Raw genomic sequence first — 57671 nt, forward strand, 5'->3', positions numbered from 1 at the left:
CTCCCTGCTCGTTGAGGAAGTTAATACTTAAGCTTAGAGCATTCCGAGTAAAGCCTGCCCTAAATGAAAAGTTCTTTAAATCAAGGGAGAAAGTGTAAGCTGGAAACTGCTTCTGAATGTTCTGACGGCCAGATTCTTGATGGAAGTTATCGCTACCCTCGTGGCTATCGCTACTTTGCTCAAATCCCCAGTAAGTTAACTGCAATCTACCGGTTTCTGCTGTAGCTGGTCTGGAAGAAACATTTTCCCCTTTTGCGATTTCATGCCGTACCTCTCCGTTAGAAGGTAACGGCACATCATCCACAGAGTGAATGCTGTGGGGAGCTCCATCCCCAACACCCTGAAGCTGTGAAACTCCCTGAAAATCTCTCCTACTTTCACTTAACAAAATGTCATGTTTTTTCTCCTTACGAACTACACCCTCTTTGCTCTGATGGAGCTCTACACCTGCTACAGACTTAGACTTTGAAACTCCATTAGGAAGATGCTTTGGAGACTCCTCTTTCTTTGAAACCGAAAGGACTTTAGTTGCAGTTATGATTTCTTCAGACTTAGTGAGAGTAGACCTTCCTGCTTCCTCATTAACAAGTAAACTACCCTGAAAGCTAAGAGAAGGCAGGCTATCATTAGCTATAGTTAGTAAACCAGCATCAGTTTCTCTCTCTCCAGAAGAACTAACGTTTAAACCGGAGAACTCCCCCTCAACATAGGAAGGGTGTAAAGATGCTAATCTTTCTCCTTTTTGCTCAAAGGTGGTTAAAGATTCCCGAGTTTTTACCGAATCAGGAGCTCTCTCGCCACTAATCTGCAAGGAACTCTCTTTAGAGTTAGGAACTTTCCCACTGACAGGGTAACTACCTCCCAATAGTTCAGATTGAAGGTGTTCCTTCTTTCCTGCAGACTCCTTCTTTACACTGTCAGCAGAAGGGAAACCTATTTGATTGATGTTCTTCCCTTTACGGTAATGGGATACGCTGACTGAAAGAGTTTCCTCTTTCTGAAAGGTGCTTTTTTTACCCTTCAAAGCAACTTTAACATCTTTTCTTAAAGAGGGAGTTCTAAGCAAACTACCCTTTACTTCTTTATGGTGTAGAGCTGTTTTTGTTCGTTGTGAGAAAACGAGCTTTTCAGTACCTTTAAGATTAAAAGGTTCCTCTTTGGAGCTCCCAGTTAAACGAGCTGACTGCTCAGTAACGCTAAGCTGTTTTTTCTCCGCAAGATTTCTATTCCCGGTAGGTAAAGCTACATGTGGAGTTTGCCCTTGAAGAATAGTATCAAAAAGTAATGAGAAACCTTCCTTCCCTACGGGTCTTTTCCTCTCCTTCCCAGCCAAGGAAGAGCCTGAACTCTTACCTTCCAAAGCAGATAGTAAGTCTAATAAAAACATTCCATCCCCTTTCTAACCTCTAGATGAACCTGTTTTCAATTATACTGAATCGGAAATAAGACTCTTCAGCCTCTTGATGGCAGAAGCTTTGAGCTGAGAAACCCTAGAAACCGAAACTCCCAGAATCTCTGAGATTGACCTTAAGTCAAGCTCCTCAACAAAAATAAGCTGCAGGACAAGCTGTTCTTTTTCGGGAAGTTTAGAAATAGCCTCGGCCAGCTTTTGGCGGAGCTCCGCTAATATTACTTCCTCTTCCGGCGACCTGTCAGAGGAGGAGAGAATATCCTTTACAGTAAACCTGTCAGAGTCTGCAAACAGTTTCTCCTCAAGACTAACGAAGGCTGCTATTTCTTCCTTTAGAGCGTCAAGCTCTCCGCTTTTAACCTTTTCTCTAACGTTCCTTGGCAGGAAGTCAAGCTTCCTCAGGTAATCTAATATCTCGCCTCTAATCTTTATGTAAGCGTATGTTGAGAACTTAGCCTTATTCTCATCGTACCTATCTATAGCCTTGATGAGACCAATAACACCAGTGTTTACCAGCTCCTCAAACTCAACGGCACCTTCCGGAATCCTCTTGTAGATCTTACTGGCAACCTTTTTAACCAGTGGTAAGTGCTCAAGGACCAGCTCTTTTCTTGTTTTTGTGTACATCTACACTCCTTCCCTAAGGATACGGAGAAGTCTCGCAATAAAACCCTCTTTCTCCTCTGGAAGAGCTTCACCCGTTTCAAGCTGGGCTATCTTCCTGATTTCAACAGAATAAGGGTCTGACGGGTAGTCTTTCACAACAAGAGCTTTTCCCCTAAGGCTTCTTGCTACGTTCCTTGAACGGGGCAGAACTCCTGCAAGCTTTAAGGAGATACCTAAGAAGTTCTTAGCAGAGAACTGGAGCCTTTCAAAGGTCTCAAATCCTTCAGAGCGTGTCTGACACATATTCACAACAACCTTAAAGCTACTGTAACCGTAGAGCTTGTAGAGGGATTTTATAAAAGCGTATGCGTCGGTAAGGGCTGTAGGCTCAGGCGTCGTTATAATGTAGGTCGTTGTAGCTACCCGAGAGAAACCTATCGTGTGACGGTTAAGTCCGGCCGAGTTATCTATTAGAACGTAGTCGTACTCTGAAATTACCTCCTCAAGCTGGAGAAAGAGGTTGGCAGTATCGGCCGATTCAAGGTCGTCTATGGAATCTATACCGGAAAACCCTAGAACGACATCAAAGTTGTAAACAGGCTGTATCACTTCCCTAATGTGAGCTCCTTCAAGCACAGCTTTAAGGTTCTTATTAGGCTCAAGTCCCAAGAGAATGTGAACGTTACCAAGTCCTATGTCACAGTCAAGTAAAAGAACCTTCTTGTCAAACAGGTTCGCAAGAACGTAGGCCATAGATACAGAAACGCCTGTTTTTCCTACCCCTCCTTTTCCACTGGCAAAAGAAAGGACCTTAGCCTTGCCGGATAGGTTCTCCTTGCTCTTTATTAGCCTTAACAGATTTTCTGCCTGAGAACTCATCTACTTCCCTAAAAGGTAATCTGCCATAGTTTCAGGTGTTAATAGTTTAATGTCTTCTGGAACCCTTTGACCGGTACTTATGTAAGAAACCGGGAGCTCCGTCAAGATTGGTAGATTAAGAAGAATTCCCGGCCGAGAAGTTTCATCAACCTTGGTGAAAAAGAGGGAACTTATAGGGAAAAAGGTGCGATACCTATTGACCACCTCCACAGCCTCGTGAGTTTGATAGTTGCAGCTCACAAGTAGCACCACCTTCATTGGAATATTGGCACCTGAGAGTATGGCCTTTATTTCTCCAAGACGGAAATAATCGTAGTGACTTCTGCCAACGGTATCTATCAGCACAACGTCTAAGTTCTCCACCTTCTCAAGGGTCTCTTTCAGCTTTTTGGGGTCGGTAACTACAAAGAAGGGAATGTTCAGTATAGAAGCATACGTCCTTGCCTGCTGAACCGCCCCAACCTTAAAGGTGTCAGTAGTTATAACGCCAACTTTTAGCTCCTTCTCTATGACAAGCTTAGAAGCAATCTTAAACAGGTTGGTTGTCTTCCCGACCCCGGTAGGACCGACAAAAGCAAACACGGCCTTTTCGCCCGGCGTTACTTCAAACTCACCGGTAAAGTTCACCTTTGCGCTAATACCTTTTATTAAGGCTTCCCTGAAAGTAGTGGTGTTTAAATCAAGCTTCTCGGTCTCTATATCAAGCCCACAGGCTTCCCTTACAACCTCTTCGGCTATCTCCGGCTTTACTCCTTTAGCAACAAGGGTCTGTATTAGCTCAACTGCATCTCCGGTAAATTCTGTGAAAACCTTACTATCACAGGCAACTTCAGGAGAAGGGACATGCTCTGGCACAGGAGGCAAAGGGGTAGGAGAAGAGGAAGGAGTCTTCATGAATTCTTCAAGCATCTCTTTAAGCTCTGCTATCTCCTCTTTAAGTTCCAAAACCTTCGGGGATTCCTCCTCCTCTTTCTTAGGGGCAACAAAAAGTCTGTAATACTTCTTCTTGAAGAAGGGAAAGATGCTCCTCTTTTTCTCCACCTCGTAGTAGAGGATGTCTAAATTCTGACCGAGCTCCCTCTTTGCCTTCTCTATGAGGAGCTCCAAATCCTCTCCTTCAAACACCTTTACAGTCATCTTCCTTTAACCGTCCCAACTATGTTTACCTTAGCTCCCGGCTCAATCTCGGTGTAAGAGAGAACCGCTACAGATGGCAAATAGGGCTCTATTATCCTTTTAACAAACCGCCTTACCGCGGGCGACGTTATTAAAACAGGCGTAACCTGATTTATTATAAATTTTTCAAGGCTCTGACTGATACTCCTTACAAGGTTCTGGACAAAAACTGGGTCAAGGGGAGGGAGAAAACCTCCGTTCTCTTTTACCTTTTCCATTATGTACTCCTCAGTAGAAGGGTCAAGGGAAAGGGCAATGATGGTTCCATTCCTCGCGTACATGTTGGTTATTAAGCGTGAGAGGGCTTGACGGGCAAACTCTGTAAGGAGGTCAGGGTCTCTCGTCCTATCAATGTTATCGGAGACGGCCTCTATAATCGTAAGGAGGTCCTTTACAGGTATACCTTCTTTAAGTAGTCCCTGAACAACCTTTGTCAAAATGCCTAAGGGTACCTGTTCCGGAACAATCTCTTTTACGACCGGGTACTTCTTTGAAAGGTTATCTACAAGGCGCTTTACATCAGCTCTTCCAACAATTTCGTGGGCGTGCTTCTTGATAACCTCCGAAAGGTGAGTGACTATAACAGTAGGAACATCAACCACCGTATAGCCAAGTAGCTTAGCCCTATCCCTGTTTTCTTCATCCACCCAGTAAGCTGTAAGGCCAAAGGCAGGCTCTTTCGTTGGAATTCCATTTACCTTTCCTTTAACACCACCTGTATCAATGGCAAGGTACTTACCGGGGACAACCTCTCCTCTTGCAATCTCAACGTCTTTTAGGAGAATCCTGTACTCACCGGGCTTTAGCTCAAGGTTATCCTTAAGGTGAACAAGCGGAATGATAATTCCAAGTTCCTTCGCAAGCTGCTTTCTCAGGCTTTTTATCTTCTTCACTATCTCGCCGTTCTGGGACTCATCAACGTAAGGGATTAAAGAGTAGCCAATCTCAAGTGTAAGAGGCTCCGGCTGAACGACTATGTCCTCCGGCTTTTCCTCCTGTTTCTCTGCCTGCTTTAGGAGCTCCTTTGCCTTCTTCTCCGCCTCCTCTATCTCTTTTTGTTTTGCCGACTGGTAAACCATGTAGGCAATGCCGGCTATAAGGGCTGACAGGAGAGCAAAGGGAAGAGTTGGCATTCCGGGAACAATGCCGATAACGGCGAGAGCTCCAGAAGCCATAAAGAGAGCCTTGTAGTAACCGGTAAGCTGTTTGAATATCTCCCGTCCAAGGTCTGTCTCGGCGGCCGCCCTAGTAACCATCAATCCTGCGGCAGTAGAAGTAATAAGGGAAGGAATCTGTGAAACTAAACCATCACCAACCGTAAGGAGAGTAAACGTCTTTGCAGCGTCGGCAAATCCCATGTTATGCTGGAAAACACCGATTGCGAGGCCACCGAGGATGTTTATGAGGGTTATGATTATTCCAGCTATTGCATCGCCCCTTATGAACTTAGAAGCACCGTCCATAGCTCCGTAAAAGTCCGCCTCACGGGCAATCTCCTCCCTTCTCCTCCTTGCCTCCTTCTCGTCTATTAAACCTGCGTTAAGGTCAGCGTCTATACTCATCTGCTTTCCCGGCATAGCGTCAAGGGTAAACCTTGCGGCAACCTCTGAAATCCTTTCCGTTCCTTTCGTGATGACGATGTAGTTGATAACGACCAGTATCAGGAAAACGACAATTCCTACAACGTAGTTACCACCGACAACGAACTTTCCAAAGGCTTTTATAACGCTACCGGCAGCGTCGGGTCCCTCGTGACCGTGAAGAAGAATTCTCCTCGTCGTCGCCACGTTAAGGGAAAGGCGAAAGAGAGTAGCAAGGAGGAGGAGAGAGGGAAAGGAGGAGAGCTCTAAGGGATGGTTGATGTATACAGTTGCCATTAGAATCACTAAGGAGAAAGTGATGCTTGTAGTTAGGAGAACGTCAAGGAAAAAAGGAGGGATAGGAAGTATCATAGAAGCTAAAATGGCAAGAATGAGAACGACAAATATTATGTCCGAGTAGCGATAAAACTTGCTGTAGTAAAGACTTACCGTCTCCCTCATTTGGATTCCTTTGAAAACTGTGAGTAGCTTGCTATAGCCTTTTCAAATAGAATCTCAAACTTAAGAGGGTCTGTCTGGGAAGCTACCTCTGCCATCTCCATATCAAGTAGGTCATAGTAGAACTTAGAAGAAAAAGAGCTAAAGAGTCCTTCAGGAATAGACTTGCGGGCTTCTTTCAGGAAAATTCTAAAGAGGTACGCCTCAAACTCCTTTATAGCCTCTTTGGGCTCTTTTATCTGCTGGATAGAAACTATATCCCAGTAGGCTTTTCCTATTTTCTCAACCATTTAAATCCCTCACATGACAATAACTTTTGCGTGAAGTTTCCCCGCAGCCTTTATAGCCTGTATTATGGCAATTAAATCTCCGGGAGAAACGCCGAGCTCGTTAAGAGCTTTCACTAAATCCCGCAGAGAAGGGGACTCTATGGCAAATATCCTCCCGTGCTCCTCCCTAACGGTAGTCGTAACTTTCTCCGTAGTTACAGTTTTACCCCCAGAAAGAGGGGGAGGCTGCGAAACGACAGGAGTTTTAGTAACAGAAACGTATATGTTCCCGTGGGAAACGTAGACGGGCGGGTCAATCTTTATGTCTCCGCTCATAATAACCGTTCCCGTCCTTTCGTAGATAACTATTGTCGGCTCCGGATTCGTCTCAACGGTAAGGTTCAAAACTTCCGATATGAAGCTGACTTTATCAACACCGGGAGGGTACTTAACTTCTACAGTTGCTGAGTCCTTAGCCTTTGCAACATCTATTCCACAGTGTTTATTGATAGCAAAAGCTATAGCGTTAGCCAAGGAAAAGTCAGGATGTTTCAAGGTGAGAATAAGGTTCTTGACGTTATCAAGCTCAAAAGGCAAGTCTCTCTCAACTATTCCTCCGCCGGGAATAATACCTGTAGTAGCAAAGTTCTTCTTTACTTTACCTCCCTTGTTTGACTCGCTGTAACCGCCGCCCGTTGAGACAGGCCCCTGAGCAAAGGCGTAAATTTTCCCGTCGGGCCCCATAAGGGGAGTCCTTATTAAAACACCTCCCTGAAGGCTCTTAGCGTCTCCTAAGGAGGCAACCTCAACGTCAAAGGTCATACCAGCCTTAGCAAAAGGAGGTAGCTTGGCCGTAACTATTACAGCCGCGGCGTTCTTCGTCTTTACAGCCTTAGGGTCAACGTAGATTCCCATCTTCCTGAGCATATTCGCTATACTCTGAAGGGTAAAGACGCTCGTCGTTCCGTCACCGGTTCCGTCAAGCCCAACGACTATACCGTAACCTGTAAGGTAGTTAGGCCTAACGCCAACAATGTTAACTTCAGTCCCTATCTTTACTTCCGCAGCGATAGCAATTAGAGGAGATAGTAGAGTTAAGAGGAATAAAAAGAACCTATTCAAGTCTCCTCCCCTAAAACGGCCAAATCTTCATGAGGAACCTTGCAAGCCAGCCGGGTCTCTGGTTTTCTGCCATATAACCTTTTCCGTTATACTCAACGTACATGTTAGCAACCTTACTTGACGGAACGGAGTTATCAGGAGCTATGTCCTCAGGCCTTACAATGCCGGAAATCCTTAAAACCTGAACATCGTCGTTTATCCTGATTACTTTCTCTCCAACAACGTAAAGGTCTCCATTAGGGTAAACCTTAACAACCCGTGCAGAAATTGTTGCAATAAGCCTTGCGTTCCTTGCGGTCGCTCCTTTTCCAGCAAAGTCAACTTTGGGAGACGTAGAGAAGTTAAGGAGCGGGTCTTTTGAACTTCCGGGGACTTTGTTTCCAAGAACGGTCGGCTTATTAACGTTTATATCAAAAGAGGACTGTTTTGCCGAGGAGCTCTGAACGCTCCCCGTACCTGAAAGGTTTTCATAGACCTTTATAGTGACAACATCGCCAACGTTCCTTGCCTTTGGGTCAGAGAAAAGGTTTTCATAGCCAGAAAAAAGAGAACCGGGGGAAGGCGGCTGGGGTTTTACCTCTGGAGGTGGGGATGAAAAAGTAGATACCGTCTTCTTCTCCTGCACAGAACCACAGGAAAAGAGGAAAACTAAGCTAAATAACGCTACTTTAGTAAAAACTTTACTGTGTTTTCTCCGATAACCTTGCATACCAAAACTTTTCCGGTAGAAACGTTTTTCACTTTTATTATATCCCCCACCGCCCCGTTTTCCAGAGCAACGGCCAAGAGCTCTACATGAATCCCCCCTGACTCGTAAATGAGCTTTACCGGTTTGCCCTTTTTAACAACGAAGTTCGGCTCTAAGTCCCTACCCTTTATAACCTCCCCAGCCCTTATGTCCCTTTTAGCAACCTTACCGATAACGCTTTCAAAAGTAAGAGCTCCCCTCCTCACCTTTAAAGAAGGAAGTTTTTCTTTTTTAAGGTCAGAAGGAGAAATAACCTTTCCCTTAGGAATATCGCGAGCGGCAACAACAACTTCCACTTTTTTGTCAATCCTTACGGGAATCCAAAACTTTCTAATCGGAACGCCCTTTACTAAGATTTCATACTTCACTCTGGCGTACCTATCCCCTAAGGAGTCAAGAGATATCCTCTCTTCAAAGTGTTCGTAGGGAATAGCAACAGAAGGGGCAGAAACAGAAAGGACCACGTAGTCAGGATAGTTCTTGTTGAAGAACTCAACAACAGCCGCTTTTACTCTTTCCCTATCAAGCCTCACGCAAGGGCGAGTCATCCTTATAAGAGAAGGGCCTGTAACTCTTATCTCCTTGAAGGAAATTCCGTTTTCTTCTAAGAAGCGAACGATACGCTCGGCTACCCGCTTTTTACTCAGCGTTCTTTCCCGGCAGGGAGGTGGGGAGGAGGTTATAAAGATATCTGAGAGGAGCTGAACTTCGGCCGGAGCTCCCCTGATATCGGCTACGTCCTTAAGGAAAACCTTCTCCCCTGAAACCTTAACATCATTCTTTAGAACGACCTCAGCTGCAAAGGCAACTTGAAAAAGCAAAAGCACAAACAGGAAGAGGTTAAGACTTAAGGGAAGCAACCGTTCTAAGCATTTCATCCGCCGTAGTTATTCCTTTAGAGTTAATCTCATAAGCCCTTTGGGCAACAATAAGGTTAACCATCTCCTCCACAATGTTAACGTTTGACGCTTCTAAGAAACCTTGAGCCAACTTTCCAAAGCCGTCGGTATTTGGGTCTCCTTCTATCGGCTCTCCTGAAGCCTCAGTCTGGACGAGCAGGTTACCGCCGATAGCCTTAAGACCTGCAGGGTTTATAAATCGGTAGAGTTTTATAGTCCCCGCCTCCTCCGTAACCTGTTGGCCACCGGTATTCCTAACTACGTAAACCTTCCCGTTGGGACTTATTGAGATGCTTACAACCGTTTCTGGTGCAGAAATTTGGATGTTCGGGGAAAGTCTATACCCTTCAGGGGTTACTATGTAGCCTTCGTTATCAAGCTGGAAGTTTCCAGCTCTCGTGTAGGCCTCGCCACCTCCGGGGAGCTCTATCTTGAAAAATCCAGCTCCCTGAATGGCAATGTCCAGAGGCTTGTCCGTCTTTATAAGGCTACCTTGAGTGAATATCTTGCTAACGTCAGAAACCTTCACTCCAAGACCTATCTGAATTCCCGAAGGCACTCTGTTCTCCTCAGAGCTCATAACCCCGGGGTCTCTTATGTCTTGGTAGATAAGGTCCTCAAAGTTTGCCCTTGAACGTTTAAAACCAACCGTGTTAACGTTGGCAATGTTGTGAGAGATAACGTCTAAGTTGGTCTGCTGAGCTTCCATTCCAGAAGCAGACGTCCACAGAGCTCTAAGCATTTTTCCCTCCAGCCGTTACACTTTGCCTATCTCATTGCTCCTCTGATTTAGCTGGTCAAGACCTCTTATAAGGTTTCCGTACATCTCAAAACGCCTTTGAGCGTTTATAAGCTCAACCATCTCCTTAACAGGGTCTACGTTTGACATTTCTAAGTAACCTTGAAGAACTTCCGCTTCCGTCGGTTGAGGTTCCCCACTGCCTTTATAGTAGGAATTCCCAACAGGCGAAACCGAGTCAAAAGCAACGATTTTCAGGACAGCTACCTTCTCGTTTCCCTGATAGACAACGCCGTCCTTCGTTATAGTCACTGGTTTTGTTCCATCTAAGAATATCTCACCGTCCGCTATGTCAAGAACCGGATTACCCTTACTATCAACCAGTCTGCCGTCGGCATCTATGAAGAAGTGGCCGTTGCGGGTGTAGAGCTCCCCAGCCTTCGTTCTTACGGCAAAGAATCCTTCTCCCTTAATCGCAAGGTCCAAAGGATTCCCAGTTTCCTTAAGAGACCCTTGCTCTAATAACACGTGAGTTGCCTTAAATCGGGGAAAAACGAGGAGGTTATAGGCATCTCCTTTATTGTTTGGTATGTGCTGGGACATCTCCTCTTCAAGGATTCTCTTAAAACCGGGAGTGTTAACATTGGCAATGTTATTAGCAGTAACGTCAAGCTGTTCAATAGCCCTCTCGCCGCCAGCGGCCAAGACGTAGAGGGTCTGAAGCGTTAGTGCCATGCCTTCATTCCTCTAAGAGTTTTAACCGCTCCTCTGGCGTTATTATTTGTGTAATCTTTATACCGTAACTATCCTTGACAGTGTAGAGCTCTCCCTTTGCAATGAGCCTACCGTTTACTTTTATATCAACCGGCTCGTGAATGTAGCGGTCAAGTTCTACGATGCTGTTTGGGTGAAGCTTAAGAACCTCCTCTAAAGGAAGGCTGGTACTCCCTACCTCTATTGTAACTTCAAGTGGAATATCCTTAAGTAGCTCAAACTTTTCTTCTCCACAGCTTTCATCGCCCTCTTCAGGACTCTCCTCAGAAGAAGCCTGCTTCTCTTTTTGCTCTTTAAGCGCCTCCTCCCAAGCGCTCATTATATCCTCTTCTGAAGAAGAACCTTCAGAACCCTCCTGCTGTTGCTGCTGGAGCTCCTGCTGTGCCTTAAGAGCTTCCTCCCACTCCTTTGCCAGTTCCTCTTGGCTCTTCTCCTCCTGATTCTGCTGCTTTTCCTCCTCTGCCATCTCCTTCCCCGTTTATGAAGTCAACAACCTTTGCAGCATACTTATCTCTTACTTTACCAAGTTTAGCATAAAACTTGGGACTCTCCTCAACGTAGAGTTTCAGGAGGTCTCCCTTAGACACATCTAAAACGAAGCTGTCCCCTAACTTCCACTCCAAAATTTCCCTAAGCGTAAACTGCTTCCTCGCTACCTCAAGGGAGAGGCGAACCTCCGTCTTAAGAAGCTTCTTCCGCAGGTGATTCTCCCATACAGGGTCCTTCTCTGCAAAAAGTGACTCAGAGAAGATGAGCTCCTTTATCGGCATGAACATTCCCTGAGGAAAGCAGAAAAAGAAAGGAGCTTCATAGCCGTCTATGTCCATAGTGGACTCAACAACTATAACTTTTTCGTTACCAGAGACTATCCGGGCAAGGGCAGGGTTTAGCTCTATAGAGCGGAGCTCAAGCTGTACAGGATAAACGTCCTGCCACACCTTTTCAAAGGTGGTGAGAGTAACTCTCACAAGGTCGTCAATTATTCTCGTTTCAAGCTTTGTAAACTCCCTACCCTCTATCTTAAAGGGCTGGGCAGGTCCCCCAAACATAACGCTAATAACAACAAACACAAGGCGAGAATCAAGGATAAAAAGAAAGTTATCCTTAAAGGGCTTCATAGAAACGATGCTGTAGCTTGCCGGCATAGGTATCTTTATCATGAAGTTGTTAAAACGGGTTATGTAGACGGATTCCTTAGTTATCATTCCGACCTGAGGAACGAGGCGCCTTATCTCCTCCCTATAGACCTTAACCCACCGCTCAAAGAGAAGCTCAAGTCCCGGGACGCCACCCTTTTTAAGGTGCTCTACTTGGGAGAAATCAAAAGGCGCTATCTCATCTTTTTTTTCCTCTTCCTTAGTAGACTCTCCACCTCCAAGAAGAGCGTCTATCTCTTCCTGAGAGAGGAATTCATCAGCCACAGACCCTCCGCTGTTTCAGGATTAGATCATCTCTTCAGAGCCGCTAATATCTATCTTGCCTTCTTCCGCCATTTTCTTAATTATAGCAATGACTTTCTTTCTGGCCTTTTCAACGTCAGACTTCCTAACAGGTCCAAGGGCCTCCAAATCCTCAAGGAACATCTGAGAAGCACGCTTAGACATGTTGGAGAGGAACTTGTTGAGGATTTCTTCTGGAGCTCCCTTGAGGGAAAGGAGAAGGTCGTTCTTATCAACTGCTTTAAGTATCTCAATGATTGCCCTGTTGTCAAGCTTGACGATATCTTCAAACTTGAACATCCTCTCTTCAATTGCATCGGCAAGGGAGGGATTCTCTTTCCGTATCTCGTCAAGGAGCTCCTGAGCCAGTTCTTTCGGCAAGTTGTTAACTATTTCAGCGGCAATGTCAACGCCGCTAAGTGCCTGCTCTTTACCTGCACCGATAGATGCAAGCTCGTCCTCAAGGGCGTCTGTAAGTATCTTAAGGGTGTTCATTGAGACCTTTTCAAGCATAGCGAGGCGTTTAACAACCTCTTCTCTAACGTTAGTTACACCGAGCCTCTTTGGAAGGTACTGAATAACCTCTGCAGCCTTCATAGGCTTTAGTTGGGAAAGGATAATAGCAATTATCTGAGGATGTTCCTTTTCTATGAGTTTCGCAATAAACTTAGGGTCCATCTTGCCGAGCTCTTCAAAGACTACCTTCCCGGACTCGGTAAGCATCGTCTCTTCAAGGAGCTTCCTAAACTTTTCGGGAGGGAGAGCCTTCTCAAAAAGCCTCCTGAGCTCATCAGGAGCTGTTCTCAAAGGAGCCATCTCTGCCAGCTCGTCCCGTGCCTCTTTAAGGACGAGCTTTACCATATCCCTCTTTATCGTCCCGAGAGTAAGTATCGTCTTAGCAAGCTTATTAAGCTCGTGCTCCTTGAGCTTCCTTATGACGTTAACAGCAACATCCTCGGGTAAAGTAAGTACCAGAATCGCCGCTTTTTGAGGACCGGTAATTCTCTCTGTTCTCTGCTTCTCCTGTTCTTTTTGTTCCTTCTCTTCAGGCATTTAAATTTCCTTCCCCTCAGTGATTCTTGTGGCTAAAGTAAAGGGCTAAAGCAAGCATTAAAACTCCAACAGCGAGGTAAAGTGTTTCAAGAGGGGTCTCATACTTAATGTGAATAGCATACTTAAAGAACGTAACGATGAGAACCATTAAGACGACCTTCGCCAGCTTCTCCTTCAGGTCGTCAAGGCTGTGAATAGCAAGGATTTTAGAAGACCTCTCGTCACTCTCGGCCTCATCAATCTTGCTTATGAAGAGTTCGTATAGACCGAGGGAAAAGATGATGAGAACTGTAGCTATGAGGAAAAGGTCTATAGCACCGACAATAGAGCTCACGAGCTTTTCGTGCTCCTCAGCACTTAGGTGGAAAGAGTTTTTAAATACGTGGCTAATAGGTTCGTATATCTCTACAGAGGCCACTATAAACATCCCAAAAGCTGCAACGAGGGAGAAAATAACGGCAAAGAGAACCATTAGCCTTGAACGCCACAGCAAACCCTCAAAAAACCTTTCCAGAAACTTCATTCTACCTCCATTAAATTCCGCCGAATATTGTGTGTTCAACGTAGAAGAGAAGGAGGGCTACCACAACAGTTACAACGGCAACGGGTGTTCCGTACTTCATGAATCTGAAGAAGTCAATCTTGTAACCGTTCCTTTCAGCAATGTCTGCAGTAACTATGTTTGCAGAAGCTCCAATAAGCGTGAGGTTACCACCAAGACACGCACCAAGGGAAAGGGACCACCAGAGGGGATCCATAATGCTTCCCATTTGGGCTTCCATACCCTTTAGGACGTAGGCCATAGACATTGTAAAGGGTATGTTGTCAACAAAACCGGAAATTATCGCTGAAGTAAAGCCAACGATTAGAATTCCTGCGTGGATATTGTTCCCAATTTCTTGGATGAGCCAGTTGGCAGCCGTTTCAAAGACGCCGTTAACCTCAAGGGCTCCAACGACCATAAAGAGTCCCATGAAGAATATAAGTGTAGTCCACTCAACCTTCTCAAGTATCCAAGCAGGAGAAAGACCGCTGATAAAGGCTAAGATAGTAGCCATTAAGAGTGCGATTACCCCCGGCTCAAGTCCCAAGTTGTGGCCAACAACAAAGAGAACGATTGTAATGAGAAAAATGCCTACAGACTTTTTCATAAGTTTTCTGTCAATGAGCGACTCGTCAACCTTACCAGAAAGGACTTCCCTGAGCTCCTCTTCGGTAGCTTTTGCCTCTAAGAAGCCTCCCTTAGCCATCATCATGTGCATAACGATAAGTCCCAGAATGAAGGCAATAATGGCGTAAGGTGCTACTTCTATCAGGAAGTCGTTAAAGGTCTTTCCTGCAATGCTACCAATGATGATGTTCGGCGGGTCACCGATAAGCGTTGCAGTACCTCCCGTGTTTGATGCAAGGACAATAGCTATAAGGTAGGGAATCGGGTTAAGCTTAAGTCTTTCAGCTATGTTTATCATTACAGGGGCCATAAAGAGAACCGTCGTAACGTTATCAAGGAATGCAGAGAAAACAGCCGTTAGGAGGGAGAAAACCCACAGAACTCTCGTAGGTGAACCCTTCGTTAGCTTTACAGCTTTTGCAGCAACTATATGGAAAAAGCCACTTTTACCCATAACCGTAACGATGTTCATCATTCCAAAGAGTAGGAGTATGGTATTCTGGTCTATCGCTTCCCATGCTTTCTCCGGTGTAATGACGCCGATAACCAGAACTAAGGAAGCTCCAACAAGGGCTGCAATCGTCCTGTGGAAGAACTTTTCAAGGAGTATCATTGCGTAGGTTGCTACAAAAAGAAGAACGGAGAGCTCCGCCAGCTCTGCTTTTGTAAGGTGGAGGTTAAAGGCCTGAATTAGTCCTCCAACCGTTTCATGACTACCCATTCCGTGACCCATCACTCCTCCCACTTCTTTATCAACTCATCGGCAGCTCTAAGGCTACCCTCACTTACATCTCCAGAAATCATTATAGCAATTTCTTTTTTCTTCTCTTCCTCGTCAAGGACTCTAACGGTAACGCTACCGCTTGGAGACTTCTCCACCTTAAAGACCCTATCTGCTGCGGCAACTACCTGAGGAGAATGCGTTACAGCAATAACTTGCTGACTTTTAGCAATATCCCTTAACTTCCCTGCAACCTTTGTAAGGACCTTCCCGGACATACCCGCATCAATCTCATCAAAAACCATAGTGACTTCCGGGAAAGAGAAAAGGGCAAGCACAGAGAGAAGAAACCTAGAGAGCTCTCCACCGGAAATAGAATCAGATAGCGGGGAAAGGGAAAGTTTTGGGTTTCCGGAGAAGAGAAAGGTAACTCTGTCCTTCCCTTTAGGCGTAAAATCTGGGAGTTCCTCTAATAAAACCTCAAAGCGGGCAGACTCCATTTTAAGCTCTCTAAAGGAGTCAATGAGTACCGCTTTAAGCTCTTTCGCTCCCGCCTTCCTTTTGGCTGAAATTTTCGCTGAAATCTCCTGAAGTTCCCTTCTTAGTTCCTCCAGCTCCTTTTCCTTTTTCTCAAGTTCAAAGTCAAGGTTTTCAAGAACTTCAAGCCTTTCCTTTGAGCGCTCCAAGAACTCCTTTACTTTCTCTAAGCTTCCACCGTACTTTCTCTTTATCCTCTCAATCTCGTAGAGCCTATCCTCTATTGCTTCTAAGGAGATATCCTCATCTGGAACTTCAAGTCTTTTCTCAAGCTCAAAGTAGACGGCCTCAAGCTCATAGTAGAGGTTGCTTAGCCGTTTAACAAGGTCAGAAAACATTTCAAGCTCTTCAAGGGAAGAGAGAACCTCACCTATCTTCTCAAGGGCAGCTCCTTCTCCATCGTAAAGGTTAAAGCGAACAAGCTCCCTGAGGGATTTAACCTTCTCTGCTTGCGAGACTACTTTCTTGAGCTCTAAGAGCTCCTCCTCCTCTCCTTCCCGTAAATTAGCAGACTCAATCTCCTCTATCTGAAACTTCAGGATATCTATCTCCCTTTCTTTTTCCGCTGCATCAGCTTTAAGGGATTCAAGTTCTTTTTGCTTTTCCCTGTAGGCGTGGTAGAGCTCCTTATAGCTTTCAAGGAGGGAGCTAACCCCAGAAACTCTATCAAGAACCTCAATCTGGTAGGAAGGTTTTAGGAGCTCTATAGACTGCCTCTGGGACTGAAATATGAGAAACCTCGCTACCTTCTCCTCAACAAGCTTCTGGGGGACTCTCATGCCGTTTAAGAAGTAGCGGGAACGTCCCCCTTTTATTTCTCTCCTTACGAATACCTCCTCATCCTCAAAAGAGAAAACCGCCTCTACAAAGGAGCCCTCAGAAACTACATCACTCTTTGCCCCTTTTAGGAAATCTATTGAACTAAGGAGAAGGGATTTACCGGCGCCCGTTTCTCCGATGATGACGTTAAAGCCGGGAGAGAAGGAGAGCTCTGCAGATATCAAGCCAAATTTGTAGAGCCTCAGTTCTTCTATCATTTCAGGACTCTAAGAGCCTCTCTATCTCCTTTAAAAGTTCCACCCTTCCTTCCCTCGTCTTTGCGGAAAAAGGCACTATTTTTATGTTCTTGTCTCCCAAACCCTCCTGTATCTTCTTCTCAAGCTTCTGCCTCTCAGAAGTCCTGAGCTTGTCCACCTTCGTAGCTACAACGACGTAAGGGATTCCGTAAAAGTCAAGCCAGTCCTTCATCTGAAGGTCTTTTTCTGTTGGCCCGATACGGGAATCTACAAGGAGGAATACCCCCTTAAGGGTATCCCTTCCCTTTAGGTAGGTCTCTATAAGCTCTCTCCACCTCTTCTGCTCTTTAAGGGGAACTTTTGCAAAGCCGTAACCGGGAAGGTCAACGAGGAAGAACCTCTCGTTAACGAGGAAGAAGTTAACAGAGCGGGTCTTTCCCGGCTCAGAGCTTACCCTTGCCAGCTTAAAGTTGTTAGCAAGGGTATTAAGGAGAGAAGACTTCCCGACGTTTGACCTTCCTACGAAAGCTACCTCCCTGTAAGGGGTCCGGGGAAGTTCCTCGGGAACGTAAACGGTCTTGTAGAGCCTTACTTTCTTTATCTTTACCATCTCGGCTGCCGTTACTCTCTCAGGAGCTCTTCAACAGCTTTCCTAAAGAGGGACTCGTAGGAGGGCATATAACCAACTTCGTAGTACCTTACAAAACCTTCCTTATCAATAATGTAAGTCTGGGGGATGGAATCAAGACCGGTAATCCTTGCAGCGTACTCCTGCCAAGTCCTCTCGTCGGAAACAAGGACGGGGTAGGTTACTCCCATCTGCTTGACAAAAGGCTTTAGCTTTGAAGGGTCCTCTCCCATGTAGTCAACGGAAATACCTAAGACCACCACCTTACCGCCGTAGTCTTTGTAGAGCTTTTCAAGGACGGGCATCTCCATCCTGCAGGGAGGGCAGTAAGTTCCGAAGAACTGAACTATGACCACCTTTCCTTTAAAGTCAGAGAGCTTAACCTTCTTGCCGTTAACGTCCGTTAGCTCAAAATCGTAGGCCTTAACGCCTTCCTCATTTTTCCTAACTTCTTCCTGAGCCTTTTCAACCTTTGTCTCCTCTTTTCCACAACCGACAAAGGTAGCTACCGAAAGGGCAAGAAAGGCCACCAAGAGCTTCCTCATTTTAACCTTCCTTCTCCTCAAGGTATTTTGTGGCAGACATTGCAGCAATTGCTCCATCTGCAGCAGCAGTAACGACCTGTCTTAAAGACTTATGCCTAACGTCGCCGGCAGCAAAAAGTCCCGGCGTTTTAGTTCTCATTTCATCGTCAGTAATGATAAAACCATCCTCTGTTGTATCTACAAGGTGGGCAACGGCAGAAGTGTTGGGCTCGTTGCCTATGAAGATAAAAACGCCGTCAACTGGGAGCTCTGAGAGCTCTCCGGTCTCTGTATCCCTAAGAGTAAGGGACTCTACGAACTGAGTTCCGTTTATTGAAACCACAACTTTATTCAGAACCGGCTCTATCTTGTCATTCTTTAAAACCCTATCCTGAATAATCCTGACAGCCCTGAACTTATCCCTTCTATGGATAAGGTACACCTTGCTGGCAAACTTCGTTAAGTATAGGGCCTCCTCAAGGGCTGAATCCCCACCGCCAACAACGGCAACGGTTCTATCCCTAAAGAAAGCTCCATCACAGACGGCACAGTAAGAAACTCCCCTACCTGTAAACTCTGCCTCACCGGGAACGTTAAGTTTCCTAGGAGTAGAGCCTGCTGCCCATATAAGGGTTTTCCCTTTAATCTCTCCCGACTCTGTCCTTACTACAAAGAGGTCTCCTTCAACGTCAACGGTGCTTACAAGCTGGCCGTTCTCAAAGACGGCTCCGAACTTCTCAGCGTGCTGTCTCATCTTCTCTGAGAGCTCAAAGCCCGTAATCCCCTCAAAGAAACCCGGGTAGTTCTCAATCCGCTCTGTAATGAGGAGCTGTCCTCCGGGCATCATCTGGTCAAGTATAAGCGTCTTCAGCCGAGAGCGACCGGCGTAAATGCCGGCCGCCAGCCCGGCAGGGCCGGCACCGACTATAACAACATCCCAAACCTTCATTTACTGCTCCCCGAGAACCCTTTCTATCATCGCTTCAAAGACTGCCTTAGGCTGAAGACCGACCTTAACGTCGGCAACGTCCCCGTTTACAAAGAGCATTACTGTAGGAATACCCCTGATACCGTACTGCATTGCGAGCATCGGGAGCTCATCGGTGTTAACCTTAAACACCTTTATCTTTCCGGCATACTGCTCAGCCAGCTCGTCAATAGTTGGAGCAAGCATCCTACATGGACCGCACCACGGAGCCCAAAAGTCTACAAGTACGGGAACGTCGGAAGAGAGAACTTCCCTTTCAAACTCTTCAATGGTCCTAATTTCCTGAGCCATTTAGTCACCCTCCTCTGAAAGTAGTTTGATTATCTCAACAGCCTTCGGCTCTTCTACTCTGTAACAGGTTTTAACGCCGTCTTTCCTGAAAGAGATAATTCCCGCACTCTTGAGAATATTTATATGCTGAGAAACTGTCGGCTGCGGGATACCGAGCTCCTGCCATATCTCCTTAACGCACTTTTCCCCATCGGCCAAGAACTTGATAATCTTCACGCGGGTCGGATGGCCAAGGGCTTTCAAAACTTCCGCAATTCTCTCGCAATCGCTCAAACGAACCTCCCCTTCTAAATAATTTTCATGAAATTCTATCATAGTTAATATACGATTATCCCGGCATAACCCACAACCTGTGCGTAGTCCCCGGTTACATCTCCGGATGTTCTATACATAACGAGCTCTGCGCTTTCTGCACCGAGTAACTTCGCAGCAATGAGTCCAACAGTTGCAGGGATAACACCGCACATAGAGATGTTGTAGGTCAGAACTCTCCTGTAGAGCTCCTCAGGGTCTAAGTTGAGTATCGCGTCTATAGCGTAGGAGTCGTACTTTTCAGCCTCAGACTGAGAAACGTAGTGGGAGAAGTCTGTACTCACAACTATGAGGGCATCTTCGTCCTTTATTGCCTCTGCAAGAACCTCGCCAGCCACAGCACAGTCGGAGTAGGATATATGCTGAAAAACTACAGGAACTATCTTCAGGTCGCTCCTGTAACGGGAGCAGTGCTGTAAAAACGGAACTTGAACTTCTAAGGAGTGCTCGTAGATGTGGGCAGTCGTGTCCGCTTCGTAGGGGTAGTGGGAGATTAGCCTCTCAACGACCCCCTCGTCAACGGGAACTTCTCCAAAGGGTGTTAGCCAGACCCCTTCAGGAAAAACAGAGGCCGGCTTTCCCAAGCCTGTATGGTTTGGCCCTAAAATGACGTTCTTCCCTGGTATCTCAACCCTGCTATAAGTCTCTCCAGCAACTTTACCAGAGTACACGTAGCCTGCGTGGGGAACAATTACCGCCTTAGCTTTTACTCTTGGAAGGTCAGACCTGCAGTAAGAGTCAAGGTAGAGGCGGAGCTCCTTCGCCGTCCCCGGATAGAACTGGCCAGCAACTGCCGGATACCTTACCATCTCTCCCTCCTCTCAAGCACTTATCACACTCTCTCAATTTAATGGATATATTTAAGGCCGTAAACTTTCCAGCGAGGTGGAAAGGAATGAGAAGGTTCATGTTCAAGTCCAAGATACACAGGGCAACGGTAACGGGAGCCGACCTTCACTACGAAGGTAGCATAACCATAGACAGCGAACTCCTAAAGCTCGCAGACATCCTGCCCTACGAAAAGGTTGACATATACAACATAACCAACGGAGAGCGCTTCTCAACCTACGTAATACCGGGAGAACCGGGAAGTGGGGAAATATGCTTAAACGGAGCTGCCGCAAGGAAGGTACAGAAAGGAGACCTCGTAATTATTGTAAGCTACTGTGAACTTGAGGAAGAGGAGATAGAGGACTTCCAGCCCATTGTTGTTTTAGTTGACGAGAAAAACAGACCAGTAAAAGTAAGCAGAGGTTCCGGCGGACTTACGTAAGTTAAGAGAAGGAAAAGCCCTCCTTAGCGGAGGGGAAACTACCTCTCTACCTCTCCCTTTATAAACTTATCCACCAGCTCCTTTGCCTTCCAGTCAGGGTACTGAACTGGTGGATGTTTCATAGTGTAAGCAGAAATTGAGTAGAGGGGGCCGGCAATACCCCTATCAAGGGCTAATTTAGCGCACCTTATTGCGTCAATTGCTGAGCCAGCGCTGTTCGGAGAGTCCTCAACGGACAGCTTGAGCTCTATGTACATAGGGACATCACCGAAGAGCCTTCCCTCAAGCCTTATGTAGGCAATCTTGTTGTCCTTGAGCCACGGAACGTAATCGCTTGGACCTATGTGGATGTTATCGCTCTCAATAGGGTAGGGGAGGAGAGACCTTACAGCTTCCGTCTTAGAAACCTTCTTGGTCTTTAATCTCTTCCTTTCCAGCATGTTGAGGAAGTCGGTGTTACCGCCAAAGTTGAGCTGGTAGGTTCTATCTATCCTAACTCCCCTGTCGCTCATTAAGGTAGCAAGAACTCTATGGGTAATTGTCGCTCCAACCTGAGACTTTATGTCATCACCAACTATAGGAAGTCCTTTTTCCCTGAACTTCTTTGCCCATTCTTCATCAGAGGCTATAAAAACAGGAATACAGTTTACAAAGGCACAGCCAGCCTCAAGGGCACACTGGGCGTAAAACCTCGTAGCTTCCTCTGAACCAACCGGCAGGTAGTTTATTACAACCTCCGCACCACTCTCCTTCAAAACCTTAACAACGTCTACCGGCTCCTTATCGGCAGGAACGAAACGCTGGTCTTCTGGGTAATCCTTCATGTGCTCAGCAAAGCCGTCCATTATAGGTCCCATCTGGACCTCAACACCCATCTCAGGGACATCTGGACAGAAAACCGTCGTGCAGTTGGGCTTTTCAAATATTGCCTTACTAACGTCCTTCCCTACCTTTCTAACATCTATGTCAAAGGCAGCAACAACTTCTATGTCCCAAGGCTTGTAACCACCTATGTCGTAGTGCATAAGACCAGATATCTCTTCTTCACTTTTATTACGGTAGTAATAAATTCCCTGAATCAGGGAACTTGCACAGTTTCCCACCCCAACTATGGCCACCTTTACTTTTTCTGACATTTACTCTCCTCCCATTCTGTACTTACCTGCAAGGAGTTTGAACTCCTTTATTTTACTATCTAAATCAGAGAGTATCTTTTCCATCTCCTCAACGACCTTAGGAAAGTTATTCGCAAGGCTCTCAACTACGTCCTGAATGATTTTCTCCCTTTCCTCCTCAGAGAGGTACTGCTTGTTCTTTAGAGCATCCTCTATAAGGGCCATTTCAAGAAGTCCCAAAGTCAAGAGCAACGGGTTTAATTCTTCTGCCTTAAAGCGCTGTTTAAGGAAACTCGTAACCTGTTCATAGTTGCTGTCGGGACGATGTCTTGAAAGTTCTAAGTTGAGCCAAAGGTCAGCAGCCCTAAAGGCGAGCCCTTTTATAGCCTTCTCATCAATTATCATCCTACCTCTCCAGTTCCATAAGTTTAACTTTCGCTATCCCAGCCTCAGGAGTTCCGGGATACATCTCAATCACCTTACGGAAGGCCTCTTTCGCCTTCTCCACATCTCCCATTCCCTTGTAGCAGAGGCCAAGCTTAAGCATCGCAGCAGGAACTTTGTTCTCGTTGGGGTACTTCTCAATAACCTGCTTAAAGTAGTTTACGGCAGTCTCGTAATCGTTGTGGGAGTAGTAAATCTCACCTATCCAGTAGAGTGCATTGTCAGCAAGGGAGCTCTCAGGATACTGCTGGACGAGCTGCTCAAAGAGGGACTTTGCTTTCTCAAGGTCACCGGCCTCCATAGCGTTGAAGGCCTGCCTGTAAAGGTCTCTGGCGCTAAGCTGAACAACTGGCTGGGGTTTCTCTCCCTCCTTGCCCTCCACGGAGGGAGGTTTAACAGAAGTAATGGGAACCGTAACGGCAGAAAGGGTTTTGTCTATTTCCTCTACTTTCTTTTTAAGCTCAAAAATCTGTTGCTCGTTACCTGCGCTTTTGTCTTCAACTTTTGAGAGCCTCTCCTCTAAGAGGGAAAGTTTCTCTCCTTGAGAGTCCACCTTGACCTTAAGGGCTTCAAGCTCTTTTTTAATCTGTGAGAAATCGGCGTTAACCGGTCCCTGAGTCTGTGCACACCCAAAAAGGAAAGAGAGTGCTATAGGAACAAGAATCAACCTTCTCATTGCTCACCCCCAAAATTTAGTCCCTTCCTCTCAAGCTCCTCTTCACACTCCTCAACGAGCTCCCTCATAAGCTCGTCAACGTGATACATCCTGTTTACCCTACCGACGTTGCTACCGGAGAAAACGAGGCCTTCAACCACGTCTCCTTCCACCGACTTAAGGAGAACGTCGGCTATGCAGTAGATGGAATCCGGCCCCGGACACGTTTTAAGGCACTTATAAGGGCAGGAGTGAGGAATTTTTCCCTCCTTTTCAAGCCTCTCGGTAAAAGGATTCCTAACGGCATGAGCCGGCATGCCGACCGGACTCTTTATGTAAATAGAGTCCTCCGGCTTTGCCTTTATTATATAGTCCTTAAACTCCTGAGCTGCATCACACTCATAAGTCGCAATAAAGCGGGTTGCTATCTGAACCCCACTTGCTCCCATCTCAAAGGCCCTTGCCATGTCCTTTCCGTCAAAGATACCGCCGGCGGCTATTACGGGAATGTTTACAGCCTTCACAATATCTGGAAGGATATCCCACAAGCTATCCATCGTTCCCAAGTGTCCACCGGCATCACCGCTCTCAACAATCACAGCAGCAGCGCCAAGCCTTTCAGAGAGCTTTGCCCCCTTTGGAGTGGCTACAATCTCAACAAGGGGAACGTCAAAGGTGTTGCATATCTTAAAGACGTCCTTGCCAAAACCTGCTCCCTGAATAATCAGGTCAGCCCCGGCATCTATCGCCGTCATTAAGAGCTCGTAGAAGTGGGTAAGGGCGTACATAATGTTCACGCCGATTATTCCGTTAGGAGCAAGTTCTTTGGCCTTCCTTATCTCTTCAGCCAGCTCCCAAGCGTAGTGGTAGGGTTTTAGGCCAACGCTCTCAACGTCAATTCCTTTACAGGTGGTCTTCTTCGGCTTGCTCCTGTCCTTTTCGTGAAGGAGAACTGCAGAGATAACCCCAATTCCGCCGGCATTGGCAACGGCTGCTGCTAACTTATGGAGGGATACCTTCGCACCCATCCCTCCCTGAATGATTGGATACTTGGGTTCTAAGTCCTTGATTCTAAGCCTCGGCAACCTACTCATTTAAACTCCTTATAAGAATTTTTTTTATGATTTCAGTATCTTCTGAACTGATAATTTTAAAACCTTTTTCTGAGAGAAGGGCTGCAGTTACCCCCATTCCCTCTTTCAAGTTATCTGTATCAAACTCGTAGATTTTCTTCACTCCACAGGAAGGACTTTTTTCCTTAAGTATACACGCTACAAGTCTATCACCAAGGAGCTCCGCCGCCTTAAGGGTCTCATAAGCCCCCCTTAAGAAGTTCTCCGTCACGTCTTTAAAAGAACCATCAACTGTTAAAACTTTTCCCTTCCCAGAGAGAACGTCCTTACCGTCACCACCCTTTATCTTGGCAGGAGACCTCGGAGTTGGAAGTCCGCCGAGCTGTTCAGGACAAACAGGAACTACAAAACCTCTACGAAAGGCCTCAACGATAAGTTCAGACCTGTTGTTACCTCCGTTATACTTACAGTTAAAGCCAACAAGACAAGCACTAACGAGAATAAGTTTACTCATCCTTAACAACTACCTCGTGGAAAGGTCTTAAGGCAACATCTTCTGCAATTTCCCTTAGCCTCTCTACGCTAATTCCTTCAATCATCTCAATAAAGGAAGAATCGTAGGAGTAACCTTTCCCCATAACTTCCCAGAAACCTGCATACCAAGACTTCTTACTCCTCGTCTCGTGGTCCAGCTCAAAGCCTCCTCTGAGGTAGCGCTTCGCCCTACTAACGCTCTCAGGAGTTACAAAGTCCGGAAGGTTTCTAAGGAGCTCCAAAAGCGCCTTCTCAACATCTTTTTCCTTTTCTGGAGAAGTTCCTATATAAAGGAAAAGTCTACTTTTTCCAAGGCGGGTAGGATAAATAGAACCTGTTGAGTAGGCAAATCCTCTTTTTTCGCGGAGCTCCTGAAAAAGAACTGAACCTATCCCTTCCCCAATCAGTGTATTCAGAAGGCGAAATTCAACGTAACCTCCCTCGTTAACTGCCGGCGCCTCAACAGCAACCATAAGAAAGCTCTGGGCAGAGCCTTTCCTCTTTACAACCTCTTTTTTGGTTTCCCGAATCCCAGTAGTAGGTCTTTTTAAATCTCCCGGGAAGGTTTCTAAACCTTCCAGTAGAGGAAGTATCTCCTCAAGGGAGTGGAGCTTCCCACAGATTGAAAAGACAGTTCCTTCAGGGAAAATGGAACCCCTAAACCAGCTTTCAGCTTCCTCCAGAGAGGTTGAGGAAACGCTTTCTTCGCTACCGTAGGGCATATTCTCGTAAGATGTTCCACAGTAAGTCATCTTAACTATCTTCTCGTAGGCAAGCGAAAAGGAGTTTTCTATCTTAGAGCGAATAGCGGCTAAGAGAGATTCCTTTTCAACCTTGAAGCTCTCGGCAGAGAAATCTGGGTTTTCCACTACCTCTTTAAACAACCTGAAGAACTCAACTACCCCTTCTGGAACGACCTGAAACCTTACTAAGGAGTAGTCAACTGAAACTTCTGGAACAAAAGGAGTCCCAAAACGCTCCTGAAGTTTTGAAAACTCTAAAGGAGAGCGTAGAGAACTTCTCTTAAAGGCCGTTTTAAAAGACAGCGTAGTAATTCCGGGCTTTCTGTCAAAAGAAGAACCTCTTGGGATAAAAACGTTGCATGCAACTATTTCAAAGCCGTCAACAGGGTTTAGCAGAACCTTTATACCGTTACGAAGTTTGATCAGCTCCATCAGAAGTCCTCTAGAGCCGGAACTACTGGTAGTGAGGAGTAATCTGCACCCTTAACGATTACCTTTCTGCCAGAGAGCTCTATCCGCCCGTCAACAAACCACTTAACGGCCTGAGGGTATATCCTGTGCTCGTACCTTAGGATTCTCTCTGAAAGGGTCTCAGGCGTATCGTCCGGAGAAACGGGAACTGCAACCTGAACAATAATGGGACCTGTATCAACCCCCTTATCAACAAAGTGAACTGTAGCCCCCGATACGTTAACTCCGTACTTTAAAACCTTTTCGTGAGGCTTTAGGCCGGGAAAAGAGGGTAAAAGAGTGGGGTGGATGTTCATAATCCTGCCCGGAAAGGCATCAACAAAGGGGGCTGAAACGATTTTCTTGTAGCCGGCAAGACAGACTAAATCAACTCCTAAGTACTTAAGTATGGCAACAATCCTTGAGTCGTACTCCTCGCGACTTGGGAAACCATTTGGGTCTACAAAGACCCAATTTATTCCGAGCTTCTCTGCCCTTTCAATAGCTCCTATGTTTTTCCTGTCAACAATTAAGACAGCAACTTCAGCGTTTATTTTTCCAGATAAAACAGCTCTCGCAATAGCTTCAAAGTTGCTTCCTCTTCCAGACGCTAAAACGGCAATCCGCTTCATTCAATAACTACTCTCCCCTTTCCTTCTGTTATCCTTCCTATTCTATAAACCTTTTCACCGCTCTCTGAGAGGATAGTTTCAGCCCTTTCCACATCCTCAGGAGAAACAACTAAACAGAGACCTATTCCCATGTTAAATGTTCTGAACATTTCATCCTCTGGAACGTTTCCTTTTGAATGGATAAAGTTGAAAATAGGAAGGATTTCCCAAGAGCTCTTATCAATCACGGCGTCAACGTTTTTGGGTAGGATCCTAACCAAGTTACCCGGTATTCCACCACCGGTAATGTGGGCAATCCCTTTAACCTCTACTTCCTCAAGGAGCTTAAGAACCGACTTTACGTAAATCCTCGTCGGAGTTAACAAAACTTCATAAACTTTCCCGCCAAGCTCTTCAACGTAATCATCAACCTTAAGCCCCAAGACTTCAAAGAAGAGCTTCCTCACCAAAGAGTATCCGTTACTGTGAATACCGGAGGAGGCAAGTCCTAAAACAACATCTCCCGGCTGTATCTTTTCTCCAGTTATGTACTTTTCCCTCTCAACAATACCTACGACAAAACCGGCAAGGTCGTACTCACCTTCCGGGTAAAAGTCCGGCATCTCAGCCGTCTCACCGCCTATAAGGGCACAGCCTGCTATCTCGCACCCCTTTGCTATTCCCTTAATAACATCCGCAGCAACGTCAACAGAGAGCTTTCCCGTGGCAAAGTAGTCAAGGAAGAAGAGAGGTCTTGCCCCAACTGTAAGGATGTCGTTAACGCACATGGCAACAAGGTCTATTCCAACTGTATCGTGAACGCCGGCCATCTGGGCTACTTTCAGCTTCGTTCCAACACCGTCAGTTCCAGAAACGAGGACGGGCTCCTTATAGCCCTTTGGAATAAGGTAGCCAGCTCCAAAACCTCCTATTCCGGCAAGGACGTTACCGTCAAAGGTCTTTGCTGCAAAGGGCTTTATCCTCTCAACGAGCCTCTCGCCAGCCTCTATGTCAACGCCAGCGTCCTTGTAAGTAAGCTTCCTCTCCTCCATACTCCACTCCCAGAGTTTCAGTCTTCCGAGCCGTAGCCAAACTCTCCATCAAAGTATATCGGAACATCAAAGGCAAAGTGTCTCCTCGTCCAACCTTTACTCTCTCCAAGCTCCCTCTCTATGTGCTCTTCAAAACCTTTTACCCTTGAATCTAAAGCGTCTGCATAGGCAAGTGCCACCGCTTCAAGAGTTTTCGGCCTCTTAGGCGAACCGTGCTCGTACTCCCCGTGATGGGCAAGTAGACAGTGGAGAAGCTTTACCTTTAAATCCTTTGGGAAGTCCTTTATTTTCTCTATCTTGCGGCACTTACGAGTAAATCTCTGTCTATGCTTTTAAACCTTTTTGCAACAGTTTCACAGATTTCCACGACGCCTAAGGTGTGCTCCAGAAGACCACCGATACAGGCGTGGTGAACGGTCTTGCCGGCGGGAGCTCTCAAAAACTTCTCTACAAAATCATCGTCGTAGAAGAACTCCTCAAGGAGCTTCTTTAAAAAAGGGTTGCTTACGCTGTCTATTACCTCAAGGAGCTTAACGAACTGGTCATCTATTGAAAATCGGCTCTCGCTCAAGAATTTCTTAGGGTCAAATTCTCCTTGAGAGGCCAACCTTATTTCCTTAAGCTTAGGCTGAAGATTTCCCTGAAAGTATTCAACGGAGCCGGAAACAAAGACCACGTCTCCTTTCTTGAAAACCGCAAGGTCGGCTTCTTTCGGAGGTTTCCACCAAAGAGCCGAAAAAGCTCCCGTCCTATCTGAGAGAACTAACCTTAAAAAAGGTTCTCCTGTCCTGTGTTTTTTTATCTCTACGTGTTCAATTACAAAGTAACCTTCAAAAGGAGCGCCGATGGGAAGCGCGTGGAGCTCCCTGCTCAGTATGTCCACGCTCTTTTCTCCTTCTTCTTAAGTCCTTGCGGCTGATTATAGAACTTTCCTTCTTCTATTTCAACGCCTTTAACATACCGCTTGACTACACTGCAGGGAGCTCTAAACCCTCCTTTAGAATCCAACCTGTAAAGCAAAGAGGTGTGAAACGTTCACCACGGGCCCAAGCCAGATTCCAAGAACTATCAAGAAAGCCGCCATAACGGCTAAGGGAACTACTATGAACTTTTTATTTGAAGGAGCGTTTACGGGCCTTTCAAGTGTCGGCTCTTCAAGGAACATCTGTTTTGCAATCCATATGTAGTAGGCAACAGAAAAGGCACTATTTATAAGTCCAACAAGGGCAAGCCACGTCATCCCTGCATCAACAGCGGCAGCAAATACGAAAACCTTACTGATAAAGCCGGCCATAGGTGGAACGCCTGCAAGGGAAAGAAGGAATATCAGGAAGAGGACAGCTAAAACCGGCTCCCTCCTTCCAAGTCCTTTGTAGTCGTCCATCGTCTTTGCACCCCAGACGAAGAGGAAAACGGCAAAACAGAGGAAGGCCGCAGTTTTCATGAAAACGTAGGCGGCAGAGTGGTAGAGGATACCTGTAACGCTTAAAGGAACTGAAAGGGCAGCAAAAGCTATGAGCGTATAGCCGGCGTGAGCCACAGAGGAATAGGCAAGGATACGGGAGACCTTCTTCTGGGCAAGGGCAAGGAGGTTTCCAACAGTCATCGTAATGGCTGCAAGGAGAGCGAGGATAAAGGTAAAGTTTTCAGAAACTGCAGGGAGGGCCTCATAAATTACCCTCATTAGAGCTATAAAGGCTGCACTCTTGGTTATTCCAGTTAAGAGGGCTGCAACTCCGGGGCACGTTCCCTCATAAACGTCCGGTCCCCAGAAGTGGAAGGGGAAGGCAGTTATCTTAAAGGCAAAGCCTGCAAATATCAAAACTGCTCCAAGGAGAACGAGGGGGTCTTTAAAGAGTTCCTTCGCAAGAACTTTAAACTCAAAACTGCCGGTAACGGCATAGAGGAGGGAAATACCGAAAAGCATCGTACCTATGGCAAGAGCTCCGTTAAAGAAGTACTTAACGCCTGCCTCTATTGACCTCTCGTCAAAGGCAAAGAGAACCATAAGGTAGGTAGGCATCGTCATGAGTTCCATAGCAATAACGAGGGAAACAAAGTTCGTAGCAGAGATAAGGAGTAGAGCTCCTGCCGTCGATATAAGAAGAGCTCCTATAAGTTCGTTGACGAACTTATCTTTCTCTGTAACCCAGTAAACAACCAACATAGTCATCCATGATGCCACAAGTATGAGCAGCCCTAAAAGCTGCGTTACACCATCGCTAACGAAGAAGTTGGAAAGAATCGTTCCTCCCTTCTCTGAAAGGAGGACTAAAAAGCCAGAGAGAACGTAGCCTGCACTTGCGATAATTGCACCGAGAATTCCAGATATCCTGAAGATTCTGTTAATGACAGGCAAGAAAGCGCCCGTAAGAGCCAAAATCATTATGGCTGCAAGGAAGTTGACGTTCACTTGCTACCCCCTACTTAAAGAGTTGAGCAAAGATATCAACGCTTCCGTTGTAGAGATTAAAGACGACAGAAGGAACAATACCTACGAAGATGAAAGCCGCAATGTACATAGCAAGGGCAAGGTTTTCAACGAAGGGGAGTTCCTTAAGGCTCTTGAGCTCCTTAAAAGACTCCCTTAAGGGCCCAAAGACAGCCCTCTGGAGCATCCACATGAAGAACCCAGCAGAGAGAGCACTTGCCAAGGGAACGATAATCATTACCCAGCCGTAGTAGTCAAAGGCGGCAAGCATAACGGTAAGCTCTCCAACAAATCCTGCCGTTCCCGGAAGTCCAACGGCGGCGAGAACCCCAATTACGAACATCGTCATGAGTCCCGGAATCTTCTTCATTAGACCGCCAAGCTCAGAGATGTACCAAGTATGGGTCTTGTGGTGAATGTAACCGGCAATCATAAAGAGGATGGAAATAATGAGGGCGTGTCCCACCATCTCGTAGAGGGCAGAAGAAATTCCAGCTGCTGTCAGGGCAGAAAGTCCAAGGAGAACAAAGCCCATGTGGTTGATACTTGAGTAGGCGACCATCCTCTTTATGTGGTCCTCGGCCAACGCCCTAAAACCGGCGTAGAATATGGTAAGAATCGCAATAACTGCCATAAGAGGAGCAAAGAACTTAGTAGCCTGTGGAAAGAGAAAAATCTCCCACCTGAGGAGACCGTAAGCACCCATCTTAAGGAGAAGTCCTGCAAGGAATACAGAAATGGGGGAAGGAGCTTGAACGTGGGCATCGGGAAGCCACGTATGGAACGGAACAACGGGCATTTTGACTGCAAAGCCGATAAACATCAGAATCCAGATAAGCTTGACAACGCTTGGGTCAAGGGCTGCACTCTTTTTAAGAAGCTCAACAAACTCAAAGGAGTGGGTATTCAAGTATAGAACGATGATTCCAAGGAGCAGGAAGACACTCGCAAGGTGGGTGTAGATGAAGAACTTCATCGCCGCGTAAATTCTATTTTCAGCACCCCATATACCTATGTGGAAGAACATTGGAACTAAGGTAAACTCCCAGAAGATAAAGAACCACAGGAGGTTTAAGGAAGCAAAAACTCCAACCATAGGCCCTAAAAAGACAAGAACTAAAGCAAAGAAAGCTCCCGGCTTCTCTACGTTCCAAGAGGACAGAGTAACCGTAATTGCCAAGAAAGCAGTAATGGCAAGGAGCGTAATGGATATCCCGTCAACCGCTAAGTGGAGGTTAAAGTCAAATGGAGGGTAAATCGCGTAAAACTCTTCAAAGCCGAAACCGCTTTCCGGCCTGTTTACGAGAAGGTAGACGGTGCACAGAGCTAAGAAGATAGCTACTGCAAGTGATAGATACTTAGGGATGTTCCTATTGATCCTTTCCCCAATGTAGGCAAAAGGAGCTGCTAAGACCGGAACGAGTATCATGCTAAGAAGGACCATCCACTCCTCCTACACAAAGAGAATAATCAGAGAAATAGCTATAACGCCAAGAGCGAAGTAAGTTAGGTAGTTGACAAGGTCTCCAGTCTGAATCTTTCTACACTTATCCCACAGGTAAAGGGATAAAGAAGCAACTCCGTTTACAGCTCCGTCAACAACGTTTGTGTCAACCCACTCTACAGCCTTGGCTATAGAACCGTAGAAGACCTTCCTGCAGACCCACTTGATGGCATCGTCCACTAGCCAACCCTTATAGAGGAAGACGTTTACAGCCTCACCCATAGGATGGGCAAGGAGCTTAGAAGTCCCAAGGCTCCTCTTGTAGTAAATCAGGTAGGCAAGCATAAAGAGGAAGAACATAACGGTAAGTGTGGCGACCAAGAGGTTAGCGTAGAAGGGCTCGTGAACCTCCCCAAAGAGGAAGTGAACAATGTCTTCTTTAAAGAAGGCCGTTATGAAAGTAAATGCGGCCAAGACGTAAAGGGGAACGAGCATTACCGGGTAGGCTTCCTTAGCGTGCTTTGAAGCCTCAGAAGGCTCTCCCGTAAAGATTACAAACCACAGTCTAAAGCCGTAGAAAATTGCAAGAACACCAGCCACGAAGGTAAGGCCAAAGATTACAGGATTAAAGTGGAAAGTTTCTGCCAGAATCCAGTCCTTACTGAAGAAACCGTTAAGGGGCGGAATTCCAGAAAGGGCAAGGACACCAACCAAGAAGAGAAGTGCCGTTTGAGGCATGTATTTTTTGAGTCCACCGAGCTTAAAGGCATCTTTCGTATGGTGGGTCATGTGAATTACCGCACCTGCAGCAAGGAAGAGGAGGGCTTTAAAGATTGCATGGTTCATAAGGTGGAAGATTCCTGCAGCGGCAGAACCAACTCCAAGACCTACAAACATGAGGGCAAGGTGCTCCATCGTGGAGAACGCTAAGACCTTCTTTATCTCTGTATGGGCCAAAGCACCGGTAGCGGCGATGAAGGCAGATAGAGCTCCAACGAAGGCAACAACTATGAGCGCCTGTGAGTAGTCAAAGAATGGGAACATCCTTGCTACCAAGTAAATACCGGCATTAACCATAGTAGCAGCGTGAATTAGAGCTGAAACCGTCGTAGGACCTTCCATAGCGTCAAGCAGCCACGGGAAGAGAGGAAACTGGGCGGACTTTCCGATAGCACCTATGAATATGAGTATGGAGATTAAGAGCCCCAGCTTTACGCTGAAAGCCCCTGCAACTGCAAGGGCGTTGAGTTCCTGAAAGTTAATCGTTCCGAGAACGACGTAGGCAACGATGATTCCGGCCAGCATAAAGACGTCGCCGAACCTCGTCATAACGAAGGCTTTAAGGGCTGCCTCGGCAGCACTCTTCTTCCAGTACCAGTAACCAATCAAGAGGTAGGAGCAAAGACCAACACCTTCCCAGAAGATGTAAAGCCCCACCAAGTTGCTAACAAAGACAAGGCCTACCATTGAGCCGATGAAGAAGAGCTTCTCAAAGTAGTACCTGTGAGGAGACTCGTCCTCTTCCATGTAACCCTTAGAGAAAACAATATCCAAAAGGCCTATGCCAGTAGCAATTATCGCCATAACGATGGCAAGGTGGTCAACGTAAATACCTAAGGGAACGGAAAAGCTTCCGAACCTAAACCACTCAAACTCGTGGACTAAAGGCCTTTCACCAAGGTTTAAGGCCACGTAAGACGTAAGACCAAAACCGAGAGCTCCCGTAATTACCGCAACCCAAAAGGAGTTCCACCTACTTGTAAACTTCCCTACAAGGAAGGAGAGGATACTCCCGACAAAGAATACAGCTATAGTCAAGTAGACGAGTTTCTCCATCCTACCACCTCAGGTTCTTGATTTTTGAAGGAATTACCTCACCAAAGCGCTTGTAGAAGACGATAACTATCGCAAGGCCTACGGCGGCCTCTAAAGCTGCAAGACCTATGGTGAAGAAGGAGAAAATCTCTCCGTCAACGTTCCTCTGGGCAGAGAAAACAACGAAGTTTAAGTTGGCTGCATTGATAATCATCTCTATGGAAAAGAGCATCCTGATTACAGACCTTCTTGACAAGAGACCGTAGACCCCAACTGCAAAGAGCGAGAAGGAGAGAAAAAGGTAAGCATGAACGTCAGCGGCAAGTAGCATTACTTAGCCTCCCTCTTCTTCGTGATAATGGCGTTTGCCATGTAAAGAATCGCAGCAACGATAAAGCCGAGAACTATGGTGAAGAAGGAATATTTCTCAACAAAGACCGTTCCGAGCTTTTCCGTTGAGTAAACCTTGTAGGGAAGGGTGTCCACAGCGCTTAAAAAGGAGAGGAACGTTCCAAAGACGGTCAAGAAGACGCTCACCAAAATGGCAACTACGGCCTTTCCAGAAGGTTTTTGGTAACTCTCGCCTATCATCATAATTGCGAAGAGAACCAGAATGGTTACTCCTCCAGCGTAAATGGCAAGCTGAACGCCCCCTAAAACGGGCATCCCAAGCCCAAAGTAAACGAGAGCAATTTCAGACAGGAGAACCACGAAAGAAATTGCTGCCCAAAGGAGTGATGATACTTCCAAAGCAAGTATCGCCGACGCCACGATTATTGCGTATATAATCCAGAAGTAAACGTTACCGCTCATGGCTTATTTCTCCTTTTTCTCTGCCTGCTTTTTCTTTAAAGCTTCCTGTTTTTTCTTCTCTATTAACTCTTCCATCTTCTTTGCCTTTTCTATTGCTTCCTGCAGGTTCTCCGGTTCAAAAATGAACTGGGTAAGGTTCTCCCACGTTCCGGGCGCAACTATCATACTGTAGTGGTCCGTGAGTTTTATCGCCTTCTCAGGCTTCGTAGGACAAGCATCCTCGCAGAAGCCACAGAACATACACTCGTTAGCCCTAACCCTCGGGACAGCCCTTGGCTTCTTAACTCCAGTTGGAACCATCTCTATGCAGTTAACGGGACACGAACGAGAGCACATCCCACAGCCAATACAGATGTCCGCTTTTATTACGTGCTTTCCGCGGTAGTGGAGCTCCCTCCTTATCCCTTTGTCCCACCAAATTTCCGTAGCCTTTGGGGCGAAAATGGCCTTTGAAACCCTTATAACCTTTTTTGTAGCCTCAAGCGGTATTCCGAGGATATCCTTCAGCTCCATACTCTTCTCCTCACGCAAGTATCATCTTGATGAAAACGATGAAGGCAAGGTTTAAAAGGGCAAGAGGGGTAAGGACTTTCCAGCAGAACTTTAAAAGCTGGTCCATCCTGATACGGGGCGTTGAGGCCCTTACAACGAAAGTAAAGACGTACAGGGCTCCTAACTTTAAGAGGAACCAGATAACTCCGGGGAGAATTGGTCCCTTAAAGCCACCGAGGAACAGAATAACAGCAAGTGAATAAAGAGCGAAGAGCTCAATGAGCTTTGATAGAACGAGAATGGCATAGTTGAAACCGCCAAACTCGGTTAAAAATCCGTAAACGATTTCCTGCTCTGCCTCCGGAATGTCAAAGGGAGGCCTGTCTGTAACTATGAGAGTTGCCGTAATAAAGATGAGAAAGGCTGGAATAAGGAAGATAAAGCCAAGGAGGGAGCTCCTCTCAACGATTTCAACGTGGTTGAGGGTTCCGTAGAAAACGGCAACCGAAAGGGCAGAAAGCCACAGGGGAATCTCACCTGAAATCATCTGGTTAACAACCCTTAAGCCCCCGATAAAGGAGTACTTGCTCTTTGAGGCCCAACCAGCGTAGAAGAATATCGGAGGCATACTGGTAACGAGGGCAAGGGCGATAAGGAGGTCAAAGCTCGTGCTAACTATGTAAATACCTTTGGAAAAGGGAATAAAGGCAATCATCATCGCAACCATTATGAAAGCAACGAAAGGAATAAGTGAAAAGAGGAGCCTATTTGCCCTTCTCTGAATGATGAATTCCTTCTGCAGAAGCTTAAAAACGTCAGCAGTTGTCTGAAGTAATCCCCACTTACCAACGTAGTAGGGACCGGTTCTTAGGTGAACATCCGCCAGTATTTTTCTTTCAAGGTAGAACACCAGCAGGAAGACAACCAAAAGGAACAGAAATCCCGGAAAAACAAGAGCTTTAAGCCACGGGCCCATAACTCCTCCTACCTGTCAATGTCACCATGACACATGTAGAGTGACGCAAAAATCACCGGAATATCGGCAAGCTTCACGCCTTTCATCATCTCGGGCATAGCCCATAGGTTCGCAAATGAAGGTCCCCTCATCTTGAGCCTGTAGGGACCAGTTCCGCCTTCACTTACAAGGTGAAAACCGAAACATCCCCTCGCCCATTCAACGTTAACGTAGGCCTCTCCGGGAGGAACCTTAACAGGGAACTTCACCCTATACTCTCCCTCTGGTAACCCCTCAATAGCCTGTCTGATAATCTTTGCAGATTCCTGTATCTCTTCCCAGAGGACAAGGTACCTTGCGTAGGCATCCCCTTCTTCTTTTGTTACAACCCTAAAATCAAGCTCCCCGTAAGCAGCGTAAGGATAGTCCTTCCTTATGTCAGAAGCTACACCAGAGGCCCTTAAAGCTGGCCCAGCAAGTCCCAGCTCAATGGCCTTTTCCTTTGAAACAACGCCAACTCCGCGGGTACGGAGCTTCAGGGTGGGGTTATCTATAAAGACCTCTCCATAGCGGGGAATGAACTCCTTCTCAAGGTAATCAACGGCCTCAATCATTTTTTCAATGAACTTACTTGTAGGTTCATACCTAACGCCGCCGGGAACTATGGAGGCCGTAGCAATTCTCTGACCTGAATAAACTTCAAAAGCGTCAAGGAACTTTTCCCTTGCAATGAGAGCCCACTGTGATGGAGTATGAACACCAAGAACTCCTATAAAGCCTCCTAAACCTATCAGGTGACTAACAATCCTTCCTCCCTCACAGAGGATAGTTCTCATATAGTCAGCCTTCTTGGGAACCTCCACTCCAGCTATCTTCTCAGCAGCTATTGAGTAACCTGTCATCGTGCCGAAGTTGTCAATAAAGCAGGCCCTTTCAACGTTGACTATCGCATTCAGCCACGTCCTGTACTCAACGAGCTTCTCAAGGAGTCTGAGAACGTATCCAATATCCGGGTCAACTTTTACGACTTCATCACCGTCAACCCAGACCTTTAGCCTCATAGGGCCAGAGGCCGGGTGTTGAACTCCCCAGTTAAGCTGGAGTATCTTCTCCTGAAGGAGTCCTAAGTCTTTTCCCGCTACTTCTTTCTCCTCTTCAACAATAAACACGTATCCTGTTAAAGCTACGCTGTTTCCCATTATGCTTTCCCCTTACGAACTTCCTTTCTGTGCTTTTTAAAGTCGTAAGACTTCCTAAGAGGGTAAAGACCTTTCGCCCATTCTGGAAGAATCATTACTTCAAGTCTTGGGTTGCCGACAAACTCAACCCCAAACATTTCCCACGCTTCTCTTTCGTGAGGTTGGAAAGGAGGAAATATGTCACAGACAGTTGGAATCCTCAGCTCATCCTCAGGTAGATTTACCCTAACAATTACGAACTTCTTCTCAACCAAGTTCTCAATGATGTAGTTAATCTGAAATCCCTCGCCCTTCGGTGTGTAGTCAACAACGGAGATAGTATGGGGATACTTAAAGCCATAAGATTTCAAGAATTTCATAAGGTCACGGATTCTCTCTTTAGTAGCATGCACAAGCAGCATGTTTGTGTCGTAAGGCTCTGTTTCAAAGCCAAATTCCTCTTTTATCCTGTCTTTAATTTCCTCAAGCATCCTTGCCTCTCGTTAGTAGGATATATCTTCCATTCGGTTTGGATACTTCTTCGCTGCGTTTTCTCTATCCCTCATGATTATCTCTTTGAGTTTTAGGAAACCTTCTAAGGTAGCCTCAGGGTTGGGTGGACAGCCGGCAACGAAAACGTCAAAGGGGATGTACTGAGAAACGTCAACGGCAACAAAGTCGGAATCCCAGTAAGGTCCTCCTCCAGCAGCACAAGCTCCCATACCAAGAACGTAACGGGGTTCAGGCATTTGTTGATAGACGCGGAGTAAAACGGGAAGAACTTTCTTTGAGACAAGCCCCGTAACGATAATGAAGTCCGCTTGCCTCGGGCTGGGAGCCATCATAAAGCCGTACCTTTCCCAGTCAAACCGCGGGGACATAAGGGCTAAAACCTCTAAGGAACAACAACCGCTACAGAAGTGAACGCCCCACGGAGAGTTTGCCCTACTCCAGTCAAAGAACTTCAAAATCATTCTTTCTTTCCTCCGAGCATTACGTAGGAGAGGGGAATCATCAAGAGAAACGCAAAGAGGACGAAAACCCAACCAAACTGGGGGTCCCCCTTTCCAACTGCATAGAGAACAAAGAGAACACCAGCTATGTCCATTGCAATGAAAATAATCGCGTAGAAGTAGTATTGAAAGTTAACGCTGGATATAATGGGCTCGGGAGCTGGAAGTCCACACTCGTAAGTATCCTCCTTGACCGGATGAGGACTCTTGGGAGATACAGCAACAGACATTAACCAGAGGGAAAGACCGGCAAGCGCCATAACTATCACGAATACTAAGAAGCTGTAGAGCATCCTTTCGTCCCCTTACTATTTAAGATTCATTCTACCATTTTGTAAACGTTTTGTAAACATTTTGTAAAAATTTGGTAACTAAGCCGGTGAGGATGATTTTACGATAAACAATACAAGATTGTCAAGGATTATAAAGATTTAATATCCCATAGAGGTTATCCAAACCTTCCCGTTATATAGTCTTCCGTTAGTTTCTCCTTAGGCTTAACGAAGAGGTCATCTGTTCTATTGAACTCTATGAGCTCCCCCATGTACATAAAGGCTGTGTAGTCGGAAACCCTCGCAGCTTGTTGCATGTTGTGGGTTACTATGATTATAGTCAGCCTCCCCCTAAAGCTGACTACAAGCTCCTCAATCTTTGCCGTTGAAATAGGGTCAAGGGCTGATGTTGGCTCGTCAAAGAGCAAAACCTCCGGCTCAACGGCTATCGCCCTTGCAATGCAGAGTCTCTGCTGCTGCCCTCCAGAAAGCCCCGAAGCTGGGTCGTGAAGCCTGTCCTTAACCTCATCCCACAGGGCAGCGTCCTTTAAGGCCTTTTCTACCCTGTCTTGGAGCTCCGTCTTATTCTTAATTCCTTTTAACCTCAACCCGTAGGCAACGTTATCAAAGATTGACATAGGGAAGGTTGTAGGCTTCTGGAAGACCATACCTACACGGCTTCTGAGCTTTATCAGGTCATAGTCCTTTTCAAGGATATTCTCCCCGTCAAGGAGAATCCTTCCTTCATACCTGTTTCCGGGGTAAAGGTCGTGCATCCTGTTAAAACAGCGAAGGAGGGTAGTCTTACCACAGCCGGAAGGACCTATGAGGGCAGTTATACGCTTTTCAGGAACTTTAAAGGAGATATTTTTCAGGGCGTGCTTTTCTCCGTAGTAGAAGTTTAGGTTCTCAACGACTATCTTCGGGTTTTCCTTTATGTCAACTACGTAGGCCATAGCTCCTCCTTACTTTTTGAAACCGTAGTGGGCGATTAATCTTCCGAGAATGTTAGCACCTAAGACTCCAACTGTAAGGATAATCGCTGCAGCCCAAGCAAGCTCCTGCCAGTACTTGTAGGGGCTCATGGCGTAGTCGTACATGGTTACGGTAAGGGAGGCCATCGGTTGGGTCATATCAAGGGTAAAGAAATTGTTGTTGAAGGAGGTAAAGAGAAGTGGGGCAGTTTCTCCACCAATCCTTGCAACTGCCAGAATAACCCCTGTAACGATTCCGGTTATCGCAGACCTGTAAACTACGTCCTTTATCACCTTAAACTTCGTAGCTCCAAGGGCGTAGGCTGCCTCTCTAAGTTCTGGCGGAACCATCCTGAGCATATCGTCGGTAGTCCTGAGAACTATAGGAATCATCATAATCGCAAGGGATAGAGAGCCTGCAAATCCCATGAAGTGACCAACGGGCTTTACAAGGAGGGCGTAGATAAAAGTTCCAATTACGATTGATGGAACGCTCATCATAACGTCCGACATATCCCTTATGAAGTTGGCAAGCTTACTGTTCCTGCCGTACTCCGAAAGGTAAGTTCCAGCCAGCACTCCCAAGGGAATACCAATCACCGTCGCTGTAAGAACTATTAGTAACTGCCCCACTATCGCGTGCTTGAGCCCACCAGTTTCATCACCGGGAGAAGGTGGGTCACCGATAAAGACCTCTATGGAAAGGGCGAAGAATCCCTTGTAAATAAGCGTTCCCAGTATCCAGAAAAGCCACATAATCCCAAAGACAGCGGCAAGGGTTGAAAGGACAAGAACTATCCCATTAACAAGTTTACGTTTCTGGAAAGCGTCCAAGGCTTACCTCTCCACCTTTTTCAGGAAGAAAAATTTTCCGACAACGATAACGAAGAAGCTCATAACGAAGAGAATGAGGGCTAAGTAAAAGAGGCTTGAAAGGTAAAGGTCTGTATCAGCCTCAGTAAACTCGTTGGCAAGTGTAACCGTAATGGATGTTGCAGGCTCTAAGATGGAGCTCGGTATAACGGGCTGGTTACCCATAACGAAGGTAACGGCCATTGTCTCTCCGAGAGCTCTACCGAGAGAAAGAATTATTCCACCTATAACGCCAAGCTTTGCGTAAGGTATAACGACGTCCTTCATAACGTCCCACTTTGTAGCTCCAAGGGCGTAGGCAGATTCTTTAAGAATATCTGGCACCATCTTAAAGGAGTCCCTCGCTATGGCTGCCGTAAAGGGAAGTATCATGATTGAGAGAACGACTGAGGCCGTTAAAAGGCCAATACCCGGAGTGTAACCGGAAAAGAAACTACCAACCACGGGGAGCTTACCTAAGGTGGCGTGGATGATTGGTTGAACTTTGTCACGCATGAAGGGGGCAAAGTAGAAAAGTCCCCACATACCGTAGATGATACTGGGAATGGCGGCAAGGAGCTCTATAGCTACCCCAACGGGTGTCCTTAAAAAGTGGGGTGCTATCTCTGTTAGGAATATGGCGATACCTATGGCAACGGGAACTGCAATGGCAATTGCAATAACCGTGCTAACGAGAGTGCCAAAGATTGCTGGAGCTCCCCCAAACTTTTCAAGGGGAGGATTCCAGACCTGTGATGTTATGAACTTCCACACCCCAAAGGCCTGAATGGAAAGAGAAGACTCTTTATAGAGAACAATAAAGAGAGCTCCAAGTATGAAAAGAACAAAGAGCGCCGCCCCAAGAGCCACCTTGGCAAAAACCCTATCTATGCTCACGCCGATAACTCCTGAACTTGTTGAGGAAATTCTAACAGATAGAGCAAAAGTAGGAGGTTATCCTATCAAATCTGGAAAAGCCTCAGAGCTTGTATTTCCCATCCGCACATTTTCGGTTTGCATGATTACCGCACTAATTTACACTCGTATATTCATCCACTAAACTATAACAACGACTACTTGGAGAAGGAAATGTGGACACCACCCCAAATAGCAAGAGAGTCAGGAGTTAGTGGTAATACGAGACGCTATACCCGTAAACATTTAAAAACTCTTCAAAAGGAAGGAACTCTAAGAGTCAAAAAACCGGAGAATTACCCATGCAAGTAAAAGCAACGGAAAGAGTAATTAGGTATAAAGAGTACGATTATGCAGGCATACTGGCAAGCACCGGAATATACGGAATCCATAAATTCCCTGCGATGCTACACTTTAAAGTTGTAGAATCATTAATAGACGAATTCTCTTCCCCAGAAGAAATAGTATATGACCCATTCTGCGGTAGCGGGGTAACTCTTAACGTTGCCATTAGAAAAGAAAGAAACGCTATAGGAACAGATATAAATCCGCTGGCTCTTCTAATAGCTGAAGTTCGCTCATTAACGAACATTAATCCAGAGGAATATATAAAAGAACTCCTACAAAATTGGGAAAAACTAACCCCCGAAATTCCAAAAGTTAAAAATTTGAATTATTGGTTTAAAGACTATGTCGTAGAAGAACTTGGAAAAATACGGAGTTTTCTTCTTAAACTTCCACCCAGTGGAGAAAAAAAGTTTCTCTCAGTCGTCTTCTCCCAGACAGTAAGAGATGTTTCCCTCACTCGCAAAGGGGAATTTAAAAGATACAGGATGAAACCCTCAGAAATTGAAAAGTTTTCTCCCAATGTCCTTGCTACTTTCATTAGCTTGTCGCAAGATTACTACAAAAGGCTTACAAGCTGGCCAAAACCAAAAGGAAAGCTATCCCTATACTTGCACGATACAAGAAGGCCACTCCCCTTTAATGAAAAAGTTGATACAGTAATCACATCGCCCCCTTATGGAGACAGCAAAACTACAGTAGCCTACGGGGAGTTCTCGTCTTTTTCCTTAGAATGGTTGCAAGGTATTATAACTCTACCTCCTTACAACATTGATAGAAAATCCTTAGGCGGGGATAAAAGTAAAGCTCCCTATGAAATTCCTTCTTTTCCAAGCTTAGAAAAAACAATAGAAGATATCTCCAAAAGAGATAGAAAGAGAGCCGAAGAGGTATTAAGCTTTTACAAAGACCTATTCATTTGCATTAGAAACATCACGGGTAAATTATCTGATAGAGCTACTGTATGCTTCATCGTTGGGAACAGAAGAGTAAAAAAATGCACAATTCCAATGAATGAGATAGTAAAAGAAATGTTTGAGTATTTTGGATTAAATCACTACGAAACACGAGTTAGAAATATTCTTAACAAAAGGATGCCTCTTAATAATTCTCCTTCCAACAAAAAAGGTGACAAAGACAAAACAATGAAAAGTGAGTTCATCGTAATAATGAAAGTTTAGCTCTTATCCACCGAGGTAAATAGGAAAGTTCATAAACTTCTATACGCTTAATATCCTCTTCAATAAAACCTTTTAAGGAAAAATACAAATTGTCAGGCAAAAATAGAACTCGTAACCCCTCTTCCTGCATATCCAAAAGTTTTCCTTCCGTTATGTCAGCAGAATCACTTAAACAAACAAAAGCCGCATTAGGAAAATGACGAAAAATAGGAATATCCTCTCTCCACCTCTCCCTTAATGTTCTTTTAACAGCCAAAGCGATAACCCCATTAGGATTTTTTTCAAGAGCTTCCTTAGAAGGAATCGCTACATCTGGATAATAACTTTTCTTTGATCTCCTTCTACCAACAGGTTCATTGTCTATACCGTATTCCTTTAGAGCATAACTTAATATGTATTCGCTACTCATTCCCCCTCTTGACCTCCGTGTATTGGCTATTACCGTGGAAAGTTCAACAACGATATCTGCAACTTTTTGTAAAGTATCCTTCAATCTACTTTCAGGATTTATTTCCTTTAAGAGAATCTCTCTTACCACTCTTTTTTCTTCTAAAAGATACAGCCTATGGGCTTCCTTTTCTATTTCGTTCACATACTCAGAAAAAGAAACATCACTTGAAATTCTTCCTCTCACGTTTCTGACTGCCTCGTCTATAATATCCGAAACGGCCCTTATACTTTTAGAAAAAAAAGACATAACTGCTATCTCCTCCAAATCTCAATTAGTGCAACATGCAACTATAAGCTTCTAACCTAAATTTCAGTATAACAAACCTTAGGTCAGAAGGAGAAAAAGATGGCAAAAGCTGGTGATTTCGTTCACCTCCACCTCCACTCCCAGTACTCAATCCTTGACGGGGCAATAAAAATAAAGGACCTCGTAAAGAAGGCCAAAGAGTACGGAATGCCGGCCGTTGCCGTTACAGACCACGGAAATATGTACGCCTCCTATGAGCTCTACAAAACCTGTAAGGAAGAGGGAATAAAACCAATAGTTGGACAGGAGTTCTACATAGCTAAGGGCTCTCGCTTTGACAAACAGAAAGGAGAAGAGGGAGAAAAGGGTAGCTACCACCTAATACTCCTTGCCAAGAACGAAACAGGCCTCAAGAACCTCATGAAGCTAAGCACAATAGGGTTCTTAGAGGGCTTTTACTATAAACCGAGAATAGACAAAGAGGTCTTAGAAAAGTACAGCGAAGGGCTAATTGCCCTTTCTGCCTGCATTCAGGGTGAAATCCCCCTCCTCTACCTTACGGGAAAAGAGGAAGAGGCCGTAAAAGCAGCAAAGTGGTACAAGGAGCTCTTTGGCGACGACTTCTACCTTGAAATCCAGTACCACGGAATAAAGGAACAGGAAAGGGCAAACAGGTTTTTAATAGAGCTCTCCAAAAAACTTGACATAGAGCTCGTTGCAACAAACGACGCTCACTACTTAAACAGCGAGGACTGGGAAGCCCACGACGTTTTACTCTGCCTCCAGACTGGTAAAAAGCTCTCCGACGAAAAACGGATGCGCTTTCCAACAAAGGAGTTCTACTTTAAAAACGCCCTTGAAATGCTTGAAGTCTTCAAAGAGGTTCCCCACGCAGTATTCAACACCCTAAAAGTTGCAGAGAAAATAGACGACACCTTAGCCCCCTTTGAGTCCTCAGGATACCTCCTTCCAAAGTACGAAGTTCCTGAAGGCTACACCTACGAGTCCTTCCTTAGAGAGCTTGCCCTTAAAGGGCTTGAAAAAAGGTTTAAGGAGCAGGGGATAACCGACGGGGAAACAAAGAAAAAATACTATGAGCGCCTTGAGCACGAGCTAAAAATCATCTCAGACATGGGATTTCCCGGTTACTTCCTGATAGTCTGGGACTTTATCAACTGGGCAAAGAAAAACGGCATTCCCGTTGGTCCCGGTAGGGGTTCGGCTGCAGGTTCACTGGTTGCTTACGCAATCGGCATAACCGACATAGACCCATTAAGGTTCAACCTCCTCTTTGAGCGTTTCCTAAACCCAGAAAGGGTAACGATGCCAGACATTGACGTTGACATCTGTCAGGAAGGAAGGGACAGGGTTATCCAGTACGTCCGCGAAAAGTACGGAGAGGACAAGGTCTGCCAGATTATCACCTTTGGAACTCTAAAGACAAAGATGGTCATCCGTGACGTAGCAAGAGTCCTTGGAATGCCACCAAAGGAGGTGGACAAGTTTGCAAAACTCATTCCCGGGGATGCCGGCTCTGTAGAGGAAGTCCTTGAGAAAGCTCCAGAGATAAGGGAGCTGGCAGAAAAGGACGAAACCATAGGAAAGCTCATAGACATCGCAAAGAAGCTTCAGGGGCTTACAAGGCAGACTGGAGTCCACGCTGCAGGCGTCGTTATTGCCCCCGAAACGCTCACAAACTTCATCCCCTTAGCCCGCAGTAAGGACGGGGACGTAACGACCCAGTACGACATGGGACAGATTGAGGCCTTAGGGCTTTTAAAGATGGACTTCTTAGGCCTCAAGACCTTAACGATTATTGACAGAACGATAAAGCTGATAGAGGAACGCCACGGGGTAAAGATTGAACCAACGAAGATTCCCCTTGACGATGAGAAGACCTTTAAACTCCTACAGGAGGGCAACACCATAGGCGTCTTCCAGCTTGAATCAAGGGGAATGAGAAACCTCATGAGGAGATTAAAGCCCTCCGTCTTTGAGGACATCATAGCCTTAGTTGCCCTCTACCGTCCGGGACCTCTAAACTCCGGAATGGCAGAAAGCTACATAAGGCGTAAGCACGGTCAGGAAGAGGTTGACTACATCTTCCCAGAGCTTGAGCCTGTTCTTAAAGAGACCTACGGCCTCTTCATCTATCAGGAACAGATAATGCAGATAGCCAACATCTTGGCAGGCTACACCCTCGGAGAGGCAGACCTCCTCCGTCGTGCAATGGGTAAAAAGAAAAAGGAAATAATGGAGGAGCAGAGGAGCATCTTCATCAGCCGTGCCGTTGAGAGGGGTTACCCGAGGGAGAAGATTGAAAAGCTCTTTGACGACATAGCAAAGTTTGCTGAGTACGGATTCAACAAGTCTCACTCGGCAGCTTACGGATTCTTGGCCTACGTAACGGCTTACCTTAAGGCCCACTACCCGAAAGAGCTAATGGCAACAATGATGTCCCTTGATTTTGATAAGACCGATGAAATCGTTAAGTTCATGAAGGATTGCCGTGAAAACGGCATTCCCGTATTCCCACCGGACATAAACAAGAGTGACGCCTTCTTCTCAATAGAAGGGGAAGGAATAAGGTTCGGCCTTGCCGGTATTAAGGGCGTTGGAGAGAAGGCAGCCCGCCACATCGTAGAGGTCAGAAAGGAAGGAGGGGAGTTTAAGGATATCTACGACTTCTGCGAAAGGGTTGACCTTAAAGTTGTAAACAGAAAGGTAATTGAGTCCCTCATAAAGGCCGGAGCTTTTGACTCCACCGGCGTCTCAAGGGCAGCAAACATGGCTGTTCTTGATAAGGCAATGTCCGTTGCCCAGAGCCTACAGAAGTCTAAGAGCAAAGGACTCCTGAGCCTCTTTGGAGATGAAAGTAAGGGAATTGACAGGGAAATCCCCGACGTTCCGGAGTGGAATGAGAGGATTAAGCTGGAGTATGAGAGGCAGTCCGTAGGCTTTTATCTTTCAGGCCATCCCCTCCTTGAGTACAAGGACCTCATACAGTTTAGCTTTAACTCAACCTCTGAGAAGGAAGAGTGGAAGGACGGCCAAGAGGTGAAGCTCGTTGGAGCGATAACTGAGGTAAACGTAAAGAGGACACAGAGAGGGGAGCTCTGGGCAAACGTGGAACTTTCAGACCTTGACGGAACTGTTAACCTCCTTGTCTTTCCGAACCTCTACAGGGAAAAGATGGAGCTCCTCACAGAAGGTAACGTCGTAGTTGTAGAGGGAGAGGTCAGGGAAGAGGAGGAGGCAAGCTCAATAATAGCTAAGGAGATATCCACCCTCAACGAGAAAGTCTTTAACGACGTCAACGAGATAGCCATTAGGCTCTACGACGAGGAGATAACCGATGAGCTCTTAAAAAAGCTAAAGAGCTTTGTAGAGGAGCACGGCTCTCCAAGGGGTAAACCTGTTATCATAGAGGCAAAGCTGAAGGATTGTTTTGTAAAATTGCAACTCCACCCAGACTACTCGTTACCCGTTAGCGCAGAAGTGCTTAAAGAGCTTAAGAAGATACTACCGGCAGAAAGAATAAGTATTAACTGAGGTTTGAGCCATGGCTGGACTTTTTGAATTTGAAAGACAGGTTGATAGACTAAGAAAAAAGATTGAGGAACTCAAATCAATGGGAAAGTTTGAGCCAGCAGTAATTGAGGAGATAGAGAGAAAGTTCCAGAAGAAGATAAGAGAGTTCTACGAAAACCTTTCCGCTTGGGATAGAGTTCAGATAGCCCGCCACCCCGACCGTCCCCACGCCATTGACTACATAAGAAACGTCTTTACGGACTTTATAGAGCTCCACGGCGATAGGCACTGTGGCGATGGTAAAGCAATTATCGCCGGCTTTGGGAAGTTTGAAGGTCAACCGGTCTGTATCATAGCTCAAGAAAAAGGAAGGGACACGAAGGAGAAGATAGAAAGAAACTTTGGAATGCCCGTTCCGGAGGACTACAGGAAGGCCCTAAGGGTAATGAAGCTGGCAGATAAACTTGGAAAACCCATAATCACCTTAGTAGACACGCCGGGCGCTTTTCCCGGGATAGAGGCAGAAGAACACGGGCAGTCTGAAGCGATAGCGAGAAACCTCCTTGAGATGGCAAAGTTAAAAGTTCCCGTAGTTACAGTCGTGATAGGTGAAGGAGGTTCTGGAGGAGCTTTAGCAATAAGTGTAGCGAATAGGCTGTTAATGTTTGAAAACGCCATCTACTCCGTGATTTCCCCTGAAGGTTGTGCAGCGATTCTCTGGCAGTCTCAGGAAAAAGTTAAGGAGGCAGCAGAAGCCCTCAAACTTACGGCTAAGGACCTACTAAAACTTGGAATAATAGACGACATAATTCCTGAGCCTTTAGAGGGTGCTCACAGGGACTGGAGAACGACATTTGAAAACTTTAGGGTTTACGTTAAGAAACACCTTGAAGAACTCCTCCCTCTAAAGCCCGAAGAGCTCGTAGAACAGAGGTACAGGAAGTTTAGAGAAATAGGAAGCCTGAGGTAGTACTCCTCAGGCTATCACCCTCTTTAAGAGTAAAGCAACAACCTCTTCGGGATTTCTCCTCTCAACAAGCTCTTTCGCAAGTTCCCTTACTCTTTCGGGAAGCCTCTCAGTTGGAGCTGAAAGGAGCTCCTCCTTTAGTTCCTTTAAGTCATTTGCCCTAAACCTTTCTGGACGAACTCCCTTTAGCCCTTTAATCCTGTAGAGCCTCCTCTTTTCACTCTCAGCGACGAGGCTAATCGCAACACCTTCCCTTCCGGCCCTTCCGGTTCTGCCAATCCTGTGAACGTAGCTTTCTGGGTTTTCAGGGAGCTCGTAGTTAATGACAAGCCCCACGTCCTTGATATCTATTCCCCTTGCAGCTACATCGGTAGCAACGAGGACTTTAACCCTACCTTCCCTAAAGGTCTTCATTACGTTCTCTCTCTGTCTCTGGGAGAGGTCTCCGTGAATAGCCCTTGCACCTATGCCTCTCTTTTGGAGCTCCCTCTCAAGCTCTGCCGCGTCCCGCTTTGTCTTTACAAAAACAATTGTTGTCGTTCCTTCGTGTTCCCTAAGGAGCTTTTCAAGGGCTCTCAGTCTTTCCTCACTTTTTATAAAAATCAACCTCTGGCGCACCTTAGGAGTGATAAGCTGCTTTCCAACCTTAACGGTCTTATAGCCCGGCCTTAAGTACTTATCTATGAGCTTCCTTATCTCGTAAGGCATAGTGGCCGAAAAGAGCATAGTTTGTTTATTTTTCGGCGTTTTAGAGAGTATCTCCTCTATGTCCTCTATGAACCCCATATCAAGCATCTGGTCCGCCTCATCAAGGACGGCAAACCTTACCCTGTCAAGCTTCAGAACTCCCCTGTTTATCAAGTCCTTAACCCTACCGGGCGTCCCAACAACTATCTGGTTTCTACCTCTCCTTAGGATGTTTATCTGCTTCTCAATAGAAACGCCACCGTATATGGGATAGGCAGAAACGCCCTTGTTCTTACCGATAAGAGAAAGCTCGTGGGCAACCTGAATTGCGAGCTCCCTCGTTGGAGTAAGAACTATCGCCTTAACTCCCCTCTCCCTTGAGCCAATTTTCTCAACCAGAGGTATTCCAAAGGCAGCAGTTTTACCTGTTCCTGTCTGTGCCTGTCCAACAATATCGTAACCTTCAAGGGCTATAGGAATCGCCTCCTTCTGTATAGGCGTTGGTCTCTCAAAACCCATTTCCTCTAAGGATTTCTGAATCCTTGAATCAAGTTGCTCAAATGTAAACTCCATACTCTTCTCCTCTCCTTAATAAGTCCTTACAAATAAAAAATTGCCACGATTTCCGACGCCGTTTCAGACGGAAACCGTGGCAACCTATTTTAGTTAAATTCCATTAGCTGTTAAAGCCTTTCTACATCTACAGCTTTTAGACCCTTATCGCTCTCCATAACGTTGAAGGAAACCCTTTCTCCTTCCTCAAGGGTCCTAAAGCCTGTTCCGGAAATACCGGTGTAGTGGACAAATACGTCCTGTCCGTTGTCGGCCGTAATAAAGCCGTAACCCTTCTTTGAGTCAAACCACTTCACTGTTCCTGTGAGCTTCTCCATGCGTCTTACCTCTCCAAAAGTTTCTTTAAAAATTAAAAAGCCCCAGAAGGCAGAAACGGCATGCCCTCTGGGGCTTTCTGCCTTCAACTATCTGCTACTACCCCAACTTATGCCCGCCGCTCCGTTTGTCAAGGCTTTCTTCTTATCATTTCTTCGTAAGAGAGAGACCGAAGTATTCTGAACAATTTGATAAAACTTTTAAAGTCTTTTAAAGTAACTATTCCATTCCAGCTGGTAGTCCAGCTGGGAGATTTCTGACTGAGCTTGATTTGGGTTGCTCCTGCCTCCTACGGTGGGACAGGAAAAATACACAAGGGGGATAACCCGTTGATTTCCTGTGTCTTCAACGAGGGACACAGAAAAGAGAACGGGACAGGCAAGTGTTCCCAGCACTTGCTTGGCTTAAGATAGGGGGATGGACACCTTACCAAAATGGGCGCGGGGATTAAAAGGAAGCGTTGGAGATCAAAAGATTACTTTGCTGAAAGATTCCCTAAGGAGTGAGAACAAATTCTATTTGTTCAGTTTGTGATTTCGCACTTTGATATGTTCAACTCTATATCTTGAATTGCTGTAGTCTCACTATTTTGGATCGCAGAGGTATTGAACTTGATTATGAATGTTTCTCCGTATTTATGTAAAATTCCATTTTCTTCCAAAGTTTTTGTAGTTTCGTCAGAGATTTCGATCTCAGGAATATAGTTAATTTGTGAGAGTGTTGTTATATTAAACAGCTTAAAGTTATAAGTGAATGCAATCTTGATGTCTTGTTCCTTTTCAAAACCAAAGTATTCAATATTGCATACGTAGCTACTTTCAGTTTTATTGCAGGGATGAAAGGAAGTATCACCTTGTTTTTTGTACCATACCTTCCCGGTTTCATTTTGCTGTCGGGTTTCTGGTACAGATACAGTTATTTGTTTTCTATAAATCCTTAAATTTTCAGGTAGTGTAGTAGTTGTCGTGCTATAGTTACTCTGCTCGTTATTCGCTGAGTAATTACTATCGCTATATCCATTTTCAGACGAAGTTAAAGTATCAGTAGAAATATTGTTACCTCCCCCGCCGCCACACGATAAGATAAATATTATGAAAAAAAATAGTAAGTTTAAGTTTCTTCTCAAGCTATCCTCCTATTCTATAGGCAGGATAGAAAGTAATCATATATATTTTATTACCCTTTTTATAAAGGGCAAACCCAGCCTTCTGGGCTTGAAAGTCAAAAACTTTTATCCCTTTATCAGTTTCTTTGAATAGTACGCTTTCAATAGGTTTATTCAGGTCTATTTCACCACCTATTCGTCCATCACCTAATCTTCCAATGATCTGTAATATTGAATCTTCAACTAACTTAATGAACTCTTTATTATCCTTTTTAAACACGGTATGTAAGGTAGTATATTCTACCTCTTCACCAATTTTTAAGATCTTAAAAAGATTCCTGTATATACTCTCTACCAATTTCTTTTTTGACTCTTCAAGCGATTCCTTAATCAAGTTTAAGGATTCTACGTTATGTAAGTGAGTATGAGAGATCTCTGAAGTTATCCTCAGTAAAACTGAGTACAACTTAGTGGGGTCATTTATTTTTTCTGAGATTTTTTTTACGTCCGGCGTTAAATAGATAAGTTCGTATCTACTTCTATTTACTTTAACCTCTTTAAAGTAGACCCTAAAAAAGTCAAAAGCATTATCTATGATCTCCTTCAAATCCTTGTCTGTTACATCATGAAGCTCTTTTCTTATATAATCCGCTTCTATGCTTGTGATATTTCTCCGTTTATACCCCGCAGATTCAAGACTTTCTATAAACTTATCAAATAACCTCAAGTTAACAAAAAGTCTGAATTCCCTGATTTCTCTTATTGAAAGCTTTGCAAGTAACTTTTCTAAGCTTTTTGTGGTAATTTCTCCAACAGATCTTGAAACTTTTCTATTCTTAGCTCTCTTGTATAAGTCAAAGTAGCAGAAACTTTTAAGATGTTCAGTAAGTGTATCGGCATTTTCTTCGCTAAGAGTAAGGCATAGCTCCTTCGCATTTATAGGATTTTCTTGAGCGCCTATGTAGTACTCTTGCAGTTTCCCATAAGAGTCGTACAAAAATTTGTACTCAATAGAGTAAGTGTATACATTTATTACATCTGTCTCGTAACCTCCTGAGGTTCTGTAGCTAATAATTACGTAAGGGTCTATGTACTTAAACGAAATTAATTTTTTCCCAGAATAGTATTCTTTTATGTATTCCGCTTCCTTACTCCAAGTAGCTTCTATACTTTCCTTAGGAAATGTCCCTGAATATTTAACTATTACCGGTAACTCACCATTCTGTACAAATAATGCTAAATAGCTAAGCTCTCTATCTTGCAATGAAAGCTTTCTTAAAAGTTCGTCAAAAGGATAGAATCCATTAAATGGGATGTATATACTCTCTATCCTGCATAGTTGTGTTCTATTACATAGTTCGTATGCCTTAATTGCTGAGAGGAAATTAGGTAATATTTCCTCTGACGCCAATTCAGAGTTTAGCAAACTATATTTCCTGTCTATTAGTTTAAATGGATCTGAAGTGTGTATTACACTTGAAAATCCATAAATAAGCTTAACAAGTGGTTTTTTTGATAGCAAAATGAAATATTTAATTTTGGAGCAAGAGCCAGAAATGTAACAGTACTTTTCCCTTTTCAAAGGAATTTCAATAACCGATAGCGGCAAGTTTAAGTCAATTCTCTCTATGTTAAACTGACAAACGGGAACATCCGATAAGGTTATTGAATCTGCAAGCAAAATCACATCATCTCTGTTTTCAGAAATTAAAGGAGAGAGACAGTTAGCTATATCAACAAGTATTTTCTGATTTATAGGATCATAAGTGATATGGTCCGCACATAGTGTAATCAATTGTTTTTCGGATAATAAAAGTATGTAAGGATAATTGTACTCTATATTTTCTGCTCTTTTCCCGACATACGCTAAGGCAGCTTCAGCGATATACTTGGCTGCGTTTGCCATTAGCCCTATTTCACATCCAGCTTTAGCCCCGACTAAGGCTCCAACTCCAAAACCCAAACTTCCGATAGACGCTCCGATAGAAGCTCCGGCTAAACACGACGCTATGTTAGATTTATAAAAATCTTCATAGTAGCGTAATATACAGATTTCTCCGTATTCGTTTATATAATTATTTATCTCGTGGAGATCGTGGATATCAGTGAACACAAATGGATCTGCTGCCGACACGAGTAAATCTTTGAAAGAGAAACTACTTAGACTACTTATAAAATTCTCAAGCTTTTCCTCAGGTGACAGATAGAAGCTGAATCTAAAGACCTCCAGCTCTTCTTCAGAATTTTCTACTAAAATAGAATACGTCCCGGCAGGCAGAGTTTTAGTAAGGCTGATTGTAATTTCACATCCATCCTTTCTTATTGTAAAACTCTTAGTTTCATCTTTGTAGTAATATTCAGGCTGAGCTAAGTCGTTTCCAGTTAGGATATCGTCACAATACTCGTCAGATTCCCAAATTTTGTAAATTTTTACATCTGTACTCTTACAAAATTTATTGCCTATTCTTAGTTTCAGCAAATAGTTATTACGGACTTCGTAGGGATAAACCACAACTGGAAGAGACTCTTGTTCAAGTTTAGAAAGTAATAGTCCATCTTCCAATGTAATTTCAAAACTTACTGCTGGTGGATAGTTTGAGTCTTTGATAGAGATTGTTCCCATAACTGTGTTGGAAGGTTTTTCAAAGGTATCATAAGCCGTAGCTGTCCATGTATATGTACCGGCTGAGTTATAGTTGCAAGTTAGTGAAACTTCTGCATAGCCTGTATTAATGTAAAAGGTTTTATGACTATCAGGTGTTCCGTCTCCGTCACAATCAAGAATCAATTTAGAGAGATTGTTATCCTCATCGGAAACGACAAAAGTGAATGTTACAGGTTTGCCTTTATAACCTTCGGATGGAGAAATTTTTGTTGTAAGAAAGGGAGGGTGGTTTGAATTTTCAACAGGGTAGTAACCAATTCCTGTAACTGGTATTTCAGCGGAGATAATGTTCTCGGTATCATCAATAGGATAGTATTCAATTTTTATATAATCCCTATATTCCTTTTCAGTGGTCGGTTCAAATCTTACAACCAAAGTACACTTACCTGATGGATCCAGAATTTTATTTATACAGTGATTTTCGTAGATATAAAAAGCAAGATTTTCGTTTTTAGTGTTTTTTATTACGATGCCTACGTTACCATTGTTTTCAATGGTTAGTTTCTTCTCCGAGAAGGAGTTAACTTCAGTATCTTCAAACGTAAGCTCATGTGGAATGACCTGAATAGAAGCAATACCTTTTCCCGTACCTTCAATGGGCACTCTTAGATCTTTATGGCCGTTATATTTGTCTTTGTATTCAACTACTAGGATGCTGTTGTATTGGACGGTTTCAAGCGGAGAAAAGCGAATTTTTAGTTGGCAAGACTCGCCACTTACAAGAGTTTTATTCTTACATCCATTCTCAGTGATAGAGAAAGCGTTTTCCGTATTATTTTCTATCTTAATAGCTTTTATAGAAGCAGAAATTTCCCCAGTGTTAGTGATTTCTATAGTAAGGTCACTGAAGCTATTTATTGATACATTTCCAAAGTCATACACTTCTTTGTCCGTTTTTAGTTTCGCATTAGGGGGGTTTTTAACAGTAATATCTATGCTTTTTCTTGCACCCAATACGTTCTTGCACCAAGAGTCTAATTTCTCATAATTAAGGCCTTTAAAATTTCCTTTTATAAATAGTGTAAGTGTATAGCTTCCACTTTTATTTATCCCTAAATCATTAGGATTAAGCTCTATTTTCTTCCCTTGAAGCAACTTTTCACATTTGTCAGTTGATAATTCATACGTCTCCTCGCCATCTATAATTATGAAACAACTGTATTTAAGCTCTGCATACTCATTCTCCTGCCGTCCTTTCACTTTTGCATATAGTTTTATGGAATCTCCGAGATATATTTCTTCGTCGTCTAACTCTAACTTTTCTATTTCGAGTTCTCTATTCTCTAGAGCCGGCAAATTATGGTCGCCAGCTACAGCAAGGAGTTTCCCTTCCTGACAATTTTCATCGTATAGGTAAGTACGAATGACTCCATAATCTTTCTGGTCTTCTTTGTTATAAATAAAGGAAATGTACCCACTGGTTTCCTCTTCGTGCAAAGTTATAGTTTCTACTTTTCCTACATCATCTATTTTTGCAAAAATGCAAACCTTCCCATCTATAGCTTTATCAGTTTTTATAGTGTATCTTAAATAATACGCTCTCCAATCTATCAAGCATGTAGCTTTTTCTTTACAATTTTGATCTAAACAGATGCTGCTTTCTATTGTAGATTGGAATGCTTTTGTTCTGATAGAGATGAATCCATTCACTGTGTCGGAAGGCTTTCCAAAGGTATCATAAGCCGTAGCCGTCCAGAGGTATGTACCATCTGAATCATAGTTACAGGTCAGAAAGACTTCTGCGTGACCTGTATTAGCACGGAAGGTCTTGCGATTATCAGCTGTTCCGTCTCCGTTGCAGTCAATGGCAACTTCTGAAAGGTTTTCGTCTTTGTCTGAAACGATAAAAGAGAAAATAACTGGTTCATTTGTATAGCCTTTAGATGGAGCAGTTTTAATTTGAATGGAAGGTGGGTGATTAGAGTATTCAAAATAACAATTATGCAGAACTGCTTGGTTATCAAGTGTACATATAATGATTTGGCAAGAACCTGTATCGTTTTCTTTGTTAATAAAATCCTCCTTGAGTTCTATTTCTTTTTCTTCGTTTTTTGTAAGAGATATCTTTTTTTGTTTCCCAAAGTCACACTCATCCTTCCAGAATGATTCATCGCTGCATTGATAAAATATGTTAAATGTAGCGTCTCCTCCATAAGTAGGATTTGTTGTGGTGTTTTGAATTTTTATATGAATGGTATTTGGAGTTATGTATATCTCATCTTCTAATATTTTAGCTCCCCATCCGTTGCTTGTATAGGGAGTTGAGCACTCCTTATAAATAATAGATGCTTTTGTACTGATAGGAATTGAGAGTATTACAACACTTATAATTAAGATTAGCAAATGCACCATGATACTACCCTTGGTGCTTACCGTAATGCTTGGAAACAGATTCTTTCTTCTGCTAAAGGACTCCTCCCCGACAATGTTCCTCAAAATTAACTTATTCCTAATAAATCCCTCTGTCAAGCTCTTTCCCTTATCATCTCCCCGTAATCGTCGTGATTACCTATCCAAACTCAGATGAAGGTATCACCGTCTTTCACCGCAAGAACTCTGTAAGAATCATCTATCCTCATCGACTAAAACTTTCCTACTTTTTTAAAATGTAAAGACGGGTGCCGTGGCTCTTGCTTTAGTAAAGCAAACTGTTTTCTGGCTTTTTCTTTTACATGTTCAGGAAGTTTTTCAAAACACTTCCAAAACCTTGCGGTGGCCACATGCTTCATAATCAGAATATGTCCCTCAAACTTCCGTCCTTCTTTTCTCTTAGAGCTTCTTCAATCAGAAAGTCAAGGACTCCTTCCTGAGAGTCCTTTTCTATTTCCCTATCCCACCTCTTCCAGTAGAGCTCCGTAATCCAGTTTTTTAGTTCTGCAAATTCTTCGGGTGGGAGCTCTTCAACGGCCTTTTTGATTTCTTCCAAAGTCCTCATACAAGGCCTCACAAAAAAATAAATGGTCGGGGCGACCCGATTTGAACGGGCGACCTCTGGCCCCCCATGCCAGCGCGCTACCAGGCTACGCCACGCCCCGACGCATACCAAATATAGGAGTAAAAAAATAATTTTCAACTACTCAATCGTCATTATGGCTTCATCCGGGTTAACGTTGTCCCCTACTTTAACGTAAATGGCCTTAACCGTTCCGCTAATTGGCGCGTGAAGCTCGTTCTGCATCTTCATCGCTTCAACTATCGCAACAACGTCCCCTTCGTTTACCTTGTCTCCCTCTTTAACCTTTATCTCAACTACCTTAGCAGGCATTGGAGAGGTAACGTCTCCCTCTTTTGTTGCCCTCGGACGCTTGGAAGAGCTTGTGAGCTCTCCCTTAATCTCAACCTCTTCGCCGGTTGGAACGACTTCAACGAGAGGCTCAACAACTACTTCCTCAAGTCTTCCGTCAATCTTAATGAAGTAAGGTTTCTTTCCGTCCTTCTTATGTCCAACACCTGCAACTTTAACGTGGTAGCTCTCACCGTGAACGTTGATAATGAACTCTGTAGGAGCAAGGGGTTGAGGGCATCTCTTTTCTTCCTCTTCAACTCCAAAGAACTCCTCGTCTGTAAGTGGAGGAATCTCTCCTTTCTCTACCTTCTCCCTCCACTCAAAGAACTCCCTCGCAACTTTGGGGAAGAGACAGTAAGAGAGAACGTCCTCCTCGCTCCTTGCAAGATCCTTTATCTCTTCCCTGCGCTTGTCAAGCTCAGGCTCTAAGAGGTCTGCAGGACGGCAGGTGATTGGCTCTTCGTCTCCGAGAACCTTCTTGATAATCTCCTCCTTAATTGGAGCTGGCGGTCTTCCGTAGAGTCCCTTAACGTAGTTCTTCGTCTCCTGAGTAATCATCTTGTAGCGCTCACCGGCCAAGACGTTGAGGACGGCCTGAGTTCCAACTATCTGGCTCGTTGGAGTAACGAGGGGAGGATATCCGAGGTCTTCCCTAACTCTTGGAACTTCCTCAAGGACTTCCTCCAGCTTGTCAAGAGCTCCCTGCTCCTTTAGCTGGTTTATGAGGTTAGAAATCATTCCTCCCGGTATCTGGTGCTCAAGGACTGCAGCGTCAACACCTTTAAAGTCTATGTCAAACTTCTTGTACTTCTTCCTAACCTCCTTAAAGTGCTGTGCCATCTTCCTTAAAGCCTTCCTGTCAAGGTTCGCCTCAAATCCAAACTCAGCAAAAGCATAGAGCATCGTCTCAACGGCAGGGTGAGAAGTATCAGAAGCCATTGGAGAAATGGCAACGTCAAATATGTCAGCTCCAGCTTCAGCAGCCTTTAGCTGAGCCATCTCTGCAAGACCACTTGTGCAGTGGGTATGGATGTGAACGGGAAGTCCAACTTCCTCTTTAATCGCCTTGACGAGAGAGTATGCCCTTTCTGGGGAGAGGAGTCCAGCCATGTCCTTAATGGCTATGATGTCAGCTCCCATCTCCTTAAACTCAAGGGCAAGCTCTATGTAGAGGTCCTCTGTGTGAACGGGACTTATTGTGTAGGAGAGAGCTCCCTCTACAATCTTTCCCATCTCCTTTGCAGTTTCTACTGCAACCTCAACGTTCCTCAGGTCGTTGAGAGCGTCAAACACCCTGAAAACGTCTATTCCGTTCTCTGCTGCCTTCCTGACAAAGGCCTTAACGACGTCGTCTGGGTAGTGCCTGTAACCTACTAAGTTCTGTCCCCTAAGGAGCATCTGAAGGCGGGAGTTTGGCATGAGCTTCCTTAAAGTTCTTAACCTTTCCCAAGGGTCTTCCTTTAAGAACCTTAGGCAGACGTCAAAGGTTGCACCTCCCCAGCACTCAACGGACCAGAAACCTGCCTTGTCAATAACTGGAGCTATATCAACCATGTCCTTTGTTCTCATCCTCGTAGCAAAGAGGGACTGGTGGGCATCCCTTAGTGTTACGTCCGTAAACTGTATCTTCCTGCCCATCTATCTTTCCTCCCTTTATTTTTTAAAGCCCGTGGTGGGCGGCTATCGCCGCAGAAAGGGCAAGGGCTATTACCTCTGGGTCTGGCTCTTTGATGAAAGTAAAGTCCTTTATCTTCCTGTCTATGAAGGAAGTGTCAAACTGTCCCTTTACGAACTCGGGGTCGTTAAGGATTTTCTTGAAGAAGGGAATCGTTGTTGGAACGCCTCGGATTAAGAACTCGCCGAGAGCTCTCCT

The 57671-nt window shown here is 45.0% G+C and carries 59 protein-coding genes and 1 tRNA gene (2 of these 60 running past the window's edge); 4 read left to right on the forward strand and 56 right to left on the reverse strand.

Translation table 11 applies throughout. The features are described 5' to 3' along the window. From CLV27_RS05905 to amrB, 23 genes are all read right to left on the reverse strand, one after another. Window positions 1–1024, reverse strand: the 5' portion of a protein-coding gene (locus CLV27_RS05905; protein WP_165863694.1) for a hypothetical protein. Its footprint begins 146 nt before the window's first position; the window shows 1024 of its 1170 coding nt (coding positions 1–1024); its start codon is at window positions 1022–1024; its stop codon lies beyond the left edge, outside the window. 402 nt (window positions 1025–1426) lie between these two features. After that, on the reverse strand, window positions 1427–2038 hold the full coding sequence (locus CLV27_RS05910) for a sigma-70 family RNA polymerase sigma factor (protein WP_132526809.1): 612 nt from the start codon (window positions 2036–2038) through the stop codon (window positions 1427–1429). Continuing rightward, entirely contained in the window at window positions 2039–2896 is an 858-nt protein-coding gene (locus CLV27_RS05915) for an AAA family ATPase (protein WP_132526811.1), read from the reverse strand. Then, entirely contained in the window at window positions 2897–4033 is a 1137-nt protein-coding gene (locus tag CLV27_RS05920) for a flagellar biosynthesis protein FlhF (RefSeq protein WP_132526813.1), read from the reverse strand. After that, window positions 4030–6114: a flagellar biosynthesis protein FlhA gene (gene flhA / locus CLV27_RS05925; RefSeq protein ID WP_132526815.1), complete on the reverse strand. Its 2085-nt coding sequence runs from the start codon at window positions 6112–6114 to the stop codon at window positions 4030–4032. Before flhA ends, CLV27_RS05920 begins: the two co-directional genes overlap by 4 nt. Then, a complete protein-coding gene (locus CLV27_RS05930) occupies window positions 6111–6401 on the reverse strand; it encodes a flagellar biosynthesis protein FlgJ (RefSeq protein ID WP_132526817.1) in 291 nt (96 codons plus the stop codon). Before CLV27_RS05930 ends, flhA begins: the two co-directional genes overlap by 4 nt. Window positions 6402–6410: 9 nt before the next feature. Then, on the reverse strand, window positions 6411–7502 hold the full coding sequence (locus CLV27_RS05935; RefSeq protein WP_132526819.1) for a flagellar basal body P-ring protein FlgI: 1092 nt from the start codon (window positions 7500–7502) through the stop codon (window positions 6411–6413). 10 nt (window positions 7503–7512) lie between these two features. After that, complete coding sequence (locus CLV27_RS05940) at window positions 7513–8127, reverse strand: flagellar basal body L-ring protein FlgH (RefSeq protein WP_243644899.1); 615 nt, start codon at window positions 8125–8127, stop codon at window positions 7513–7515. 38 nt (window positions 8128–8165) lie between these two features. Continuing rightward, window positions 8166–9077 (reverse strand): flagellar basal body P-ring formation chaperone FlgA, encoded by a 912-nt coding sequence (gene flgA / locus CLV27_RS05945; protein ID WP_243644901.1) that lies wholly within the window; start codon window positions 9075–9077, stop codon window positions 8166–8168. Window positions 9078–9090: 13 nt separating this feature from the next. Further along, window positions 9091–9891: a flagellar basal-body rod protein FlgG gene (flgG, locus tag CLV27_RS05950; protein ID WP_132526825.1), complete on the reverse strand. Its 801-nt coding sequence runs from the start codon at window positions 9889–9891 to the stop codon at window positions 9091–9093. A gap of 15 nt (window positions 9892–9906) precedes the next feature. Next, window positions 9907–10623, reverse strand: a complete 717-nt coding sequence (gene flgF, locus CLV27_RS05955; RefSeq protein ID WP_132526827.1) for a flagellar basal-body rod protein FlgF — start codon at window positions 10621–10623, stop codon at window positions 9907–9909. Window positions 10624–10627: 4 nt separating this feature from the next. After that, a complete protein-coding gene (gene fliN / locus CLV27_RS05960; protein ID WP_165863696.1) occupies window positions 10628–11128 on the reverse strand; it encodes a flagellar motor switch protein FliN in 501 nt (166 codons plus the stop codon). Continuing rightward, window positions 11049–12083 (reverse strand): flagellar motor switch protein FliM, encoded by a 1035-nt coding sequence (fliM, locus tag CLV27_RS05965; RefSeq protein ID WP_132526829.1) that lies wholly within the window; start codon window positions 12081–12083, stop codon window positions 11049–11051. Before fliM ends, fliN begins: the two co-directional genes overlap by 80 nt. Window positions 12084–12104: 21 nt before the next feature. Continuing rightward, entirely contained in the window at window positions 12105–13154 is a 1050-nt protein-coding gene (gene fliG, locus CLV27_RS05970) for a flagellar motor switch protein FliG (RefSeq protein ID WP_132526832.1), read from the reverse strand. A gap of 16 nt (window positions 13155–13170) precedes the next feature. Beyond that, window positions 13171–13677 (reverse strand): YqhA family protein, encoded by a 507-nt coding sequence (locus tag CLV27_RS05975; RefSeq protein WP_132526834.1) that lies wholly within the window; start codon window positions 13675–13677, stop codon window positions 13171–13173. A gap of 10 nt (window positions 13678–13687) precedes the next feature. Next, a complete protein-coding gene (locus CLV27_RS05980) occupies window positions 13688–15058 on the reverse strand; it encodes an ArsB/NhaD family transporter (RefSeq protein ID WP_132526836.1) in 1371 nt (456 codons plus the stop codon). Continuing rightward, window positions 15058–16620 carry a DNA repair protein RecN gene (locus CLV27_RS05985; RefSeq protein WP_132526838.1) on the reverse strand — a complete coding sequence of 521 codons (1563 nt, stop codon included), beginning with the start codon at window positions 16618–16620 and terminating at the stop codon, window positions 15058–15060. Before CLV27_RS05985 ends, CLV27_RS05980 begins: the two co-directional genes overlap by 1 nt. 1 nt (window position 16621) lies before the next feature. Further along, window positions 16622–17209 (reverse strand): ribosome biogenesis GTP-binding protein YihA/YsxC, encoded by a 588-nt coding sequence (yihA, locus tag CLV27_RS05990; RefSeq protein ID WP_132526840.1) that lies wholly within the window; start codon window positions 17207–17209, stop codon window positions 16622–16624. Window positions 17210–17220: 11 nt separating this feature from the next. Further along, the gene (locus CLV27_RS05995; protein ID WP_132526842.1) at window positions 17221–17772 is read right to left on the reverse strand and encodes a TlpA family protein disulfide reductase; all 552 of its coding nucleotides are present in this window, start codon (window positions 17770–17772) and stop codon (window positions 17221–17223) included. A gap of 1 nt (window position 17773) precedes the next feature. Further along, a complete protein-coding gene (trxB, locus tag CLV27_RS06000; protein WP_132526844.1) occupies window positions 17774–18700 on the reverse strand; it encodes a thioredoxin-disulfide reductase in 927 nt (308 codons plus the stop codon). Beyond that, the gene (trxA, locus tag CLV27_RS06005; RefSeq protein ID WP_132526846.1) at window positions 18701–19030 is read right to left on the reverse strand and encodes a thioredoxin; all 330 of its coding nucleotides are present in this window, start codon (window positions 19028–19030) and stop codon (window positions 18701–18703) included. It abuts the gene before it with no gap. Beyond that, complete coding sequence (locus CLV27_RS06010; protein ID WP_132526848.1) at window positions 19031–19303, reverse strand: ArsR/SmtB family transcription factor; 273 nt, start codon at window positions 19301–19303, stop codon at window positions 19031–19033. Between the two features lie 44 nt (window positions 19304–19347). Next, window positions 19348–20151 (reverse strand): AmmeMemoRadiSam system protein B, encoded by an 804-nt coding sequence (gene amrB / locus CLV27_RS06015; protein WP_132526850.1) that lies wholly within the window; start codon window positions 20149–20151, stop codon window positions 19348–19350. Window positions 20152–20237: 86 nt separating this feature from the next. Here amrB and panD point away from each other — a divergent pair, with 86 nt between their 5' ends. Further along, on the forward strand, window positions 20238–20615 hold the full coding sequence (gene panD, locus CLV27_RS06020; protein WP_132526852.1) for an aspartate 1-decarboxylase: 378 nt from the start codon (window positions 20238–20240) through the stop codon (window positions 20613–20615). A 38-nt stretch (window positions 20616–20653) separates the two neighbouring features. Here the strand turns inward: panD and CLV27_RS06025 are convergent, their stop codons facing one another. From CLV27_RS06025 to pstC, 24 genes are all read right to left on the reverse strand, one after another. Beyond that, a complete protein-coding gene (locus tag CLV27_RS06025) occupies window positions 20654–21751 on the reverse strand; it encodes an inositol-3-phosphate synthase (protein ID WP_132526854.1) in 1098 nt (365 codons plus the stop codon). Then, complete coding sequence (locus tag CLV27_RS06030) at window positions 21752–22135, reverse strand: hypothetical protein (RefSeq protein ID WP_132526856.1); 384 nt, start codon at window positions 22133–22135, stop codon at window positions 21752–21754. A 1-nt stretch (window position 22136) separates the two neighbouring features. After that, window positions 22137–22850, reverse strand: coding sequence for a tol-pal system protein YbgF (gene ybgF / locus CLV27_RS06035; protein WP_132526858.1), 714 nt, complete (start codon window positions 22848–22850; stop codon window positions 22137–22139). Further along, window positions 22847–23923 (reverse strand): NAD(P)H-dependent flavin oxidoreductase, encoded by a 1077-nt coding sequence (locus CLV27_RS06040; protein WP_132526860.1) that lies wholly within the window; start codon window positions 23921–23923, stop codon window positions 22847–22849. Before CLV27_RS06040 ends, ybgF begins: the two co-directional genes overlap by 4 nt. Further along, on the reverse strand, window positions 23916–24416 hold the full coding sequence (locus tag CLV27_RS06045; protein ID WP_132526862.1) for a 2-thiouracil desulfurase family protein: 501 nt from the start codon (window positions 24414–24416) through the stop codon (window positions 23916–23918). The genes CLV27_RS06040 and CLV27_RS06045 overlap by 8 nt, the downstream gene beginning before the upstream one ends. Next, window positions 24409–25611, reverse strand: coding sequence for a M16 family metallopeptidase (locus CLV27_RS06050; protein ID WP_132526864.1), 1203 nt, complete (start codon window positions 25609–25611; stop codon window positions 24409–24411). The genes CLV27_RS06045 and CLV27_RS06050 overlap by 8 nt, the downstream gene beginning before the upstream one ends. After that, window positions 25611–26261 (reverse strand): phosphoribosylglycinamide formyltransferase, encoded by a 651-nt coding sequence (purN, locus tag CLV27_RS06055; RefSeq protein ID WP_132526866.1) that lies wholly within the window; start codon window positions 26259–26261, stop codon window positions 25611–25613. The genes CLV27_RS06050 and purN overlap by 1 nt, the downstream gene beginning before the upstream one ends. Beyond that, window positions 26258–27292 carry a phosphoribosylformylglycinamidine cyclo-ligase gene (gene purM / locus CLV27_RS06060; protein ID WP_132526868.1) on the reverse strand — a complete coding sequence of 345 codons (1035 nt, stop codon included), beginning with the start codon at window positions 27290–27292 and terminating at the stop codon, window positions 26258–26260. The genes purN and purM overlap by 4 nt, the downstream gene beginning before the upstream one ends. A 17-nt stretch (window positions 27293–27309) precedes the next feature. Next, window positions 27310–27471 (reverse strand): hypothetical protein, encoded by a 162-nt coding sequence (locus tag CLV27_RS08575; RefSeq protein WP_243644903.1) that lies wholly within the window; start codon window positions 27469–27471, stop codon window positions 27310–27312. A 113-nt stretch (window positions 27472–27584) separates the two neighbouring features. Continuing rightward, window positions 27585–28175 carry an OB-fold nucleic acid binding domain-containing protein gene (locus CLV27_RS06065; protein ID WP_243644905.1) on the reverse strand — a complete coding sequence of 197 codons (591 nt, stop codon included), beginning with the start codon at window positions 28173–28175 and terminating at the stop codon, window positions 27585–27587. A 114-nt stretch (window positions 28176–28289) separates the two neighbouring features. After that, window positions 28290–29705, reverse strand: coding sequence for an NADH-quinone oxidoreductase subunit N (locus tag CLV27_RS06070; protein ID WP_132526870.1), 1416 nt, complete (start codon window positions 29703–29705; stop codon window positions 28290–28292). Window positions 29706–29715: 10 nt separating this feature from the next. Continuing rightward, the gene (locus CLV27_RS06075) at window positions 29716–31167 is read right to left on the reverse strand and encodes a complex I subunit 4 family protein (protein WP_132526872.1); all 1452 of its coding nucleotides are present in this window, start codon (window positions 31165–31167) and stop codon (window positions 29716–29718) included. Between the two features lie 9 nt (window positions 31168–31176). After that, window positions 31177–33003, reverse strand: a complete 1827-nt coding sequence (locus tag CLV27_RS06080; RefSeq protein WP_132526874.1) for an NADH-quinone oxidoreductase subunit 5 family protein — start codon at window positions 33001–33003, stop codon at window positions 31177–31179. A gap of 1 nt (window position 33004) precedes the next feature. Then, complete coding sequence (gene nuoK, locus CLV27_RS06085) at window positions 33005–33313, reverse strand: NADH-quinone oxidoreductase subunit NuoK (RefSeq protein WP_132526876.1); 309 nt, start codon at window positions 33311–33313, stop codon at window positions 33005–33007. Further along, on the reverse strand, window positions 33313–33795 hold the full coding sequence (locus tag CLV27_RS06090; protein ID WP_132526878.1) for an NADH-quinone oxidoreductase subunit J family protein: 483 nt from the start codon (window positions 33793–33795) through the stop codon (window positions 33313–33315). Before CLV27_RS06090 ends, nuoK begins: the two co-directional genes overlap by 1 nt. 3 nt (window positions 33796–33798) lie before the next feature. Beyond that, entirely contained in the window at window positions 33799–34308 is a 510-nt protein-coding gene (locus CLV27_RS06095; RefSeq protein ID WP_132526880.1) for a 4Fe-4S dicluster domain-containing protein, read from the reverse strand. A gap of 10 nt (window positions 34309–34318) precedes the next feature. Continuing rightward, window positions 34319–35263: a complex I subunit 1/NuoH family protein gene (locus CLV27_RS06100; protein WP_132526882.1), complete on the reverse strand. Its 945-nt coding sequence runs from the start codon at window positions 35261–35263 to the stop codon at window positions 34319–34321. An 8-nt stretch (window positions 35264–35271) separates the two neighbouring features. Next, window positions 35272–36441, reverse strand: coding sequence for an NADH-quinone oxidoreductase subunit D (locus CLV27_RS06105; RefSeq protein WP_132526884.1), 1170 nt, complete (start codon window positions 36439–36441; stop codon window positions 35272–35274). Then, a complete protein-coding gene (locus CLV27_RS06110; RefSeq protein WP_132526886.1) occupies window positions 36441–36911 on the reverse strand; it encodes an NADH-quinone oxidoreductase subunit C in 471 nt (156 codons plus the stop codon). Before CLV27_RS06110 ends, CLV27_RS06105 begins: the two co-directional genes overlap by 1 nt. 12 nt (window positions 36912–36923) lie before the next feature. Then, on the reverse strand, window positions 36924–37394 hold the full coding sequence (locus tag CLV27_RS06115) for an NADH-quinone oxidoreductase subunit B (protein WP_132526888.1): 471 nt from the start codon (window positions 37392–37394) through the stop codon (window positions 36924–36926). Further along, window positions 37391–37726: an NADH-quinone oxidoreductase subunit A gene (locus CLV27_RS06120; protein ID WP_132526890.1), complete on the reverse strand. Its 336-nt coding sequence runs from the start codon at window positions 37724–37726 to the stop codon at window positions 37391–37393. Before CLV27_RS06120 ends, CLV27_RS06115 begins: the two co-directional genes overlap by 4 nt. Window positions 37727–37881: 155 nt before the next feature. Next, window positions 37882–38661, reverse strand: a complete 780-nt coding sequence (gene pstB, locus CLV27_RS06125) for a phosphate ABC transporter ATP-binding protein PstB (RefSeq protein WP_132526892.1) — start codon at window positions 38659–38661, stop codon at window positions 37882–37884. A 9-nt stretch (window positions 38662–38670) separates the two neighbouring features. Beyond that, window positions 38671–39513 (reverse strand): phosphate ABC transporter permease PstA, encoded by an 843-nt coding sequence (pstA, locus tag CLV27_RS06130; protein WP_132526894.1) that lies wholly within the window; start codon window positions 39511–39513, stop codon window positions 38671–38673. Between the two features lie 3 nt (window positions 39514–39516). After that, the gene (gene pstC / locus CLV27_RS06135; RefSeq protein WP_132526896.1) at window positions 39517–40434 is read right to left on the reverse strand and encodes a phosphate ABC transporter permease subunit PstC; all 918 of its coding nucleotides are present in this window, start codon (window positions 40432–40434) and stop codon (window positions 39517–39519) included. Window positions 40435–40748: 314 nt separating this feature from the next. Between pstC and CLV27_RS06140 the strand changes: the two genes are divergently transcribed. Beyond that, window positions 40749–41972 (forward strand): DNA methyltransferase, encoded by a 1224-nt coding sequence (locus CLV27_RS06140; RefSeq protein WP_132526898.1) that lies wholly within the window; start codon window positions 40749–40751, stop codon window positions 41970–41972. Here CLV27_RS06140 and CLV27_RS06145 read toward each other — a convergent pair. After that, on the reverse strand, window positions 41950–42687 hold the full coding sequence (locus CLV27_RS06145) for a type II restriction endonuclease (RefSeq protein WP_165863698.1): 738 nt from the start codon (window positions 42685–42687) through the stop codon (window positions 41950–41952). The genes CLV27_RS06140 and CLV27_RS06145 overlap by 23 nt on opposite strands. Window positions 42688–42768: 81 nt before the next feature. On the opposite strand from CLV27_RS06145, the gene dnaE reads away from it, so the two are divergent. Then, window positions 42769–46221: a DNA polymerase III subunit alpha gene (gene dnaE / locus CLV27_RS06150; protein WP_132526902.1), complete on the forward strand. Its 3453-nt coding sequence runs from the start codon at window positions 42769–42771 to the stop codon at window positions 46219–46221. Between the two features lie 10 nt (window positions 46222–46231). Next, a complete protein-coding gene (locus CLV27_RS06155) occupies window positions 46232–47170 on the forward strand; it encodes an acetyl-CoA carboxylase carboxyltransferase subunit alpha (RefSeq protein ID WP_132526904.1) in 939 nt (312 codons plus the stop codon). 6 nt (window positions 47171–47176) lie between these two features. On the opposite strand, the gene CLV27_RS06160 is transcribed toward CLV27_RS06155, so the two are convergent. From CLV27_RS06160 to accC, 8 genes are all read right to left on the reverse strand, one after another. Beyond that, window positions 47177–48427 carry a DEAD/DEAH box helicase gene (locus CLV27_RS06160; RefSeq protein ID WP_132526906.1) on the reverse strand — a complete coding sequence of 417 codons (1251 nt, stop codon included), beginning with the start codon at window positions 48425–48427 and terminating at the stop codon, window positions 47177–47179. 110 nt (window positions 48428–48537) lie between these two features. Then, window positions 48538–48744, reverse strand: coding sequence for a cold-shock protein (locus tag CLV27_RS06165; protein WP_132526908.1), 207 nt, complete (start codon window positions 48742–48744; stop codon window positions 48538–48540). Between the two features lie 521 nt (window positions 48745–49265). After that, complete coding sequence (locus tag CLV27_RS06170; RefSeq protein WP_132526910.1) at window positions 49266–49868, reverse strand: hypothetical protein; 603 nt, start codon at window positions 49866–49868, stop codon at window positions 49266–49268. Window position 49869: 1 nt separating this feature from the next. Then, a complete protein-coding gene (locus CLV27_RS06175) occupies window positions 49870–54948 on the reverse strand; it encodes a choice-of-anchor D domain-containing protein (RefSeq protein ID WP_165863699.1) in 5079 nt (1692 codons plus the stop codon). A gap of 295 nt (window positions 54949–55243) precedes the next feature. Beyond that, window positions 55244–55447 carry a hypothetical protein gene (locus tag CLV27_RS06185; protein ID WP_132526914.1) on the reverse strand — a complete coding sequence of 68 codons (204 nt, stop codon included), beginning with the start codon at window positions 55445–55447 and terminating at the stop codon, window positions 55244–55246. Window positions 55448–55470: 23 nt separating this feature from the next. Then, window positions 55471–55547, reverse strand: a tRNA-Pro gene (locus CLV27_RS06190). Between the two features lie 38 nt (window positions 55548–55585). Beyond that, window positions 55586–57436 carry a sodium-extruding oxaloacetate decarboxylase subunit alpha gene (gene oadA / locus CLV27_RS06195; RefSeq protein ID WP_132526916.1) on the reverse strand — a complete coding sequence of 617 codons (1851 nt, stop codon included), beginning with the start codon at window positions 57434–57436 and terminating at the stop codon, window positions 55586–55588. A 22-nt stretch (window positions 57437–57458) separates the two neighbouring features. Continuing rightward, window positions 57459–57671, reverse strand: partial view of an acetyl-CoA carboxylase biotin carboxylase subunit gene (gene accC / locus CLV27_RS06200; protein WP_132526918.1) — the 3' end only. Its footprint extends 1206 nt past the window's final position; the window shows 213 of its 1419 coding nt (coding positions 1207–1419); its start codon lies beyond the right edge, outside the window — the gene reads right to left on this strand; it ends in the stop codon at window positions 57459–57461.

It is taken from the genome of Phorcysia thermohydrogeniphila, assembly GCF_004339575.1.
GTDB classification, from domain to species: Bacteria; Aquificota; Aquificia; order Desulfurobacteriales; family Desulfurobacteriaceae; genus Phorcysia; species Phorcysia thermohydrogeniphila.

Excerpts from the sequence above, each read along its gene's own strand:
- yihA (WP_132526840.1), bottom strand. The coding sequence starts at position 17,209 with ATGGTAAAGATAAAGAAAGTAAGGCTCTACAAGACCGTTTACGTTCCC.
- CLV27_RS06120 (WP_132526890.1), bottom strand. The coding sequence starts at position 37,726 with ATGCTCTACAGCTTCTTAGTATTCGTGATAGTTATGGCGCTTGCCGGT.
- CLV27_RS05985 (WP_132526838.1), bottom strand. The coding sequence starts at position 16,620 with ATGATAGAAGAACTGAGGCTCTACAAATTTGGCTTGATATCTGCAGAG.
- CLV27_RS06115 (WP_132526888.1), bottom strand. The coding sequence starts at position 37,394 with ATGATTTTGAAGTTCTTTGACTGGAGTAGGGCAAACTCTCCGTGGGGC.
- CLV27_RS06030 (WP_132526856.1), bottom strand. The coding sequence starts at position 22,135 with ATGATAATTGATGAGAAGGCTATAAAAGGGCTCGCCTTTAGGGCTGCT.
- CLV27_RS05975 (WP_132526834.1), bottom strand. The coding sequence starts at position 13,677 with ATGAAGTTTCTGGAAAGGTTTTTTGAGGGTTTGCTGTGGCGTTCAAGG.
- fliN (WP_165863696.1), bottom strand. The coding sequence starts at position 11,128 with ATGGCAGAGGAGGAAAAGCAGCAGAATCAGGAGGAGAAGAGCCAAGAG.
- amrB (WP_132526850.1), bottom strand. The coding sequence starts at position 20,151 with ATGGTAAGGTATCCGGCAGTTGCTGGCCAGTTCTATCCGGGGACGGCG.
- CLV27_RS06100 (WP_132526882.1), bottom strand. The coding sequence starts at position 35,263 with ATGGGCCCGTGGCTTAAAGCTCTTGTTTTTCCGGGATTTCTGTTCCTT.
- CLV27_RS06095 (WP_132526880.1), bottom strand. The coding sequence starts at position 34,308 with ATGGAGCTGAAGGATATCCTCGGAATACCGCTTGAGGCTACAAAAAAG.
- CLV27_RS06155 (WP_132526904.1), top strand. The coding sequence starts at position 46,232 with ATGGCTGGACTTTTTGAATTTGAAAGACAGGTTGATAGACTAAGAAAA.
- CLV27_RS06185 (WP_132526914.1), bottom strand. The coding sequence starts at position 55,447 with ATGAGGACTTTGGAAGAAATCAAAAAGGCCGTTGAAGAGCTCCCACCC.
- pstB (WP_132526892.1), bottom strand. The coding sequence starts at position 38,661 with ATGGCCTACGTAGTTGACATAAAGGAAAACCCGAAGATAGTCGTTGAG.
- CLV27_RS06050 (WP_132526864.1), bottom strand. The coding sequence starts at position 25,611 with ATGGAGCTGATCAAACTTCGTAACGGTATAAAGGTTCTGCTAAACCCT.
- CLV27_RS06110 (WP_132526886.1), bottom strand. The coding sequence starts at position 36,911 with ATGCTTGAGGAAATTAAAGACAGGATAAAAGAGGAATTTGGCTTTGAA.
- CLV27_RS06165 (WP_132526908.1), bottom strand. The coding sequence starts at position 48,744 with ATGGAGAAGCTCACAGGAACAGTGAAGTGGTTTGACTCAAAGAAGGGT.
- CLV27_RS06040 (WP_132526860.1), bottom strand. The coding sequence starts at position 23,923 with ATGAGTAGGTTGCCGAGGCTTAGAATCAAGGACTTAGAACCCAAGTAT.
- CLV27_RS06080 (WP_132526874.1), bottom strand. The coding sequence starts at position 33,003 with ATGGAGAAACTCGTCTACTTGACTATAGCTGTATTCTTTGTCGGGAGT.
- CLV27_RS06025 (WP_132526854.1), bottom strand. The coding sequence starts at position 21,751 with ATGTCAGAAAAAGTAAAGGTGGCCATAGTTGGGGTGGGAAACTGTGCA.
- CLV27_RS06160 (WP_132526906.1), bottom strand. The coding sequence starts at position 48,427 with ATGGAGTTTACATTTGAGCAACTTGATTCAAGGATTCAGAAATCCTTA.
- CLV27_RS06045 (WP_132526862.1), bottom strand. The coding sequence starts at position 24,416 with ATGAGTAAACTTATTCTCGTTAGTGCTTGTCTTGTTGGCTTTAACTGT.
- trxA (WP_132526846.1), bottom strand. The coding sequence starts at position 19,030 with ATGGCTCAGGAAATTAGGACCATTGAAGAGTTTGAAAGGGAAGTTCTC.
- CLV27_RS06140 (WP_132526898.1), top strand. The coding sequence starts at position 40,749 with ATGCAAGTAAAAGCAACGGAAAGAGTAATTAGGTATAAAGAGTACGAT.
- ybgF (WP_132526858.1), bottom strand. The coding sequence starts at position 22,850 with ATGAGAAGGTTGATTCTTGTTCCTATAGCACTCTCTTTCCTTTTTGGG.
- CLV27_RS05995 (WP_132526842.1), bottom strand. The coding sequence starts at position 17,772 with ATGAGGAAGCTCTTGGTGGCCTTTCTTGCCCTTTCGGTAGCTACCTTT.
- oadA (WP_132526916.1), bottom strand. The coding sequence starts at position 57,436 with ATGGGCAGGAAGATACAGTTTACGGACGTAACACTAAGGGATGCCCAC.
- panD (WP_132526852.1), top strand. The coding sequence starts at position 20,238 with ATGAGAAGGTTCATGTTCAAGTCCAAGATACACAGGGCAACGGTAACG.
- CLV27_RS05915 (WP_132526811.1), bottom strand. The coding sequence starts at position 2,896 with ATGAGTTCTCAGGCAGAAAATCTGTTAAGGCTAATAAAGAGCAAGGAG.
- flhA (WP_132526815.1), bottom strand. The coding sequence starts at position 6,114 with ATGAGGGAGACGGTAAGTCTTTACTACAGCAAGTTTTATCGCTACTCG.
- CLV27_RS06090 (WP_132526878.1), bottom strand. The coding sequence starts at position 33,795 with ATGAGCGGTAACGTTTACTTCTGGATTATATACGCAATAATCGTGGCG.
- flgG (WP_132526825.1), bottom strand. The coding sequence starts at position 9,891 with ATGCTTAGAGCTCTGTGGACGTCTGCTTCTGGAATGGAAGCTCAGCAG.
- purN (WP_132526866.1), bottom strand. The coding sequence starts at position 26,261 with ATGAAGCGGATTGCCGTTTTAGCGTCTGGAAGAGGAAGCAACTTTGAA.
- CLV27_RS06105 (WP_132526884.1), bottom strand. The coding sequence starts at position 36,441 with ATGGGAAACAGCGTAGCTTTAACAGGATACGTGTTTATTGTTGAAGAG.
- CLV27_RS05980 (WP_132526836.1), bottom strand. The coding sequence starts at position 15,058 with ATGGGTCACGGAATGGGTAGTCATGAAACGGTTGGAGGACTAATTCAG.
- CLV27_RS05920 (WP_132526813.1), bottom strand. The coding sequence starts at position 4,033 with ATGACTGTAAAGGTGTTTGAAGGAGAGGATTTGGAGCTCCTCATAGAG.
- dnaE (WP_132526902.1), top strand. The coding sequence starts at position 42,769 with ATGGCAAAAGCTGGTGATTTCGTTCACCTCCACCTCCACTCCCAGTAC.
- CLV27_RS06075 (WP_132526872.1), bottom strand. The coding sequence starts at position 31,167 with ATGGTCCTTCTTAGCATGATACTCGTTCCGGTCTTAGCAGCTCCTTTT.
- trxB (WP_132526844.1), bottom strand. The coding sequence starts at position 18,700 with ATGAAGGTTTGGGATGTTGTTATAGTCGGTGCCGGCCCTGCCGGGCTG.
- CLV27_RS05910 (WP_132526809.1), bottom strand. The coding sequence starts at position 2,038 with ATGTACACAAAAACAAGAAAAGAGCTGGTCCTTGAGCACTTACCACTG.
- nuoK (WP_132526876.1), bottom strand. The coding sequence starts at position 33,313 with ATGCTACTTGCCGCTGACGTTCATGCTTACCTTTTTCTCTCCTTCTCG.
- purM (WP_132526868.1), bottom strand. The coding sequence starts at position 27,292 with ATGGAGGAGAGGAAGCTTACTTACAAGGACGCTGGCGTTGACATAGAG.
- fliG (WP_132526832.1), bottom strand. The coding sequence starts at position 13,154 with ATGCCTGAAGAGAAGGAACAAAAAGAACAGGAGAAGCAGAGAACAGAG.
- flgF (WP_132526827.1), bottom strand. The coding sequence starts at position 10,623 with ATGGCACTAACGCTTCAGACCCTCTACGTCTTGGCCGCTGGCGGCGAG.
- CLV27_RS05930 (WP_132526817.1), bottom strand. The coding sequence starts at position 6,401 with ATGGTTGAGAAAATAGGAAAAGCCTACTGGGATATAGTTTCTATCCAG.